This window comes from Rhizobium sp. 2YAF20 (genome assembly GCF_052114685.1).
Classification (GTDB): Bacteria; Pseudomonadota; Alphaproteobacteria; order Rhizobiales; family Rhizobiaceae; genus Rhizobium.
Genome location: NZ_JBFRFF010000045.1, coordinates 1 through 43,569 on the forward strand (window position 1 = coordinate 1; position 43,569 = coordinate 43,569).

Sequence of the window (43,569 nt, forward strand, 5' to 3'; positions counted from 1 at the left end):
TTGTGGCCGAGCCCTCCCTCAAATCTGTGTCTTAGAATCTCGCGGACAAGCCGCATATTCAATCTCTCCGCTGGCATCGCGTTCCTTCCTCTCAGCGCACCGAAAGGAGGAGCTTCTCACCAGCAGGAAACCCCGACAAACACCCCAACCAGGGGGCGGCATCATCTCGGAACGAGGGGGCGGTTAATTCTCGGAATTGGGGGGCGGCATCATTTCGGAATCAGGGGGCGGCTTGCCTCGGAATTTGCAAGATTTGGTGAAGGAGCACGTTTCAAGCCCATCGTTACGGCATATTCGCGACCCGGCAGCTATCCTTTCAATCTCGCGTCGGATCCTGAAGAGCATCGATCGCGGCAGCGGTATTTGGCAGAAGTGGGAGGGAGAGCGCGAGGTCCTCATAAAATCGGCCGTCGGATGTTGGATTCCAACTGACAGCCTCAGGGACTACCTAAATCTCTTTTCGGGTCCGAAGCTGACTTCCACGGACGTTGCGCAACGGATGAAGGCCATCGAAGAAGAACCTTATACTTCGTACCCAAACGATGACCTTCGTGAGGGATGCTTGGCGATCTTCAATGAAGAGAAGGAACTTGGCACAGAGCTGTCGGCAATCATCGGCCGTATCGCGAATTTCGTTTTGGAAGAGGAGGAGCGCCTACGCGTTGAGCGCGAGCAGCGCTACAAGCAGGCCCGCATTGAAGAGCAGGATGCCGCCGAAGCCAGATTGATCGCTGGCGCGGATTGTAAATGGACACAGTTGCGGGGAGCGCCTGACTTTTACTGTCGCACGAATGGCCGTACCTACCGGCTGTCGCCAACCGCCGATAAGAAATGGGAGCTTTTTCGCGTGGACAGGCCGTCGCCAGATGACAAGGGTGAATATATCGGCCGATACGGTGGCCGTGGTAACGCGACAAAAGTCGTCGCTCAGATGGCATTTCAGCCGGAGTACCGGCGCTAGGCGCGGAACCTTATTGAGACGTTTGCTCTTCGTGGCGGCTCGCAGTCGTCGACAGCAGTAGTCGGGGGTTGAGTAGCAACGGAACAGAAAACCTACATGAGGGTCGAGCTGCCGTCAGGGGACGAAGCATGTGTCCGTCGAACCAGCAGAAAAGGGCGTTGATTGCGGACTGTCGGCTTTTGGAGACAGGCCCGCTATTGCGGACCTCTGGCTGGTCGTCATAGTGTCCAAATTAATTTCGCCAGCTGCTGATTTTTGTGGCCGCGGACTCATCCGCCCACCATTGTCCAGTTGGGTCGTCTGGAGCTGTTTCGGAGATCAAGAATGGACTATGATCCTTCCATCCGTTTGTTGACCGAGCGCCTGGCGCTACGTCCAACTATACCGAACGACGTCAAACGTGCCCTCGAGATCAGGTCTCACCCCGAGGTCGCTCGCAACCTGGTTGCGGCAACGATTCCGCCTGATCCAGAGAAGATGACTAACTGGTTCAAAGGTCACCCCGATGAGTGGCGTGAAGGCACCGCCTACCGGCTAGCGATTACCTTGGAAGGCCGTTTGATTGGCGTTTGCGACGTCTTCGACATTGGCGAGGGCGAGGGCGAGATTGGCTATTGGCTCGACCGGACGGTTTGGGGGCGCGGTTTCGGCTTGGAAGCTGCGAGACAACTAGTCCGGTTCGCTATGGAAGATGTCGGTCTGACCTCGGTACGAGCGGGGTGCGCGGACGACAACGCTGCTTCAGCGGCAATTCTCACACGCTTAGGGTTCAGCCGACTGGAGGACGTTCGGGTCTTCTCGAAATCTCGCGAAGCAGAGATCACTCAGCGTCGATTTCAGTTGGCTGTCTAATGTCCTTGCAATCCACCTGAAGGCGATAGGCCGCATGTGGCTTTCTATCAATCGGCTTTGAATGGCCGAAATGAGGTCGACTCCTGCCACCGCTTCCGCTCCAACAAACCCCGGTTTGATGCGAAGATGTGGAGCCGACCCCAAAGCAGCCGGAGAAGGCTGCGAATTTCATAAATACCCGTGCAGAAACCTATAGCCGATAAACTCCCCTGCGTCTAAGTTAATATGGAAGTGGGGAATGGATATGCTGATTGGCTACATGCGCGTTTCAACCAGCGAGCAAAATCTCGATCTTCAGCGCGATGGGCTGGAGCGTGCCGGGTGCGAAAAGATCTACAACGATGTTTGCTCGGGGCGCGCTACCGAAAGGCCAGGCCTTGCGAAGGCACTTGAGATCAGTCGGGCTGGTGACGCGCTGGTGGTATGGAAGCTCGATCGCATCGGCCGCTCGCTTCCGCACGTGGTCGGTCTGGTGAGCGATCTACAGAAGCGCGGGATCGGGCTCAAGGTGCTAACCGGTGACGTGGACACTACCACTACGACCGGCAGGCTCGTCTTCGGTATCTTTGCGACGCTGGCGGAGTTCGAGCGTGATCTCATATACGAACGCACCATGGCGGGACTGGCGGCGGCCCGCGCACGCGGGCGAGCCGGTGGACGCCCGCGTGTGATGACCCTGCAAAAACTCAAAGCGGCAATGGCGATGATGGCCGACCAGGACAATGCCGCGCGCGATGTCGCCGCACAGCTCGGCATGTCGTTATCGACGCTCTATGCCTATGTCGATGCGAAAGGAAAGCCGCGCGAACGGGCCAACGAACTCCTCGCCAAGCGCCGTACAAAGCGCGAAACTGCCGCACAGGTTTAAAGACCATGCCGGTTGGTTTCCTGACCGAAAGCCAGGCCAGGGAGTATGGCCGCTTCACTGGAGAGCCGACGCCGGATCAACTGGCCCGCTATTTTCATCTCGACGACGTTGATTGCGCGTTCGTCGCCACGCACCGCGGCGACCACAATCGCCTGGGTGTTGCCGTTCAGCTCGGATCGCTACGCATGCTCGGGATTTTTCTCGAAGATCCGAGAGAGGTGCCTGACTCCGCCCTGCGCTTCACCGCCCACCAGCTTTCGCTCCCCGGCCATGAGGAACTGATCGCCGAATATGCACGAAGCGAGGGGCGCTGGCGACATGCTCTCCGAATTCGCCAGCGCTATGGCTACCGAACCTACACCGATCGCGGCGTCGGCTTCCGGCTCAACCGTTTCCTATATGCCCTGTGTTGGACAGGATCTGACCGACCTTCGGCTATATTTGACCGGGCGGTCGCCTGGTTGCTTGAGGCCAAGGTTCTGCTTCCAGGCCTGTCCGTTCTCGAGCGCGCCGTGGCAAGGGTGCGGACTCGTGCGAACGCCCGTCTGCATCGCGCGCTGATCGAGGCATTGACGCCCGATCAGCGCGCGCGCCTCGACAGCCTTGTGGAAGTTCCGGAGAGCCTGAGGCAGAGCCCGCTCGACCGACTGCGGGACGGGCCCTATATACAGAGCGGCCGGGAGATCAGCCGCGCGCTTGCACGTCTGGCAGAGATTCGTGCCATCACCAACGAGCTTCCCTCGACCGATCGGCTGCCGCCGGGCAAAGTTTCGTCTTTGGCGCGTTTCGCAGTCGCCGCAAAGGCACAAGCGGTCGCGCGTCTGCCACCCGATCGGCGCGCCGCCACGCTGTTGGCCTTCATCCAGACCCTGGAGGCATCAGCTGGAGACGATGTGATTGATTTGTTCGATGCAGTCACGACATCGATGTTCACCCAAGCGGCTACGGCCTCGAAGGAGGCCAGGCTACGCTCTTTGCGGGACCTTGACGCCGCTGCACTGAAGCTCCGCGACGCGGCGATCGTTGTCCTCGATCCGGAAACACCTGATGCAGAGGTCCGCGCCGCGATATTCCGGCTTCTCAGCAGCGACGCGCTGGCCGCTGCGGCCGAGCGCGTCGGGACGCTTGCCGAGCCCCATGACGACACCTATTTCACCGAGCTCAGAAAGCATCCTCGCAAAATCGCCTACACACCGGCACTGCTTGTTGGTCTTGATCTCGGCTCTGCGTTCTCGACGGGCTTCGCCGCGCAATCCGCCGACGCGATGTTTTTCCGGTTCGATCGCTACGTTATGCCGACCCGAGAAAGGGTCTGCTATCGGGAGCGGCGTGGGAGGCCGCCCGACCGGCGATCTGCCGCACCGTTGGTGTATCGGTCTCGGCCGACGAGGAGCTTGCTGGATTGTCGCGCAGGCTCGATCTCGCCTACCGTGAGACAGCCGGGAGGGTGCCGGAGAACGCAGCGGTGACGATTGTCAGCACTCCGGCCGGTCCCGACCTCTCCGTAGAGCGCCTGGAAAAGATCGACGAGCCCGCGAGCCTGATCGCGCTCCGCATGGCAGTCGATGCCCGACTGCCCAGGCTCGATCTGCCTGAGCTGATCTTGGAAATGCACGCGCGGACGGGGTTTGCCGACCTCTTCACACATGCCAGTGAAGGCAGCGCCAGAGCCGAGGATGTTGACACTGTCGCAGATCTTAGCAATTTTGCGACAACCACGCGAAATTCAAAAACCCCAAACCGTCTCGCACGTCTGAGCTTCTTGCAGGAAGTCATGGCTCCGCCAATTTCAGCCTTCCGACGATTTCATTTGTCTGCTCAATGAGCGATCATGGCGAGCTGGAAACAGGGGCTTGCCTCTTGAGATCCTCAGGGCGGGGAGCTGGCCTAAGTCGCAATTAGTGGTACTCGCGCCCAATTTTTTTAGAAGTTCCCTGCTCGTATAAGGTAAAACTGGAGCGATACACTTAGCTATGATAAAGAGTCCACCTGACAAGCTAGAGAGACAAGTCTTGAGCCGTAGAATATCATTTTCATCCTTGCTTTTAGCAAGCGCCCAAGGTTCTTCTTCCGCTACATATCGATTACACTCGGCGACAAATCCCCAAACTTCATCAAGAAGTCTGTCAAATGTATAGGACTCGACCAAAGAGCCGCTATTTTTCATCAAGCGCTCCCCACTGACAATAAGTCGATCATCTTTTATATCGTTAGCTTCGCAATCCTGAATGGATCCGTTGAAATAGCGTTCCACCATACTGAGCACCCTGTGCACCAGATTTCCGAGCTGGCCGGCAAGTTCGCTGTCATATGCACGCTCCAGGCGCTCTTTTGAAAAATCTCCGTCAGAGGTCGATCGAATGTGCCGCAAAAGATAATATCGCAGCGCGTCAGTACCGAATTGCGCAACGATTGGGACGGGGTCGACAGTGTTACCGGCTGACTTACCTATTTTCTTTCCTTCTGCCGTCACATATCCGTGAACAAACAGTCGCGTCGGAAGTGCAATTCCGGCTGAGAGGAGGATTGCCGGCCAATAAAGCGCATGGAAACGGGTTATTCCTTTTCCTATAAAGTGTTCGCGCGATTGGCTATTTTGCCAGTAGCGAAAGAACAAGTCTTCATCCGCACCATAGCCAAGAGCGGTAATATAATTCGCAAGAGCGTCGAACCACACATACATGACCTGCTCAGGGTCATCCGGTACAGGTATCCCCCATCCTTGCGCGCGATGCTGCGACCTGGATATACTGAAGTCCTCAAGTCCTTTTTCGAGCCACGCCAGCACCTCATTACGTCGTTTCTCGGGCAGAATTTCTATCTGGTTGGTTGCGTAAATCTGCTTCAGTTGATCCTGATAACGGCTCAGCCGGAAGAACCAGTTTTCCTCGCTGACGAGATCGGGCCTCGTGCCGTGCTCAGGGCATCGGCCGTCGCACAGGTCCTCTGGCTTATAAAACTGTTCGCACCCTATGCAATAAAGACCTTCATACTGGCGCTTGTAGATGTCGCCGCGATCAAAACACCTCCTCCAAAGCTTCGTTGCGCCAGGCAGATGTCTCGCGTCGCTGCTCGTTCTAATGAAATCGTCGTAGGAAAGCGCCAGCACGTTTTCCAGGTCACGGAAGACGCTCGAATTCCGCTCGATGAAACTCTCTATTGGGAGGCCGGCTGCTTGCGCCGCTTGCACATTCTTGATGCTATTTTCATCGGTGCCTGACAGGAAACGCGTTTGCCCGCCGCTTAGCCGATAGTAGCGCGCCAAAGTATCAGCCTGGATGGCCTCGAGCGCAAATCCCACGTGCGGAGCTGAGTTGACATACGGGATTGCAGTGGTGACGTATCGGACAGGCTTGTGGGAATGTTCTTCGTTCATTTTGAACCTCTCTTTCAAATCGAGGCGGTTCAAACATCACATTCCGCCCCCGTTAGAAGCGGACGGACATCCGTTAAAGCTCAGTCGCGCGATGTCCTATTTCCGCTCATGTTGTAGAGCGGCATCATTGCGCAGCCATGGATAAAAATAGATGTCATAAGATAGCGGTACGCCTCGTTGTATGCTCTGTCAACTTTTGCGGGTCGAGGCACCCATTCTGGTCGCGCTTCCAGGCTCGATCGGAGCGAACTGTCGATTGGTAGGGTCTTCCTCTTTATCTCTATTCAAGGTCGAAGCAAAAAGAAGCAAGATTAGACAAGAACCTAGCAGCAATGCACCATATATCGAAAGCAGATGCGACGGCGTAATATTCGATGTTAGTGCTATACCAGCTCCCCAAATCGACAAGGACGATGCGACCCTGCTAGAGCTCTTTCCATAAGAAAGATATTCCTTCAATCGTGGTCCCTTGAGCTTTTTGAAAATTGCATCGGAGAAAAGTGGTATCGACAACCCATAGGCGATACCGATGATAGCTACAAGTACATAGGCCAGCTGAGTCGAAAAGGCGAAACCAAGAACCACGATCAAGCATCCATTTACTGCAGAGAGAGCGAGAACTTTTCCCAAGTTACCCTCAAGCCAAGTTTTTGGTCCGATGCTGAACAGCAAAGCTATTTGTACGCACAGGAAAGTCGCATAAAGCGTGCCGTTCAACGCAGGCCCCCGAAGTCCAGGAGACACGGCCAGCAGAAGAAACGAGACTGCGCCTTGTGAGAAATTTATCAGAAAATTGTAGAACATAAACCATATTGCCCAGACATCGAAACCTCCCGATCTCGACGCTGTAGGTCCCTGTTTGGTCGGCGCATCAAACGCGTTGATCCGCATCGGATAATAAAATGACAAACCGGCCACGACCAAGAGTGCGATAAAGAAGATCCCCCCGCCGCTGTGCTGACTAAACGAGCCAGCGACGAGAGGGGTTATCCCCTGCGCGGCGCGACCCAAAATGTTAGCGAGTGCTGAAGAACGCGTGTAGCTGTACCCATAAACGGCATTGGCAAAGACCGGTGCGACGCTTGTCAGTACCTGGTCGAGAGACGCTACAATGAGAACCAATCCGTAAAATACAAAGGTAAGTCCGGAATGTACATTTAGAGAAGTCAAGCAGCAGCCAGCAGCCAGATAAAAGCAGGTTCGAGACGCAAACTGAATTTTCGTCTGCGCGGGATCGCTTACGCTGCGAAGAATCCTTGAAAACAATGGCGGTAGCACGACAGACGAGATAAAAGGTAAGCTAAAGATTAAAGAGGAGCCCAGCGTATTGGCTTGGCTCAACATGCTCATCCCCAGCACGGTCGTGATGAGAATTGCCACGATACCCGGTGCGTAGGCGCTCACGAGGAAAAGGTTTGGCTTGATCATAGGAAGGGACTCGGTTCATCGGGAGAAAAATATGAGATGTCATCTGCGTCGTTCGCGAACGCTCGGACGACATGGACGCTCTCGTTGCGAAAGATCTCGCAATAGGTGAGCTCCGGCCGCGGAATAGCAGTCCGTGTCATGCCTAATCCGGAAATCAGCATGCGGCTCCTTTTCAGGTATAGTTCCGTCAGCGCAGGATCGATCAAACGGGAATGGCGCGGCCCAAAAGATTTCGCAGACGCCAAGCTCGCCTGCAACATTTGGCGCTCCTCAATCGCATGAGCCATTGCCTCAGACGCATTTTGCCGGAACGCACTCCCAAAGCAGGCCTGTGGACGGACCAAGGTAATGCGACCCGAGACAGCAAGTGATCCACCAAAAAGGTCGGCCACGCCCTGAAAACACAACTCCGTTTCCGTTTCCTCGACAAACTGGATTTCCAGTGCGAGCCGTCCGCGCCACCACAGTGCTACGAGGTGTCTTTCGATCACCTCGTTTATGGCATGTTCCCTGGCGCAGTGAAGTGGCGTTCCCAGAGCAAGGCCCGTTGCATTTCGCTTGCGTCCTTTTTCTTGCGTAGCCCCAATGAGCACCTCGCTTCTTTTGATCTGGGCGATCCTTGCATCGTTGCTGGCAGAAAAGACCAAGAGTTCTTTTTCCAGTTCATCATCACTATAAGCAACGTTACTGCCAAGAAAGCGCTCGACGCATTCGTAATATGCAGTGGCCTCTGCCGATTGGCAGTCCTTCTTTGCGCTAAAGCCAAAGAAGAACCGCTTTTGCGAGCCTGGCTTTATGGCAACCATGCCTGCTTTCGCGTGCCAAACGCCTGGAACGTCATCAGAATAACTCACCTTTGTCCGCACCGGCCAGTCTCGCTCATGGGAAACCTTTGTCGCCATCGGTCGAAAGCCTTCTAATGTGTCTTGACGGTTGGAGTCCTGACCTCTCGAATAGGCAGCGTATCCCCCGGCACATACATCAAGCGTCTAATCAAATGTCTCGTCGAGCCCTGATCTAGGCTTTGTCGTCCATGAACCATCCGATGGTTGTCTATCATCAGAATATCACCGGTTTCGAACGCAACCTGCTTCGATGGGCTCTTGTCGATCGCCTGTTGAAACTGTTCGATTGCATCGTATTGTTCATCGGTAAGGTTTTTGGGGATGTTCCAGGGATTGAAGAAGACTGTGGTCTTCTGGTTTGCCGACACGCTTAAAATCGGCATCGAACACAGACGGTTGCTCACACGGCAGTTGAAGCCAAGCCGAATAGATTTCAAAATTTCGATCGTGTGCTGCGGCAACAGATCTAATGTTACCAGCGTGTCGACGATGTCGAGAGGGACGGAACGTTGACCGGCATCAACGCATATCCAAGCGATATAGAATGCTCGTGGACTATCACAATGATACGGTATCGCCTGCGGTTTGGCGACATTGTGAGTCTTCGAGTTATCAAGACGTATGTCGCTGTCATATAAGGTCGATGCCAGCTGTCCTGTGATTGTGTCGAAGACGAACTGGTTTGCTTTACTTACGGTCGTCCACCCATTAACGCGGATATCGGCATGCAAAGCGTGGAAATTGGCGTTGTCAACCGGCATGTTTCACCTCCTCAGCCCGCAGATCGGCAAAAAGTGGGTGATACGAGGACGGCTCAAAGACCTTTTCTCCACCAAAACGGTGGGTATAAGCCTGCGATTTGTCGAATGACGACCAGTAGTCACGGTAGGTACAAGTATCGATGATTTCCTCGAAATCACCCAGAAGATCGTGTCCGGCGTCGGTAAGCCTCGCCCCCTTTGCTATTTCCTGAATACCAGCCGAGAGCTCGTCGATTTGCTGATATAAATAAACCAACACCTCCCTATCGCCGTCGTGTGTGGCAAGTCTATCAAACAACTGTACGATACGAGCCGTCACAAATGTTGCATGGAATACGCCGAGCATGGGGCGCGGATCCGGACGGATTGGAGAGGTAAAGAGCTCGGAACGGTCGTTCAATACGATCGGATCGATCGCCATGGCCGCGTTGAGATACATGTGCGAGATCTCGTGCGTGAGATGCTCACCGTAATAGAGCTTCGGATTGACGCCAGGACGGGGGGTACGGATCAGCATGCAGCCAAACATCCGAACATCGGTTATCCCCATTGTTACGGTGCCCTGGAATATGCGCACCTTGTTCAAGAAGACGTCCAGCTCTTGTCGCATCTCCGGAAAGTAGTCGCTGATCAGCGCGATCGCGGAACGAATATTGCTTTGCTCAGCGTGGGCAATTTCCTCGGATACAGGCTCGATGATTGGGCGCTGACGGAAATATTCTTCGCCGAGTTCCTTCGAGTTCTCGGCAATAAATGTCTCCCAGTCGGAAACCCCGAGTGAGGCGACGTCGGGGCCAGCTTCAGCTCTACGCTCCGTAGATGCCACTTCCTCTGCAATGCAGTCGACTATTCGATCAACGGACGTTTTATTTTGTGCTCGCAGAGCCAGTAGCAGTTTGTCGTGCAGGTAGAAAATACGCGGATTGAGTATCTCGACGCTACCGAGTTTTGTGAGCATTGCCGAGAGGTCGATCGTCCGAGTGCCTTTTACAAGAGACAGCATGTAAGCCAGGCTTCCAAACATCTTGAAATAGAAGTTACGTCGGGCAAGCTCCGCATTTTTCGTCGACGGAAACGCTGAAATAAGGTTCTTCGATCTCATGAACTATCCTCCGATTGGATGAGAAGGGCCACGCAAGCCTGGCCCTTCGTTCATCGAAAGTTACGGCCCTGCGCTAACACTGACCTGCATGGTTGACAGGGCGGTGTCGAAAATGAGGTCGTCATCGAGCTCGTAGGTCACGGGCCCAGAGTAAGTATGTGCTTCCAGAACGCGGTCATCTGCGCCCGAGAGGATGCCTGTCGTGTTCGACATGTGCTGCTTCGAAGCGGTGTTGAGTTCGGTTGTCATTTCCTTCTCCTTTCAGTTTCGCCGACTGACCTCGCTCGACGAACGGGGCTGCATCGGCACAACCGAGGATTTAGCCAAAATATGGTCGAAAAGAGGCGAAGTGTAGAATTACTTCTATTAAAAAATTCATTTTAAATCAATCACTTGGACGATTGTTGTTTCTTTTGATTTGACAAATAACAGGGCATATTTCGCGCGATTCAGACCAACGACACCGTTTAATATGTCAATAAAAATGTATCACTGATTGTATTTTTCAAAAGCCAATAAATGGCTTAGCGCGTTGTATTGGCGCACTGATATATTATTGTCGGCTCTTTAGTGTTTGTTTACTTAATAGAAACAACTCGCGATTTTCCCAATGCAGTGGCTTTAGTTTGTCAAGTCATAACCGCTTAAAACCGTGGTAGCTTTACTGATAGATTTAGTGATGCCTAAATCTCGTATAGAGAGTTCATTTGCCTGATAGGCGAGCCACCTGCCTGTGCGCAACTTTAAAGATTTAAATGAGAAACGACTGCGTTACGTTCATGAAAAAGTCTTAACGAAACGGCAGCCAGATCAACGCCTACACTCGCCGGTGAGCTGAAAGGGGGCAAATACAATCGTGACAACGAAAGCGCTCAGAATAGTCGGAGGCAGCAGAGTCAAGAAGAGCGCCCTACTGTGCAAACCTGACAGCCGACGAGAGACGTGCAAAGCAGAGCTTCAGTGCCACAAAACCGCTCATCGGATCGCCTTGTGCATCTGCACGCTTTAAAAGCGCTAGCTTCGAACCTGAAAGATGAAAACCCCAGCTTCTGGTAGAAGCCGACTGCATCGGGATCCGAATGGACAAGTGGCTCTCTGATCTCAAGCGAAACCGCCAGCCGTTCGAGCTCTCCCGTGCCCACTCCTCTGAACATCAGCCGATATGGCAACGAGACGCACACGATCGCCCTTCCATCAGCTTTGCGTAAATCAGGCAGAGCGTCCCAAAACTCTACGGACAGCTGATTATAGGCCGCTTGGGGTTGCAAACTATCCGACGCATTGGAGCTTTTGCCGTGACAATAATTTTGAAAGACGAGGATCTGGTAGGTAGCTCCTTCATGAAAGTTGCAATCGATGCCGTAGAAGGTGCCTTTCTCGCTCGCGCTCATGGTAAGGCCGTGTCACCGCCAAGACATCACGTATCGTTTCCAGGAAGTGGGGATCTGGTCTTTACGGTAGGTGGTATTCTTGGAGAGAGGCCACTCGCAGGCTTTCGGGTCTACGAGACATTCGATGGGGCCGAGCACTCGCAGATAGTTGCCGTCTGGTCTGCAGACGATGCCAGGCTGAAAGGGATCATCCTCGGGGAGCGGCTGGGTGCTATCAGGACCGGTGCGATCGGAGGAGTGGCCATTCGGCACCTCAGTTCGCCGGAGGCCAATATCGTCGGCGTGTTAGGTAGTGGACTCCAGGCGCGAACCCAACTCGCAGCTGCGGCTGCCGTTCGCGAAGTCACAGTAGCTCGGGTTTATAGCCGTAATGAGATAAATCGCGCCGTCTTCGCCCGGGAAATGCAGCTTGAGCTTGGTATAGATATAAGACCTGCAGAGAGCGTCAGAGAGGCCGTGAGTGATGCCGATATCGTCATCTGCGCCACATCCAGTAACCGACCGGTGGTCACTGCCTCCGATTTGAAATTTGGCGCTCATATCAATACCGTTGGCCCGAAGACCCTGCAGGGATACGAGCTTGGGCTCGATATTGCCGATGCGGCGAAGATCATATCAACCGATTCCTCCGAACAGACACGTTCCTACGCGTCGCCCTTCTTCCTAACCGGTTCAGGCAACGAGCAACGCGTGGTGGAGCTCTCTGATATCATCGCGGGAACGGCGCTCGGCCGGACATCGGCGGCAGAGACGACTTTGTTCTGCTCGGTCGGCTTGGCAGGAACAGAGGTTGTCGTAGCCTCAGCAATCTTGGGCAACCTGTGAACTTGCCCCCTCCAAGCAGATGCCCCGACGATCCTAGTTTTGGGACAGTCTGCCCAAGTTTTGCTCGACATGTTAGCCCGACTTTTGCAGCGTTCGAAAGTTGGAGCATTTGCGACGGACGACCGGCGAATTGCAAGTTGTTCTGATCGGCCCAAGGCCGCGATCAAGGCTAGTTGCGGAAAAAAGCACAAAAGTAGAATCCATCGTTCGGGTTCACCCTATCTCAAGCCGTTGATTGCAGCTTTTGCATCGCATGGTTGGCATGTACCGGCGGTGGCCAACTGGGCCTAGTCTCATTTTGATAACGTGTGTCCGACTGCGGCACCAATCGCTGTGCCAACCGCTATCCCGATAGCGATGTTGCCAAGTACCAGTTCACCCACTGCCGCACCGATACCAATGCCTATCGCCCTTCCTGTAGCCATATCGAAAGCCTTTCGATCAATTCGCAAAAAGGACGACAATTACTCCGCCAGCGCTTTTAAAAGCTCGGCAAGGGCATCGTCATAGCCATTGTCCAGGCCGGGGGCACCGGACGTGGAACGGGCACCCATCGCGGTTGCGACTGCGGCACCATGGGTGAAATCGACGAGGATGTTCACCCAAAGCCGAGACCGTTGCGGTGACAGGCCAGCTCCCCCCAGCAGCGCCGCAATACTTTCAGTTATTCGCAGTGCCTGCGCGGGAAAGACCGATGGTCGGCTGAAAATCAGCAAGGTGAGGCCGGGATGATGCAAAACCTGCGCGTGATAGTCACGCAAGAGCGCCTCGATACGTGTGAGAGGAGTGCCAGAGGCTGGAGCAGAAACACCGCGATAGACCCGTTCCGACATGGCCCCGATCAGTCCGTCGCGGTCCCCGAAATGGTGGTAGAGAGTCATCGGATTGACCAGAAGCCGCTCGGCAAGTGCCCTGATGGTGAATGCCTCGGCACCTGTAGCATCCAGCAGGTCCAGGGCGGTGGCCAGCATGTCATCGGGAGAGGGAATGGCCTTGTCGCGAGGAGGGCGTCCTGGCGGGCGGTTCATGGCGCAATCCTGTAGTGCGACTGGACGAGGCCGGAAGCGAAAGCGCGGGTATCCTCATGGATGAGGAGGATGTCGGCGGGAATTGCGCCGAACAGGCTGCGCCCCTGTCCCAGCAGCACCGGAATGCGGGTGATCACCATGTCGGAGATCAGCCCGGCCCGCAGAAATGACTGAATGACGAGGCCGCCATCCACATAGACCCTCCGGCATCCCTCGGCTTCCAGCATAGCCATCGCCTGCTCCGGCGTTCTCTCGGCAGAAAACCGCACCTTTCCAGTAAGGTCTGGCGGGATCTGTTGGTCTCGGAGGGAATTCGACAGAACCAAAACCGGGCGCGTGTAGAGCCATGGTCTCACGTCGCGAATGGCTTCGTAGGTGCCTCGCCCCATGAGGATCACATCGATATCTTTGATGAAGGCGTCATAGCCGTGATCCTCGGAAGGGTCGTCACGCTCCAGCAACCAGCCTATGTCCTTGTTACTGCGTGCTATGAATCCGTCAAGGCTGGTGGCTATGAATACATGTCCGCTGATCATATCGGCCTCTATATTTATACACTGTATAATTAATATGATCGGGGAATGGTCACGTCAACCCACCCACGGCTCAGATCAGGATACAGGAGGCGAAAGGCACTCCGTCTCGCATGGCAGTCGACATCGGTTATTTCAAATGTCGGCGCAAATCCTCGATTTCGCCTTCGAGTTTTGCAGCCGCGCGCCGATTGAGGACGGCGACGAAGAGTAGAAAGGCGAATGTCAGTCCATCCGCAGTGAACGCGAATGATACTTTGCCGGCGAGGAACATACCGCCATAGATCATGGCGAAGCCGGGTATCATTGGTCCGACATACCAGAGCCAAGCCGATCGGAGCTGGACACGCTCATGCTCAAGGCGTCGCGTCAAATGATCGATTCCGGTGGCGGCCATGTCCTTGTGGCCCTTGATGCGACGACTTTTAGTAAAGAGGTGGAGACCAACGCACACCATGCCGGTCACCAGAGCTGCAAAGCCCGAGGCAATCAGCATGTCGATGGCGGAGTCGCCCGTGATGAAGGTGAACACGGCCATGAACAGGAGAAAGAGCGCCGCCGAGCCTCCAGTCAGATATTCGAGCGTGTTTCGGCGATTGGTCGTTCGGGTGAACTGCCGCTCGCGTTTCTTCACCTGGTCGAGAGTGATAGTCGCGGTTGTCATGGACTGTTCCTTCCAGTGATGTTGAGTGTCACTGTCGGCAGTCGGTTCGTCGCTCATCAAGCCCCTCCCATGTTGAAGCGATCGGCTATGAGGCGCTTGACGCGATGAACACGGGTGGCGACAGCGCCAGCCGAAAGCCCCGAAACTTCGGCGATGGTCGCCGCGCTCTCATCTTCGAGATAAAGGATCATCACCTGCCGATCGATCGGTCCGAGGCGCTCGAGGATGGCATATGCGCGTGAAAGCGCCTGCCGTTCGACCAGGTCCATCTCGGGTGATGGCAACGGATCAACAGGATCGTACTTCTCAAGATCATCGAGATCGACGGCATGATTCCAGCGTCTGGCCCTCGCAACATGGTCCGCGGCGACATTGGGGGCGACACGATACGTCCATGTTCGGAGTGAGCACCGGCCATCGAACGACTTCAGGCTGCTCCAGAGTTGGAAGTGAATGTTCTGCAGTAAATCCTGCCGTTCGGCGGGATCTGCTTCGTAACCAGCGGCCAGCCGCCCCAACGTGCTGCCGAGAAGTTCGACAGCCAGCGCGTATCGATCATCGGCATCTTCGGGCAGTTCCGACTCGAAAGTTTTCGTTTGGCAGGTCATGATCATAGAGAGATAGTCACACTGCAGCGGGATTTCTTACATCCCGCCCAACGCAGCTTTCTGGCTGTCTGAGACTCGAACCGCTCTGGCTACGCTTTGCCAGGACATAAGCAGGTCCATGCGCCGGAGATTCCGGCGGCTGCACGCCCATGCATGATCCGGGTCGCCCTTGTCGCGAAACTACCGATTGAAATTTCGATTTTGCGACTGAGTTTTGCGCCGCTGCAGAATAGGGATTTTTGCGCCGGAATCCATAGCACTAGACCGGCGCATTGCAGGCCGGTCTATATATGATAATGTGCTTTATCATATATAGCAGGGGCGACCATGACACGGGACGAATACGAGCGCGATGTATGCGCAAGAAGCGGTGCGGCCGTCGATGTCCCGTTCAAGCCAGATGTGTTCATCGGGAACTGGAAACCGAAGGTCGCTGAGTGCCACGCCAATGTGGATTACTGGGTCGCGCATCACGCTGGGTATGCCCCTGTGTGCGGATGGCTGTGCTACGCAAGCTTTGGCCCTGATAGTCGCGGCTATACCGCCCATTCCGTTTTGCGTCATCCTAATGGTGGGCTGGTTGATATTACGCCGGTCGAAGACCGCAATTTTGTTCATCGGTGGTTTATTGAGCATTTGGGAGATGACACGACATTTCTGGAAATGAGGAAAGATACCCTCATCAATCTCACGTGTCAGGGCAATTTCCCCGCTCCGCCGCTCGACCCTATGTGGGCGTTGCAACTATATGAACGGGAGCCGGAGGAAGGGCTGTGAACCAGATTGTCACCCTCGGGGCAGCTGTCCTTGACCTTCCGACCATGGTGGCAGGCGACACGCTGACCAAGCGGCGCTTCCTGGAATTTTTCACCGCGAACATCCGCAATCCTAATACCCGAAAAGCCTATGCGCGATCCGCAGCCGCGTTCCTCGATTGGTGCGATCGGCGGGGTATTGCCGCGCTGACGGCAATCCAGCCTATACATGTGGCCACCTGGATTGAGGAGATCGGTCGAAGCCATTCTGTGCCGACCGTGAAACTGCGCCTGGCTGCAATCCGTCATCTGTTTGATTGGATGGTGACAGGGCAGATCATGCCGACTAATCCCGCTCATTCGGCGCGAGGGCCGTCTTATTCGACAAAAAAGGGCAAGACACCCGTATTGTCACCGGAAGAAGCCCGGCACCTGCTTGCCAGTATTCCGGATGATACGATCGCTGGAAAGCGCGATCGAGCATTGATTGGCTTGATGACTTATTCCTTCGCGCGCATCGGCGCCGCTCTCAGTATGAAAGTCCGGGACGTCTATGTGCAGAGCCGCCACTTATGGGTGCGGTTACACGAGAAGGGCGGTAAGCGTCACGAGATGCCATGCCATCACACACTTGAGGCCTATCTCGACGGCTACATGGAGGCCGGCGGTTTGAAAGACCATCCGCACAGCCCGTTGTTTCGCACAATCGCGCGCGGAACCGCTACGCTTTCTGAAACTCCCCTGCCCCAGGCAAATGCCTATGCGATGATTCAGCGGCGGGCCAAAGCGGCGGGGATCGATACGGCCGTCTGCTGTCATACATTTCGAGCAACCGGTATCACAGCCTATCTCAAGAATGGTGGGACGCTCGAAAAGGCTGCGCACATGGCAAACCATTCTTCGACGCGCACCACACAGCTCTACGATCGTCGCGATGATGAGGTAAACCTGGATGAAGTCGAGCGGATTTTAATATGAAGATCGCGGATCAATATGAAGATCGCGGATCAAAAGGAGTGTGTCTTGTGAATCCGGAATTCGCGAAGCTTGTTGATGACGCGGCCAACGTTAAGACATCCGGCAGGTGGGGTGCCATGGACGCTAAGATCAAACGTCTGGCTGCAACGCCGGGCGACGGTAATGAGTGGTATGTGCAACTATTTGGCGCTCTGTGTTGTCAGGTATTTTCAGAATATCACCAGCTAGAAACTGCCTATAGTGATGGACGCGAGAATGCTTCCTTGCTCGCTTGGCGGGCGAGAAATCTTCTCGAATTATCGGTGTGGTCTAAGTATTTTACAACAAGCAGGGTGCATGCGCGTCGTCTTTATGAGGACGCTGGCCGCGACGTACTCGATCTCTTTAGTGCTTTCGAGAAATGGGGCCAAGCAACAGCCCAATCGACTGACTGGCTCGGTCCGCTTGCGAGCGGAAAACAAGAACTATCTCAGCGTGCAGCGGCGGAAGGGATTGAAACTTTGGAAGGCTCTTACAAAAGTGTTGCCAAGGCAGCTGAAGATTGCGGGATTAGCGATCATTATAGGCTCTTCTTCAAAATGCTATCCAAATTTGCTCATCCAACGGCGATGCAAATTCTGGGCGTTCCTGATGAAGCAAGACATTCTCTGCAAAGAGATTTTTTCTTCAGCCACGGGTGCCTCTTCTTCGCCGGAGCCTTCGCCGCCCTTGAAAGTGAGGCATCGGAATAAAATTCTTTGCCTTCGACGATCCCTCGAAGTGATGACGCGCGGCCGGTGACGTGATTCAATGCCGCCCATCCCTTCAATGGAGTATTCGGCATGATCGACCGCCGCGAATTTGTCACCGGCCTTGCAGCGGTTGCCGTGGCTGGCGTCGCTCCGGCGCACGCCGCCGCCGATCCCGCTTCTTGTTCGCTCTGGCCGCCCCTCCCGCTGGCGATCCTACCAACCCCGCGCCTTTATCGCCGCCATTTTTGAGACGGCCATGTGTTCCCGCTGCCATGTCGATATGCGCGGCGACGATGACGTGACCTATTTGCATGTTCCGAGCGGCTTTCATTTCGCCGTCTGACGCGCCTAACGCCGTTTGGTGGATGTGCGCACCGGAAGCGCTGCCGCTTCCGCTTTACGATTCCCACATAACGCATATTGGCCGCGCTGTTGTTTTCGCTCATTTCAATAGCATCGCACTTGCACGCGTTCGGCGCGGGCGTGACGGCTCTTTCTTTGTCGATTACCAAGACCCTCGCCACACGGAGCCCCGTTCTGCCCGAGCCCAAGCGACTACCGCTGGCGCGGCTTATGCGACTGTCTCTGTGTTTCTTTCCGATTCTGATCTTGGCGGTTCGCGTCCTTCTCTGCCAGCAGTTCCTACTGAGCTTGACGTTGGCGCTCGATCTCAGGCGACTGATTCACGTCGGCCGGAATGGGCCTTGACGGGTTCTGGTCGACCGCACGTTCGGCACGCACAGCCGCATTCGCCTCAGCTTGCGTTCGGTAGGAGTGGTCCTCACCGCCACCGTCGATCGGCCGTTCGCTCGTGGCCGTACTGCGTTCGGCCTGGCGGACTTCCCGTTGCGCCTCGACATCGGTACGCTCGCGTACAGTCTGAAGGGCGAGCTCGATTTCAGCATCCGTTTTTTGGCCTGGCCCCTGCATGCTCGATCCCTCGGCAAAGCCAGATCGCTTTTCTTCGCCAGCCTGGTCTTGTCTCCGGCGTTGCTCCACCTTCTCCCGTGCGACCGTCAATTTGTCCTGTAGCTCGGGATTGCCGATCTTGAAGCCATGTTCCACAGCTAGCTCAACAGCCAGGGCCTTGTCGCGTTCGGATCCGTTGACGGTAATCTTGTCCCACTTCCTTGCCGCCTCGCGCATTGCCGCGAGCATCGATTCCCGATCGCGATCGGCAGGCTTTACCTTATCACCATCGATGACCGGAGCCTTGGGCTCACGGAGGGGTGACTGCGTGGCCGTCGATCCGGCTGCTTGGGCTTGCACCTCTGTCTTTACCTCGCCGATCCGCAAACCAGCTGAGATCCCACCACGGTCGGCACGGTCCCTGGCGATCCGTTCGCTGGCAGCGACGAGCTTGTCCTGCAGCTCGGAGTTCGTGATCTTGAATCCGTGTTCTGCGGCAAGCTCGATGGCCACCGTCTTGTAGCTTTCCGTACCATTGATCGTCAGCGACCCCCATTTCCGGGAGCCAACCTGCATGGCGGCCAGCACCACTTCCCGATCCTTCCAATCGGCAATCTCCACCTTGTCGCCATAATCGGTGAAAGCGACACCGCCGATCCTGCCACTTTCCTTGCGATGGATGTATCGGATCACCTCACCGCGCTCTTCGGCGACGAACTGGCGGAACTCGTGCTTGGTGGGCAGCACAAAGGTTTCACCCTGGACGAGGCCTCGTTTCCTCTCGATACTCTCCTGCGTCGCCAGCATCTCCTGCTGGGTCTGCTTCAGCTTGCCGTCCAGCTTTTCGATCTGCGGCTGCTGGTCGACAGGCAGATGCTTCTTGATCACCTCCATCTGGGCGTCCATCTCCGCGAAAGAGGTATTCATCACCTTCAGGTTTGCCATGTCGTCAGTCTCCTTTGTTGCTCTACCTGGCTGATGTCGGATGGATTGGTGGTCGCCGGCGTTCTGCGCCATTGCCTTCTGCGCCATTGAATGGGCGGCAGTCTCACTGCGCTCACGGAACTGCAGGACGCTTGCCGTCACCGTCTCGGCCGGCACGAGCGGGCGCATCCTATCTGCAAGGTCTCGCGCCACGACGAAGTGGTCACCGCCGCCGCCGATGCCAGATTGACGACGCGCCGGCGCGATCCGATGCATCTCGCTCGGGTGAACATCGATGAAAGTCAGCGTTCCGCCATATCGGTGCGCCAATTCCGCCGCCGCCGCGCGATCGCGGGTGACGATCGGCACTGAGGAGCGGGTTCCAGGCCGTTCCGCCCGATAGAGACGCAAGACGCCTGCTTCCGGTGCAGTCTCCGCCGGTGATTGCAAAGTGGCCGCCACATCGCCCCAGCCGCTTGCTGCGGCTCTAGCATGGCGCTTTCCTTCTTCTCGTGTCGGAATGTGTACGGCACCCGTCTTTACCGCCTCGACGCGTCGGCGCACGTTTTCCGATGCAATGCCTCGTTCCACGCGCTGAATATCCTTCTGCTTATAGCCGGGAGGGTTCGCACGCTCGAACCGGCTCATCGCGTCCATCGGAATATTGCGTTCGCGCGCCTCTTCGGCAAGTGTCTTACGCCAGCGCTTAAAATCCTGGATCCGCGGATGAAGGCGCTCGCCGGTCTCCGACAGCATTTTGACGGCGGCATGAACATGCAGGTGCTGTCGATCCTCGTGCAGCACAAAGGCATAGCGATGCCCGGCAAACTCTCGGCCAAGCGTTGCACGCACAGCATCAACGAACCTTTCCCTCGGCGTTCCCGGCTTGGCGCTGAAGATGATATGGGCGACGTCGCGTCGTTCCTGCGAACGAAGATCACGCTTCCAGTCCTTCGCCTCTTCCAGCGACGTCGCGCCAGCACCGACCACGACATCATCGGCAAATGATCCGTTTCTGTCCTGGCGAGCCGACTTCACAGCAAGACGCGTCCCTTTGCGAACCTGAGCGAGGTAACGCCCGACCCCTTCGACCCCATGGGCAAAACCATGGAACTGCACTTCCGTGTCGGCACTGAGCGATGCCTTGAGGTGTATCTCGAGGTTGCCCAAGGATTTTCGATTGTCATAGATGCGCTGCGACTTGGGCTCACCGGGATGGGCACGTGCGGCCGCACTGAGAACCACTTCGACGATCCGTCCCTCCCCTACAGCATTCGGCTCGCTCCGCCATGCAAAGCGGTGGCCTGGCAACGCCTGTTTTAACGTCTCGCCCACGGCCTCGTCTGAGCTCGATCGGACGGTCAATGACAGTCGCAGCACGTCCTTCGATGGCTGGCGCCCATCTTCTTCGGCCCATTCATCAGCAAGCGTTTGGATCCATGGTCCACCGGCAACCTGCTCGCCGGTTTCGCGCTCAACGGTCAACTCGCCATTGCGGCTCTGGTAGGTCAGAAGCTTGCCGACACGGGTACTGCCGGCGGCATAACTCACCAGCTTGACCACGGCCGGCTGCGAACCTCCCGCAACCGCCAAGCGCTCGGCCGGGCCGGCAGTCCGGATCCCCGAACCCGCTTTCGCACCGCCGGCGGCAACGTTTGAGCCGGAATCCGGCTCTGCCTTGCCAAATGAGCCAGCGCGTCCAGTGGTAGAGACGCCGGCGCCTCCCCCGCCGCGGCGCTTGCGCCATTCATCTTCGAATGCCATGGGAACGGGAATGAACCCCGTACGCGGCTTGCCGCCCGTATAGGGCGTGCCATTGCCGAGGCGACGCTTCGGCTTTGGTCCAGGCTTCTGTCGAATTTTCCTGGCAGCGAGGCTGTCGAGATCCTGCTGCTGGAAATTGCTCGACGCCCGCCGTTTCTTCCGCCGTTCGATATCGTCAAGCAATTCCAGGAAAGCGTCGACGTCAAACATCGGCGCTTACCAGGCGCCGAGAGCGAGCACGGCTCCTGGCGCGCAGGTCGTCGAGATCGCGTTCGTGCTGCACAACTAGCCTGGCGAGCCGTTCCACGCCGCCGTGCAGATGTTCGTAACCGGGAGCCCGGCCGCTGTTCAGCGCCCGGGCAATCTGGTTGAGGTTCACGCCCACTTTGCGAAGCTGAACCACAGTCGATTTAAGCCGCTGCGCCGCCTCGCCCTCGAAGGTTGGTCCAAAGCCACCCGCTTCACGCGCCAATCGCCGCAGCACTTCGCTGGTGGGGAGTAGCGCCTCCTCCGCAAACGTCGTCAGCGCGGCAAATTCCGCTTCCGACAACCGGACACGCACCGATCTGGTTCGGTTCGCCCGCCTTTGTGCAATCGAGGTCTCGCTCATTTCTTCTCGCTCCGGTCGCCCTCTGGCGACTGCCGGACGAGCTCATCAGCCTTTAGGCCGCCCATCGGGCACATGTCAGTTTTCGTACACCGAAAACTGCTATCCTGCCAACAAAATAATTCCCTTTTATCGTTTATTTTCAAATAGTTATATCACTTGTGACACTTGCAACACTGACATCAGTGCCACCATTGTCAGAACTGTCTGTCGTGCCAATACTGATTGCAGTGGCCGGCGTTCGGAAAGCTCTTGAACGATCAGAAGTGATGGCAGCGACAACCGCGAAGAACGGCCGTCAGTCGGCGCTCTGATCAAAGCTCCGGAACTGACAGCACTGCTGGAAGTGGCGAAACGGGTAACACTGGCAACGGCGCGGAAGCTGCGGCGAGTGCCGTAAGCAATCAGGCTTGCAAAACTGTTCGTCGCGTTATATTTGCTATATATGTAATCATTCACCGCATCATGAAGATCCTGGAAATGACCATTATCGCACTGGCGAACTCCAAGGGCGGCGTTGGCAAATCAACCCTGTGCCTGCTGATTGCCTCTGAACTTGCTGAGAACGGTGCCAGCGTTCTCATCGTCGACGCCGATCCGCAGCAGTCCTGTCGTCAATGGGTGGATCGGTGCAAGCGCGCCGGCACGCTACCGTCCTCACTGCTGGTCATGTCGGCCTCTTCACCACATGACCTGAAGGTCTTGCTCACGACGGCCAATGCATCGATCATCCTCATCGATGTCCAGGGTTCGATCAACGATCTCCTGATCGCGGCCATTGTTGCAAGCGACATCACGCTTGTGCCGGCGAAGGCCAACGTGATGGAAATGGTCGAGACCGTAAAACTGTTCGAATGGGCACAAAGCAGTCTCAAACGCGCGCCGCTCAGGCTCCTTCTCAATCGCGTCGAAGGCATCGACACCAGGACAGCGGCATTCCAGGACGCCGTCCAGATGATCCGCGCCAACAAGCTTCCGGCCCTCCCCACCTTCGTTCGCGCCAGAAAAGTCTATGAGCAGTTTTCCAAAGAGGCCGGTTCGCTTGCGCAGATCGGCAAGGATCCGAGCAAAACCGAACAGGTCACCAAAGCCCGCGCCAACATCGTCGGCGTGATCACCGACATCACCAGGACAATCGGTGAAACTGACTGAGTGAACGGAGGAGAACTTGAACGAAATTCCGCCACCACCAAAATCGCGCCGTAACCTCTCGGATCTGGATTCCCTGATCGCCGATTCCATCGGAAAAATGGGGTCATACGGCGAGATGCATGGATCGCCAAAACCCAGCCAGAGTTCAAGCGAGCCACCCTCGACAGAACCGCGGCCGCAAACGGTCGATCCTGATTCTGGCTCCATCGACGACAAGCCGGAACGGTTTCAGATATCCCTGTCTGGCGCAGTGATCATCGCCTCCAAGCTGGAGGCACTCAAACAGAAGACGACAGCCGGCGAGATTACCGAACGGGCGCTCAGATCATATCTGGGGATGCCTCCCAAGGCCTGATCTCAGACTAAGCACACCATGCGAGGAAACCAATATTCGGCTGGATCGATTATGCCAGGAACATCATCGATCAGATTTTCCACGAGCCTTCGGCAGACCCTACGGCGCTACCTGGCGGGCGCGGGCTGCCTCCGGCTGTTCCGTTCGCCTATCGGCTCACTCCGGCCACGGGCGCACCGTCTGACGGCGCTGCGGCTGGAAAACCCCGGTCACGTGATTTCGTCACTTGTACGGAATCGTATAGGGTCGCTCTTTGTCATCGCTTCAAGTAACTCGACCTACAGGAGACAGCTATGATCCCGTCGCCAGCTCAACAGCTAATCGACAAAATAAAAAAACTTTGTGCAGAGGAGCGGCAGAAGATTGCCGAATTGAACCGCCATCTCGGGCCTGGGCTAAAAACACAACTTCGGGAAGCATCTTCCAAGCTTGACAACGTGGAGCAATTATTTCTGGACCCAAAAATTCTCGCGGAAGATCGTAATCCGGGTCAATGGACACGATGGCTGAATGCGGCCAATAAAGTTTTTGCCTTGGCTGTTAGCCACCGCGAGAGAGTCGAAAAGCTCCAAAACACGTACGGTCCGGACGCCAAGTCATTTTAGCGCATGCGGTGCGTCGATAGCGAGCCGGACTCGCCGGCACATAGAATCGGCGCCGTAGGCGAACGTATTCTGAGTGATCACGGATTTGAATCGCGACGGCCCAATCGATTCAAATTCCGAATTGGACGTGCATTTGCTTGCGTGCGACTCTTCAGTCATGAACGCCCTAACCTGCCGCCTTCACATTAAGCGCGTCGACCCCAACAGGAACATGGCGCGCTACTATGAACTTTCTCTCGAGCCAACACTCTTTGGCGAGATCTCACTTGTCAGAACCTGGGGGCGGATAGGCCGACGCGGCCAGCGGCGCGTTGAGCTATTCCCCACGGAAAAGCAGGCCGTCGAGCTGTTCCTGGAACTCTTGCGAAAAAAACGGGCTAAAGGCTACAAACCAGACCGGCCTGCCTCGATCTAGAAGCGCCTAACGTTGCAAAATGGGAGCCGGTGAATGGCCCGCTCCCTTCATTCAGGCGGGTAGGATTTCAGTAGGAGCAGCGGATTTCACAGCGCCGCTGAATATTTCTGGATGCAAGCACCACGGGCCGCGAGTCGCGCCATCAGTCGATAATGTCGATGATCTCGTAGCTCTTCACAAACGCGCCTATGCCGTCATTCAGCAGGGCAAAAATGCTCTCCCTAGAGATGGGAACAGTTTCGATCTTCTCCAGCTGCATCGGTGGCCAGCTGCTCTCCGGCTCGCTCTCAACGTCTTCGCGCAGTTCGCGGAGCGCCTCGCGGGCACTGCCCTCGTCGTAAAAGAAAATATCCGGAATCCCTGTATAGGCCCAGCGATCGTCACGGCCTTCATCGACACGTGCGTAACTGTAGAAGGTGAACGATCCACCCTGAGACATGCTTTACCTCCAAATGCTTTCCGACACTGTCGGGGAACTGACGTGACCGGATATGAACGGCATCCAACCAGATTGCTACTCGCAAAAGTGTTAGCTCCAGGTCAATTGCAGGATTCAACAGTCCCTGCGATAGGTGTCGCGGCCGCCGCCGTCGGCAAGCTTTGGACCAGTTGCGACGCTAACATCCGTTTCAAATGTGCCGAAAACAGCCATTGCGGAGTTCGCGAAATTCAAGACGAACTGACGGTCAAAGAGCAACGGTCACTGTCTTCGAGGCGGTGTCAAGAATGGCGTTCGCACCGACAGGTACGCTCAACGGCTGACGCCCATGCCCCAGCGGCAGCCCGCCGAGGACCGGAACCGCAAGGCGATCAAGGTGCTCGCGCAACAAGTCGATAATGGAGAAGCGGCGGTCCAGATCAACTCCGGTGAACTGCCCCAATGCAATCCCGGCAACCCCATCGAGATGGCCGGCCTTCCTCAGCATCGTCAGTTGTCGGTCAACTTGTCCGATATGCATGTTGACGGCCTCGAGCAGCAATATTGCGCCGTTCAAGTCTGGCAGCGCCCAGCCCGCGGCTGTCGACACCATATCGAGATTGCCGCCAATCAACGTTCCTTCGACCGTCCCCCCGGTTGTCAATGCTGACGTCGGCTCGTCGGGTCTGGAAGCAACCGTGACGGGTTCGAAAACCATCAGCGCCCTCCGCAACGCCTCTCGATTCACGTCTCCGACAGCACCATCTTCCTCGGCCATGAGCGCCCCATGGATACCGACCAGCCCACAGTGTTTCTGCAGGCTAAGATGCAGCATCGTGATGTCGCTGAAGCCAATGACGAACTTCGGGTTTCTTCGTGCCGCCTCGAAGTCGAGGCGGTCGGCAATGCGATAGGATCCCTGCCACCGCGCGTCGCGAAGATCGTGCGAACCGTGGGGTCACGGAGCGCAGCGTTGAAATCGGCTAGCCGCTCATCATCGGTTCCGGCGAGAAAGGCTTCCTTTCGAAAGATGTGTTCGCCGAAGTCGACCGTCAGACCCCAGCTCTCAAGGATAGCTGCCCGCTGGTAGACCTCATCTTTGTCGGGGGTGCTTGCCGGCGATACAAAACGGACCTTGTCCCCGGCTTGCAATTTCGGGGGAGTGATTGCCTTTGGGTTCGGTGAGACGATCTCCACCCGCATATTCACCAGCCGCCCTCAAGTTTCAGTGAGGTTGAAGCCGTCACCGACGAGGATCTGGTCATTTTGTTGAATGGTGAATTGATACAGATCCTCGAAAGGGTTGGAAGCCGGACCGCTCAATGTTCGCTCCTGTGCTGTTTGTCGTTAACGGCCCTGTCGATCCGCTCGATCTCTTGGATCTCCTTCTTGATCGCTTCCTTGGCTGCATTCAGAGCAGCCATATAGCCGGCCTCGAACGCCTGACGCGCGTGGTCTGGCTGTCGGTGTTCCTTGTCTTTGCGATCGAGGCTGTCCCACCAGCGCTCGAATGACATGATGGTGCTCATGCATTTCCTCTCTCGATGCGTTTCTAGCTATGCAGCGACTATGGCGGATGCATTCTATCCGAAGAATCCTTCTGCAGCTGCCATCTGCGAGCGCATGCAGAAGTCGGGTTTATATTGTTTTAGTAGGCATTTGATGAAGGGCTCGTGCTCCGCTAGTGGGCCAATTCCTGCGGTTGACCTGCTTCGCGTTGCGAGCGATATGCAGCTATTATGCCGGTCTCGGGAATCGAACCGCCGACTCTCACCTTTTTCTCCGACCAAAGTGATGAGCGATCAACGCATAAGCCGCGTCTGGTGATTTGCCATGTGAGATGCAGTTAGCGCCAAAGCTAAACAACGCGGTACCAGATAAAAGGTCTTCAAACAATGCTCGTTGCATGTCAGATCAATATCGCATCGTTAGGAATCCATCGGACTAATCCACAGCGAGCAAGCTCATTGCGATAAACACGCATCTCGTCTATCGTCCGAAACAAGCATACATATTTCGGACGACCCATTGAGTCCGAAAAAGGACTACAATTTTCGGTCATGATAGACATGCAGTTCGATCTGAAACCAGCCATTCTCGCGCGCATCCACGCTGATGCGCCGCGCAAGGTCTGGACGCCCTCGGATTTTGTCGACCTCGCCTCGCGCGACGCCGTCGACAAGGCGTTGCAGCGGCTGACGAACGCTGAAACTCTGAGGCGGATCGATCGCGGTCTCTACGACCAGCCCGGCTTCAACAAACTCACGCAGAAAGCTAACCCGCCCGATCCACGTTCGGTCATCGACGCCGTCGGGCGCCGCGACCAAACCCGGATGGTTGTAGACGGCATGACTGCGGCAAACGACTTGGGCCTGACCGACGCCGTGCCGGCGAAGATCGTCGTCCATACCGATGCGCGTCGGCGGCCAATCAAACTCGGCAACGTGACGATCACCTTTCGTCCAACCGCTGCCAGCAAATTGTTTTGGGCCGGACGACCGGCAATGCGTGTCGTTCAGGCGCTTTACTGGCTTCGCGATCTTTTGAGCCGTGAAGGTGAGAGTGATCGCGTCAAGCGCAAACTTTCTAAGCTTTTCGAGGATTCAACTGTAGGCCCCGCTATCAAAACCGATCTTGCAACGGGCATTACCGCGCTTCCAACATGGATGTGGGTGTTTCTCAAGCCGCTCATCGAAGGCGGGGTTGGTGATCATGACCGGCACGTCGCCGATGATGATCCTGATGATGATTATCATGACGATGATCGGCATCACGCCGCTAGTATCCGTTCGAGGAACAAGTCAGTCTCAACCCGTAAAGCGAAAAGCGCCAAGAGCGATTCAACCCAAGTAATGAAAACATGAATCCGGCTTTTGACGAGGTCCTCGCAGCGGGATCGGACGCAATGTTGAGCGCCTTCGATACAACGGCGCTTCGGCTCGGCACAGCGTCTCAAAATATTGAGAAAGATTTTTGGGTCTGCTGGGCGCTCGATACTTTATTTCATGGTCTACGAGAAGGAGGGCCCCGTCTGCTGTTCAAAGGCGGCACGTCGTTATCCAAAGGATTCGGCCTGATCAGTCGATTCTCTGAAGACATCGACGTGACAGTTTTTCGGGACGATATCGGTGAGCCGGCGACGATTGAGGAGCTTGACGCACTCAGCGGAAAGAAACGTCGGGCGCGGCTTGATGCAATCAAGGACGCCTGTCGAGTCTACATCAACGGGGCGCTGCGCGAAGAGTTGACGACGATACTGCAGGATCGGCTCAAAGCTGCCGGCCTCGATAATCATTCCGCTCGAGTGGAGCCAGACGACACCGATCCCGACGGGCAAACCCTGCTTATTTGGTATCCGACGGCGACGCCGCGATCGGATTATGTGCGGGCAGCGATCAAGATTGAGTCCGGCGCGAAATCCGCGCTCGATCCGAACAGCGAAGTGCCCATCAAACCCTATGTCGACGATGATCTGCCTGCGCTCGACCTAACCGTTCCGGCTGTGCGCACTGTCGATCCCCAACGGACGTTCTGGGACAAGGTGGTTATTCTGCATGGGCTGCGGCGCTGGTTCGACAAGCGCGGCGAGCTGAAAGGCGGCGGCCAACGCGTATCCCGTCACTATTATGATCTGCACAGGCTTGCCCCGACGCCGACTGGCGCTTCCGCCATCAACGACAGAGCGCTCGGCGCGGACTGCGTGGCGCACGCCCGGATGTTCTTCAATCGACCCGATTTCGATCTCGCGAGCGCTGCGCCGGGCTCGTTCGCGCTTGCGCCCCATGACGCGATGATCCAGCAGCTCCGCACAGATTACCGGGCCATGCAGGGCATGATCTTCGGAGAGCCTCCGGCGTTTGAAGCCGTCCTTGAGAGTATCGCCCTGCTTGAGGCGCGCTTGAACGAAAACAGCGATGGTTCGAGCGCCTCTATCGGATACTGACCGAACGGGTGCTGCGCAGCTGCCGAAAGTGATGTACTAAAACGAAAAAGCCCGGTGCGGGAGGAGTAGCGCTGTCCGTCTGATCGTGGCGGCTCGGGAGGAGGTGAACTGCATCGATATTAGGAGGGTAATGTTGCGCTGCACCAATGTCAACATTTTATATGCTGCGTTGCAGCACTATCAGTGCCCTAGCAATGCCGAGGCGCGAATTGTCGGGGTCGTCGTCGAAGCTGAGAAAGACCGATCGAAACCGGCCCCTCTCAATAGTGCTTTGCCGTGGAGCCAATTAGGCCTGGAGATTATCCGCCGACATCTTGCCGGACTTACGGTCCTTGACCAGTTCGTAAGAAATCTTCTGACCGTCGTTCAAACCGCGGATGCCTGCCCGTTCAACCGCAGAGACGTGAACGAACACATCCGGGCTGCCGTCGTCGGGCTGAATAAAGCCGAAACCCTTTGTTGAATTGAACCATTTTACTGTACCAGTCGCCATCGCTGGGCTCTCCAAATTATGCCGTCAGACCTCTCTGCGGAATTGCATCGTATCGTGTGCGATACGCCGGAGGAAAATAGGAGGTTTGCCGGCAAGTGCAAGTCTGTCGATTGCCGCTAAAACGTTCTGTAGCCATGGATCGACATCTGTCATGATCTGTTCTGGATATTCGCTATGTGGCGTGACGCCAGCGCCAGCGCGCCAAGCCGGAGGTGCCGTCTCACAGAGTGCGCCCAGGGGCGGCAAAAAACATAACCCCGCTGTTCACTGGCGTCCTGGGTAAGGTGGCAACAAAGATGTGTTGACGCTCGAACCACCACCCTCCAATGGGGCCCGGCTCACCCTGCCGAGCCGATAAGGCCGAAGGGCCGGCATACAGCCTGTACTCATCGACCTCAGCTACTGGTCTTTGATCTGATAGATCGCCGCATTATCCTGCACCTCGCGAAGTCCCTTGTATGACGGATGTCGCAGCTTCCCATCGCCCGTCCAGGCACGGTACTCGATCTCAACGATCAGCGTTGGCTGCGAAAACACAATGCTTTTGCCCTTGACAGGCACCGGTGGCGTCTTGGTCTTCAATCGGTCGAGGGTACGCTTGAGATCGGCCGCGATGGCATCTGTGAACCCTGTGCCAACCGAGCCGACGTAGACAAGATCGGGGCCTTGTTGAGCGGCAAGCAAAAGACTACCGACCGCTGCGGGGTTAACAATCGACGGCTCATAGCCGACGACGATAAAGCTGTCGCTTTGAACGCATTTGATCTTCAACCAATCGCCGTGCCGGCCTGAGCGGTATGGACGGTCTCTGTGTTTGGCGATGATGCCTTCAAGGCCGTGCTCGCAGGCGCTCGCAAACAAGACATCACCGTCTGCTTCAATCTCTTCGGAGAGGCGTATAACGCCGGCTTCGTCCTTCAACAGATCCTCGAGCAAATGCCGACGTGCCGACTGTTCCATTCCAGTCAGATCATGGCCATCAAAATACAGGAGATCAAAAGCGTAGAAGACCGCCGCGTTTGACGACAGATTCCCCCCTCGCCCACCCAGCGACTGCTGCAAGGCGCTGAAATCCGACCGCCCTTCGTCATCGAGAACGACGCCTTCTCCATCGAGAATGGCAGTCGCGACCGCAAGCGTCTTGGCGGCTTTGGCGATCGCCGGGAAGCGGTTGGTCCAATCATGCCCTCCCCGCGAGATAATCCTGATGCCGCTGGGCTCGATGTGAACCGCCAGACGATAGCCATCCCATTTGACTTCAAAGGCCCATTCCGGTCCTGTTGGCGGCGTCAATTTCAACAACGCCAGACACGGTTCGATCCGTGTTGGCATGGGATCGAACGGCAGCTGCGGCTGCTGAGGGTCCCGTGCTGTGCGTGGACGGCTGCGCGCAGGCGCATCGCTGTCGTGCGAAAGACCGATCGGGCGTGGCTTTTTCGATGGCGGCTTGGTCATGGTCAATACTCCGCCAGACAAAGCTTAAGAACCCGTCACGTCCCAACTTTGCAGAAACGCGGGCCTGATATTGAACTGCAAGTGCGTATGTTCGGCCGCTATACGGGTTTCGCTTTGGCGGGCCGACCCCGTGGCTTTTTGATTGACGCGGGTCCCAGGCTTGCCGGCGATTTGGCGGTGCGGTGCGCTTTCGACTTGGTTTCACCAGGCGCGGCATCTGTAGCCTCTGCCTTGGGCGCCGGGATCTGGTCATTGGTTGCCATCTCGCCGATGCTCGCCTCACCAACCTCCTCCGATGCCTGAAGCCAATGGCGGAAATCCCCGCCGTCAGGCCGGCCCTCGGCTTCCCACAGCTGATATGCACGGCGCCCAATTAATTCATCGCGGTCGATAGCCATCTTGATCTCCTAGACCTCACCGGGGACCCAATCCAGACACCTGGGTCTCGGCAAATACCTAGCGCAACGCACGACGAAAGAAAGACCACAACTATCGAGGCAGCCGCCGGAGCAAAATCCCGGCGGAACAGCGGTTCGAATAGCAATTAGCCGGTGTTCGCAGCACTCCCTCCGTTCGCCCTTGCCAGCGACATCACCATCGGACCAATGGCAAACTCTCCGCGCTCGGCGCGCCGCGTTAGATCTCTGAGATATCCACCGGCTGAGTTGATATATCCCGCCCTCTCCAGCACACAGGCAATCACGGTTGCCGCATTTTCGGGCCCCATGACGCCGCAAGCCTCTTCGTAAGCGCTCGGGCTGACCCCGAGCATAGATCTGACCACGACAGCTGCCGCCATCAGATCACGCCAACTGCCCACTGATCCCCCCGGCCCATACATCGCGATCTCAGGGCAGGCCTGCAGAACCAGCCCGAGCGGAAAGGATTTTAGCGGGGGTCCATCCGCGCTCGGTCTATCGCGGCGGACTGTTCGTAGACCTCCGCGATAGCTGACAGACCCCTCTGCCCTGCCCTCCTCCATCGCCTCTTCGCCGCTATCAGCCATCACTTCCGAAGTTTCGCCCTGCTTCTTGTTCGAAGCTGGTTCAAGATCAAAGATAGATTCGGGTTTTGAAATCTGTATGTGGCGCTCAGTTTGAGACTCATTGCCGTTCATATTTTGTGCTTTTATCCGAATTTCCAATAGGTTGAGCACTTCTTCCCTCAGCATTTCCATCTCTTCGAGGATTGGGGCAATCTGGGCGACGTTCGGCGAACGCGGAATACGATGAACTAGGCTGCGGAAATGGTCGTGGATCATGCTCCAGTCGCCAGCAATCCCCTCCTCCAGAGCGGTTTCGATCAGCTTTGCTATATCCCGCCGGCAAAGTGACAACCGCTCGCGCGTCGCTCGCAAAAGCGCCCGATCGGCTGTCACCTGCGCTGCGAGTGATTGGATCTCGGCCGACCGCGACAACAACGGCGCTACGCTGAAGCCGAACGCCTGGTTGACGTCACCATCGCCGTCGCGGCGGGCATAGCGCTTTCCATTCGGACTGTCCTTCCGGATCAATAGACCGACACCAACCAAGGCCGCGAGATGCCGGCGCAAGGTTGCTGGCGCTATTCCGTGTGCCCTAATGGATAGCTGCATGTTCGAGGGAAAAACGACCAGTCCGTTCTCCTCGGATAGTTCATTGCCGGGATAGAAGCTCAACAGTGCATTTAACACCGCCAGAGCCCTGTCGGTTACACCTAGCAATGGTTTGGCTTCACAGAGCGCCCTGAACAGCTTCCATTTGTCGATTGCTTGTCCCGGCGCAATGTCCTTGGACCTGTACTGGCTTGCCAGCATGCTAAGCGTCATCGATCGCCGCCCAAAGGGCGTCGTTACACTTCCAGTCTGCATTTTCATTCACCTCTCGATAGGCAAAAGAAAACTGCTCACTAAACAGGTGCCAAAGACTCTTGACTGTGATTCGAGGAAATGCGATTCTCAAGTTGCTAAAGATGAGAGGGCTTCCGCGATGGGCAACCGTTCGGGGGCCTTTTCTTTTGCGTGCTTATCCTTTGCTAATGTTTGCTTGCTGTTTCACGAATTCGTTATGGAGCGCCTCCATCCGATCGTTTAAGAACTCGACAAAACTCACGGGTACTGCCTTCGTAAAATCAAGCCGAGGACCCGACTTCGGGTAGCTTACCGTCGCGAGCACGAAGCCGTTCGCCTTAATGTCGGTTTTCCCTGCCGCCTGCCTTCCCGTCTGGTTTGCATCTCTTTTCAAAGCCGCAAGCGCGACCACGAAACGATCGCCCTGTACATCTGCCGTTCGATATTCAGCCAGTGCTGAGCGGACCCGTTCCTCAGCATCTGAGCGCATGGCCCAGGCGTCGATAAAGTCGAGCCAGCGTCGTCGGCCAACGTCAGGCGATGGTCCGATCGCATGAAGAGTGGCAAGTGGTAACGACGTTGCTATGCGCAGCATCTCGGAGACGTGCGATTTTCCCGTTGATAAGGAAGCACAGATCACATCACGTCGGTAGCCAGCCTTCTCTTGCGAGAGAGCGAACGCGCATTTCTCGATGAATGACAGGTCCTTGCGGTTAGAATTCTCTTCACCCTGAAAGACGATCGCTTCTTCGTCAGTGAGTTCGCGAACAATCGTTCGAAATTTGATGCCAAGAGCTTTCGCTGCGGCCAGGCGACGCCGACCGAAGACGATCTGATAGCGATGTTGCCCTTCACGCTTTGGTCGGACGAGACCCGCCACGATTTGGCCCCGCTCCTTCATTGATGTAGAAATGTCTTCAATTGCGGCCGTGTCATAGGCGCCGTCGAAACGGTCCAGAATGGGTGACGGCGCGATCTCTTCCGGATCCACTTCAACGACGTGGTCACCGTCTCTGAGAAGGCGGTCCAGCGCCTCGCCCTTCTCCTGAATTTGACGGACGCCAGCCGCGACTTTCATAAGATGAGGCGACGTCGTTTTTACCGGCGTCGCCGCAATTGGCTCTTGGTCCAACTGGCCCAGGACGTTAGCGAACATGCCACGGGAATCTTTTCTGCTCATTCTCTCCCCCATGCGGTCCAGAGCAGCTTTTCGATTTCCGCGTTCGCCGCATTGATTGATTCCATCGCCCTGTCATAAGTCTTCGGTGCGGAGAATCGAGACCGTTGAACCTCGTAAAGGCTCTGCTTCCAAGTGAGGGCATCGGCGACCGCAGTCGATTTCATGACCATGTTCAAAAGCAGATCGTCCGCAAAAACCTGCCTCATCAACGCGGTCATGTTTGCCTGAGGGTGGTCGTTTGGCTCAAATTTTGTGACCAGGAACTTCGCGAAATCCCATTGCGCAGGGGCGCCCATTTCACTGAGGATCTGCATATATGATGACGCGAGCTCCAGGAATTTCCCTGTTGAATCCACGTCAAGCATATGAGCTGGAACGGGAATGATGACGCCCGTTGCCGCCGTTAATGAGGCCAGTGTTAGAAAGTTCAGCGATGGCGCGGAGTCCATCAGGATGACGTCGTAATCGTCGCTCACCTGTTCAAGGGCCTGAGAGACACGGAGCAAGAAACTCGTCCCGCCATTCTTGCGCATTTCAAGTGCAACGGCGGTTTCAAACTCGGTCAGATCAAGCCCAGCACAGATGACATCGAATCCGGCGATATGGGTGGAATGTATCAGCGACCTTGTCGGCTGTGGATCGTCGAATCGAATCGCCGAATAGAGCGTCTCGTCTTCGCGCGGGTTAAAATCTGGAAGAGCTCCGTGCAGGCTGGTTAGTGACGCCTGAGGATCGAGATCAACGGCGAGAACCCGGTATCCCTTGAGTGCAAGATAATGTGCAAGATGGATCGTCGTCGAAGTTTTGCTGGAGCCGCCTTTGAAATTGGTCACCGCAATGATCTGACAATCCTCGCCGTCTACCCGTCTGGGATTCATCCATTTCTTGCGGCCTTTTTCAGCAAGCGTCATTCTAAGCTCAAGGATTTGCTCAAGCGAATAAAGACGCCTCCCATTCTGCGAGACCTCAGGCGTCGGTCCCTTTTCCTTCAAAACGATCTGACGAATATAGGCTTCGGAGACGTCAAGGAGCGCCGCAACTTCTGCAGATGAGAACTTCCGCATTTCGCGTCTTGCATCCGGCGGGTACTGCGCCAATGCTAGGTTTTGCAACGCGAGCTCCAGTTTCGTGGAGAAGCTCTGCATAAAATCAAGGCTGCTCAAGTGCCGATTCACGATTCTACCCTCTGTTCGTTTCGCATACCTAAGCGCCTAGATGGTTAATGATTAATGAAGGCGACCGATGTTTCGCGGAAACTCGATAATTCGGCTTTTTAGCGTAGTTTGAGAGGTATCCCGATTCGCCGTCTAGAGCAAACCGTTGAGTTTCCGGGATGGAACTCGATACAGGCATATTTGGCCCCTACTCCGCTGCCGCATTTGCGCTGCGAAGGCTGCGCTCTTTCGGTTTATGCGGGATTGCTCGGACGTATTACTGCGACATTTGCGTTGTTCCATGGACGGCGTTGAAATTCCTCACTGAATGCTAGTGCCCCTGATGGAGTTCCCCGCGGGGAACTCCATCAGGGGCACATAGGCCGAGCTAGCGTTCGCTAGTTAGATCTCGCGCTGCACCTATTGCATACCGCAGTCTTTGCGCGGCTTGAATTGATCGACCTAGTATTCACAACGGTTCCCCGCGGGGAACTACTTCGAACAGCCCTCGGTAGAGCGGATCGGTCTGTTGTCATTCGACATCTATCTCTACGCCCGCCCGGACCCAACTGCAGGCGCGATACCACAGATGACCGCCGCACCAGCGGCTCGCCGTGCATCGTCCACATCTATGCGTTGGAACTCCTTTTTAAGAAAGTTGTCTAAGATGGAGAGCGTGGACGGGCGAGGGCAATTAACCTGAAGCCTGGTGGTGACCCCAGAGGGTTCTTTGCGAGGGTGCCTACTCGATACGTGCCGCCGATCCGGGTCCAATCTTCGCCGGCAGAACACATCAAGCCGGCCCTCTCACTCAACGGCCGCTCAAAAGGGACAACATCGGGACTTTGTCGACGTTTGAACAGCTGAGGCGGCATTTTTACACGAGCTTGCCATCCTATTTGAAAGCGTCCAGGACGCTCTTCCCGGCTCCAGGTAAGGCAGGGTGCTGCAAGGCAGAGGACACCGTCAGATGATCCGCAGGGCTACGTAATCGGAATTGGACGGAACAGTGCGTTCGTCCTTAACCGTGACGGCCTCCCCGACCTGGTCCTGCGCGCCGGCATCCCCTTGATCAGCAGCTTTGCCGTACTAAGCGAACGCCTGGGCGTGATCTTGGGCCACACCCAGCCCCTGGGCATACATATAGCCAAGACTGCTCTGCGCACCGGGATGATTCTGATCGGCCGCCTTGTGAAACCAAGTAAGCGCCTGGTTATAATTCTGAGGTATGCCGTGACCCTCAGCATACATATTGCCGACATTCGCCTGTGCGGTGGCATCATCCTGATCTGCTGCTTTGCGGTACCAGATCAACGCTTGAGCATAATCTTGCGCTGCACCTTTGCCTTCAGCGTACAGGTAGCCAAGATTGTTTTGGGCAGCAGCGTTACCCTGATCTGCAGCCCTGCGATACCAAATCAGCGCCTGGGCGAAGTCCTGAGGAACGCCTTGCCCGTTATCATACATAGAGCCAAGGCGGCCCTGCGCGGCAGCATTGCCGTGATCGGCGGCCCTTCGATACCAATATAGAGCTTGGGCGTAATCCTGAGGGACGCCTTGTCCTTTCGAATACATAAAGCCGATGTCGTGTTCGGCATGGGCATTGCCCTGATCTGCCGCCTTACGACGCCAAACAAGCGCCTGGGCGAAGTCCTGAGGAATGCCTTGGCCATGAGCATACATATAGCCGATATCATTTTGAGCACCGCTATTGCCTTGCTCCGCAGCCTTCCGATACCAAATTAACGCCTGCTCATAGTCTTGAGCCAGGCCCTGCCCATGCGCATACATGTAGGCAAGATCGCTCTGCGCAATCGTATTTCCCCCATCCACCGCCTTTCGAATCCATGCTAGCGCCTGTGCATAGTCCTTCGGCAGGCCCCTGCCGGCAAGGTATAGTTCGCCAAGGACGCGCTGTAGCTCAGCTTCGCCCTGCGCCGACGATGATGCATTTTCCGGAGAACTCGGTTGGTCGAGCGATTGAAGGATTGATTGAAACGCAGCCCGCGCTTGGCTGGAAATTGTCTCGTCGGGGTGGCTACTGCACCCATTGAACGACCGTTGAAAAAGCTGTTGCGCTTGCGTTTCGCCAAATTGCTGGCCGAGAATGTCGTAGTGCGCCAAAACGGATAGGACGATGAGCTGGTCGCCGTCATCAATGACCATTTTATTGTGATCGTGCAGGGCGTTGACGAATACCTCGCATTTGGATTCCATTGTCAGCCCGTCAATAAATACCGTTGCAGGATCACTGGAAGGAACTACTGCGACTTGATCTCCCACATGTGCATTATCTCTCCCTGCACAGAAGAGGGTGGCTATGACGGCACCAACAGTAAGCAATCGAAGCATTTCCCCAATTCCCCGTTACGGTCCTAGCGGCCTTATTTTGGTTGGCGGGGGTTGCAAGCCACCGTCGAGCGTTTTGTAGGCTTCACCCAAGTGTGATTTCGGTACAGGGCATTTGCACGATCGTACAAGATCGGTCAACTTTGAGACCACCACTGGCGGTACCAACTGACTGAAAAACAAATCAGAAATCCCACGACTGAGTGGCGGCACATTGATCCATCGAGCCGATTAAATAATCAAGCGCGCCGCACGCCCGTTCTTCCGTTCGGCATTGTCGTAGTAGCTCGCCGCCTGCGCTACCGATTTGTGCAATGATTGCTGCATCGCTTCCGGAAGGGGAATGCCGCGATTGGCGGCCTCGGTCAAATAACCGGAGCGCAGTCCATGCGCCGAAAACTCTTCCGGATCTAGACCAGCCAGCGCACAGCGGCTCTTGAGGATGATATTGACAGATTGCGGCGTCAACGCCCGTCGGTCGACATTGCCCCACTGGTCGATACGCCGGAACACCGGGCCGGTGTCGATCTTGGCTTCTGCCAGCCAATGCTTCAGCGCGAGGACTGGCCGGCCGATCAACACGACGTGTGCGTCGTCATCGACCGTCGTGGTCTTGGTGCGGCCAAGACGGATCGTCAGGCAGGGGAGGGAAGGGGAATTATCGTTGGTCGGATCGGCGCGTACCGCCTCCTCGTCGATCAGATCCTCGACCCCCAGACCTGCCATTTCCGATCGCCGCCGACCGCCCGAAGCGAACGCGAGGAGCAGCAGCGCCCGATCGCGCAGATCGACCAGACGATCGCTGGAACAGGTGGCCAGCAATTTCGCCAGCACATCGCCAGTCACCGCCTTTTTGCTCTTGCGGCGGCGTTGCCGCGGCGCGGCGCGCACGGCCAGCCGCAATGCGGTCTTCAGTGATGGCGCGGAAAACGCGCCGGCCAGGCCACGCCAGCGGGTCAGGATCGACCAAGAGGTGAGGCGCCGGCGCACCGTGTCAGGCGCATGCGGGCCGTCGACCCGCAAAAACCCCGCGGCGCGCAATCCTGCCTCGACGTCTGCCGGCATGCCATGATTTGGATCCTCGGCACGTTTGACCGGATCCCAGAGATGATGGGCGACGAATTTGAGCAGCAGCGCCTCGGGCGCTGGCCAGGGCAGGGGAGCGCCAGTGGCAAGCCCGCACCAGGCCTCGAGATAGCCAAGGTCGCTGGCAAGCGCCCTTAGCGTATTGTCGCCCATGCCCTCCTTTGCCAGATGTTTTAACGTGGCGACATCGTCGTCGGTCAAAAGCACGGCCAACTGATTGCGGCGGCCGAAGGGCAGGATGGCGTCGAGCGCATCCAGCTCTTCGGCGCGGCGCTGCACCGGACCCGTAGGGGAGGGCAGGGTTTTGGATTTTGACATGAGCGGCTCGCGGGCTGTGATTTGCCCCGACTTTACCCATTCTGCGGCCCCAAATCTATCACTATCGATACAGGAATATTATCGATTGTTAGAAGGGTGGTTATGGTTAATGATTGGTTACGGAAGTAAACGCCTAGTTGGATTCAGCCAAACCCGTCGCCCTCTATAAAATCAACTACCTAGACGGCGCGAATTCGCGTAAATGAGGTTCAAATTCGGGCGGCGAAATTTCTGGAAAGCGCAGGGCATGGATACCTATGCCGACCGACGGAACTATGTGCGGCAACTTTTCAATGGTCCTGTCGCAGCCGGGGTCGGCCGAGTTCACAATCCAAGCCCAGTGGCTGATCGCGAACCTACGGGATGGGAGCGCGTGGATCGCTCATTGGGGAAGGCAAAGGCACAGTTTCTTGCGGCCTCGACGGAAGAGGAATGGCAGGTCGTTGGGCTGTTGTGTCGCGAGGTTCTGATCAGTCTCGGACAGGCTGTGTATGATGCCACCGCCCACGGTGATAAGGACGAAACGGGCACGAAGATTGGATCAACGGACGCGCGGAGACAGCTCTTCGCTTGGCTGCATTATCAGATGCCCGGAGGCGATAACAAAGAAATCCGCGCTCATATCAAAGCATCGATTGACCTCGCCGTGCACCTCCAGCATCGCAGGACGGCCACGCGCCAGTTGGCTGCACTTTGCCTTGAGGCGACTTCTTCAGCGGTGAGTGTGGTTGCTATAATTGCCGGGCGTCCCGGTTAGCTTCCGACAATGCGCCGTTCGATGACGGGCATCACGCGTGTAAACTGTGATCGCGCCTTCAGGTTGCTGATTTCCCTAACGCGAAATGCTAAAATATCGAAGTGAACACTCGGACCTGATTCGCGATGGCGCTTTACCCTCAACTTGAATTCAGCTTACCGGATGTAAGAGCGGCTGGGAAACGTCTGAAAGACGAACTAAGCCTATATTCCACAATCGACTGGCACGATGCGCATCACGTTTTTGCGGTCGCAAATTCGTGGCGTGACAGCCATATCTTCCCCATGCGCTCCGTATATCTCTCTGCTGCATACCGCATGCGCAAAATTGGCATTAAGGGCGATATGGCAGCTCGACCGAAGCGAATGGCCAGCATCCGACGGAAGCTGCGCGAATCCGATATTCACCTCGACCGAATGCAGGATATCGGTGGCTGTCGCGCAATCCTTGATGATATTGCTGGTGTTCGATCCTTGCTCGCTGAAATAAATGACCGATTTCCCCATCATGACCGTCGACAATGGCCTTACATAGACACGCCAAAGGACGACGGTTATCGTAGCCATCATATCTCTTTTGAGTTTTGCCCGCGACACAAAGAACAATCGGTTTTTGCCGGTCGCAGGGTAGAATTCCAGATTCGCACACGGCTTCAACATTCCTGGGCGACCGCAGTCGAAGCTGTAAGCCTGTTCAACGGCGAGGATTTGAAACACCATCGCGGCAATGCCGACTGGCTCCGCCTATTCAAGCTCATGTCGGGGGAATTTGCCTATGTCGAGGGCTGTCCCGCCGGACACGGCGTGCCCGATCGACCGCTTCGAATTGCTGAAATCAAAGCTTTGGAGACGAAGCTCGACGCAATCTCTACCTTAGACAATATACGCACAGCGACCACCTATGCCGAGACCTACCTTTACGGTGACGGGAAATTCTTCTTAATCGTCTACAATAACGATGATCACACCGTAGCAGTAGAGCGATATTCGGAAATATTGCAGCTCCAGGCTCGACTCGCGATCATCGAACGGCAAATCGAGGAGGGTCTGACACGCTCAAAAGTTGTGACTGTCGAGGTATCACGGGTTAACAACCTCGTGCGAACATATCCGAACTATTTCGGCGACGTGGGCGTCTTCGTGAACAACCTGAGAAGAATTGTTCGAGGTCAGGAGGCTCTCGAATTTACTTTGATTCAGCAAGAGCGCGTGAAGGTTCCGAGACTGCAGCCCCAAGGGGACGTCCGAAATCTGAACCGACGCTACACGCGTTGGTATCCGGGCTAAAAGTCCGGAGACTCGGCATTCCATTTTACAAAAGTACGGATCGCATCCGTGTCGTGAAGCCCGATTGCGAAGGAGGAGAGTCAAGTACCTACGATGGCGAAGCGGATAATTACAGTTTTCTACGCGTGGCAGAGTGATCGCGATACGAAGGGAAATCAGAACTTCATACGCATCGCTCTCGATAACGCGGCATCTCGAATGAACGAGGACAGCGACCTTGGCGTCGAGGTGAAAATCGATGCTGACACCGAGGGCGTTGTTGGCACCCCTCCCGTCACGGAGACGATCCTCAACAAGATTCGCGCTGCCGACATCTTCGTTCCCGATCTTACTTTTGTCGCTGAAACAGACGGAGGGAAACTCGTTCCCAATCCGAATGTCATGGTCGAATATGGCTACGCGCTGCGCGAGCTGACGTTCGAGGCCATGATGTCAGTAATGAACACATTTTATGGCGAGCCGGAGAAGCTGCCGTTCGATCTGGGTCACGTTCGACATCCGACCCAATATAGCCTTGAGCCGAATAGTAAGGACAGCGAACGCCGAGCGGCCCGCGCGAAGCTGTCAGAAAAGCTGGAAGGCCATCTGAGGCTCATGGTGAAAAACATCATGAGCAAATCGCGGACAGACACGCTCTTTTCGCCCACGGACGCGGTAAGGCCGCCTGCATTTTTCTTTCAGCCCGAAGATGTGATAGTGAATTTCGGTGATCCACGCGAGCAGGAACTGCGCTTCAAAAGGGACAGAGCGATCTATCTGAGGCTCTACCCGACTTATGCGGACCAACCGCGCGTTGGGTTGACCCGTGCGGTAGAAGTCGCTCAGCGATTGATGCCCATGCAAAGGGTGGTTACCTCTCCGAATAATCCTAATGCCTGGGGTGCCGTCAATGTTTGGCCGCACGGCGACGGGATCACCAGCTTCACTCAGATTTTCGACACGGGCGAGCTTTGGGGCGTGAGCGAAGAACCATTCCGCACCGGAAACCCGCCATTCATGCCATCGATCGTTGTTGAGAGGGCGTTCGTCGCTACCCTGGACAACTACCGTTTTGTGTACGAGCAAGTCCTCAAACTTCGTCCACCCTTTACGGTCGAGTTTGGGGCGGTCGGCATATTAGACCAGTACCTTCATGTCCCGATTGCTCCATTTTCGCAGGGGGAATTCGCTGGCCCAATCCGTAAACAAAACATTATCCGGCGTTTCCAATTGGACGGGTTTGACCCGACTGCCTGGCGATCAGCACTGAGAGATTTTCTGATCGATTTTTACGATCTTGTAGCCCGCGAACGATCATCGGTGTTAACTGACGACCTTGTGACGGCCAATGACATTCCGCCAAGGTAGAGCGAAATAGGTGGTGACCCTTTGGACTTCAGTCATCTTATCGGCGGTTGCTCGGACGGTTTACGGTCGTTCCCTGGTGGTTGCCTGATCGGCGCTGTCGGGCTGACGTAACTTCCACCGCGATGTCAGCAAATAGAAACAGGCAGCGGATCAAACCGCTGCCTTCCGTAGTCGAAAGGTCCGCTATTCCTTGACGGGAACCAACGACTGAATCATCGCTGCGACTTCCTTGTCATGCTTGTCATCGCCATCTTTTGAGCCCCAGTAGGTTACTACAAGCAACTTATCCTCTTTCGGCTGCACGAACCCGAGCTGAACGTCGACCGGACCATCCTTGTCAGTACCCGACCAGCCGAGCGTGCTCATCTTCATTCCATTTACGACGTGATCGCCCTCGTCATGCTGCGTTGACTTGTCAATCGTGACACCGTTCTTCGACAGGAAATCGATGGCGTCGCCGACGACTTTGTCGGTGGTCTTGGAATCCGCGATGTCGATGGAGAAGTAAACGGCGGAATCGTCAGACGTGGCGTCGACGCCGGTTTCGGTTTCCTTCGGACCCCAGGAATGGGGAATGGTGATTGAAGCAATGGGCTCTTCGCTCGGGAACTTGATCGTGTCGGCGAATGCGAGGACGGGAAGGATTGTGGAGAACGCGGCGGCGAGGAGAAGCTTCTTTTGCATTTATCGAATTCCTTAAATTGGGTGAGGGCGGGGAAGGCGACGATATTGCTAAAGAATAAATGCTAAGAATTAAAATGGGATTGATCCCGTCGTTTTAGCTACCTGCCTTCAAGAGGCTAAAGTTTAGAATGCACGAGATGTTGCGAATGTCTTGCTTGAAACTGCATGGTAGATGCGGTCACTGATAGGGAAGTTGTACTCACGGTCATCATTACAGAAGAAAACGTAGCTGCTGATTTCCAAGCTCTGTTAGACGCTACCCAGTCCTCGGATAAGGCAGCCCGCGCCACAGCGTGAGTTCCCAGGCCGAACTGCGACTCAAAGTCGATGCGCCGCGAACTATGCTGTGCTTCCTGAAAGCCATTCGCCGGTGAGACGACGATGTGACTGCCACGATATTCCGCTAGGGTAGCGCGAAATCGGCGGATATCCTCGGCCCATCGACAACCAGCAACATTCAGCAAAGAAAAACTTAGTGGACGGATCGAGCGAATCCGCCCGCTATTTTTTTGACCGGTTTCCGGCCGCCTGTCGGCTATAGGGGAGCATGAGGATTTGTGGGGCGGGCTGGAACGACGTATGTCTTCGTCGTTGAATTTTGACGGGACTGGCGGATGTGAAAAGGGCAAAACGGGCAGCGACGAAAACCGCCGGAGAGGCGGCAGCCTCGGAGGATGAGATTTTCATCCTGCAATTCCGCATCTGGCTGAAGGACGTGAGCCCGATGGTGTGGCGTAGGGTTCAGGTTTTCTCGACGATGACGCTACGCGAGTTTCATGGCGTCATTCAGGTCGCGATGGGATGGGAAGGCATACACCTCTACCAGTTCGTCAT

At 56.0% G+C, this 43,569-nt stretch carries 44 protein-coding genes and 1 pseudogene; 20 read left to right on the forward strand and 25 right to left on the reverse strand.

Annotation, left to right across the window (positions count from 1 at the left end):
- The first annotated feature begins 499 nt into the window (after positions 1 to 499).
- The 5 genes from AB4Z52_RS30820 to AB4Z52_RS30840 all read left to right on the forward strand — a co-directional run bounded on the left by AB4Z52_RS30820 (position 500) and on the right by AB4Z52_RS30840 (position 4,506).
- Positions 500 to 961, forward strand: coding sequence for a hypothetical protein (locus AB4Z52_RS30820; protein WP_442221667.1), 462 nt, complete (start codon positions 500 to 502; stop codon positions 959 to 961).
- 324 nt (positions 962 to 1,285) lie between these two features.
- Positions 1,286 to 1,813: a GNAT family N-acetyltransferase gene (locus AB4Z52_RS30825; RefSeq protein WP_442221668.1), complete on the forward strand. Its 528-nt coding sequence runs from the start codon at positions 1,286 to 1,288 to the stop codon at positions 1,811 to 1,813.
- A 244-nt stretch (positions 1,814 to 2,057) separates the two neighbouring features.
- Complete coding sequence (locus tag AB4Z52_RS30830) at positions 2,058 to 2,681, forward strand: recombinase family protein (RefSeq protein WP_442221709.1); 624 nt, start codon at positions 2,058 to 2,060, stop codon at positions 2,679 to 2,681.
- A 5-nt stretch (positions 2,682 to 2,686) separates the two neighbouring features.
- On the forward strand, positions 2,687 to 4,150 hold the full coding sequence (locus AB4Z52_RS30835; protein WP_442221669.1) for a DUF4158 domain-containing protein: 1,464 nt from the start codon (positions 2,687 to 2,689) through the stop codon (positions 4,148 to 4,150).
- Complete coding sequence (locus tag AB4Z52_RS30840; RefSeq protein ID WP_442221670.1) at positions 4,147 to 4,506, forward strand: hypothetical protein; 360 nt, start codon at positions 4,147 to 4,149, stop codon at positions 4,504 to 4,506. Before AB4Z52_RS30835 ends, AB4Z52_RS30840 begins: the two co-directional genes overlap by 4 nt.
- On the opposite strand, the gene metG is transcribed toward AB4Z52_RS30840, so the two are convergent.
- The 6 genes from metG to AB4Z52_RS30870 all read right to left on the reverse strand — a co-directional run bounded on the left by metG (position 4,471) and on the right by AB4Z52_RS30870 (position 10,442).
- Entirely contained in the window at positions 4,471 to 6,057 is a 1,587-nt protein-coding gene (gene metG / locus AB4Z52_RS30845) for a methionine--tRNA ligase (protein ID WP_442221671.1), read from the reverse strand. The genes AB4Z52_RS30840 and metG overlap by 36 nt on opposite strands.
- Before the next feature lie 189 nt (positions 6,058 to 6,246).
- Positions 6,247 to 7,485: a hypothetical protein gene (locus AB4Z52_RS30850; RefSeq protein WP_442221673.1), complete on the reverse strand. Its 1,239-nt coding sequence runs from the start codon at positions 7,483 to 7,485 to the stop codon at positions 6,247 to 6,249.
- A complete protein-coding gene (locus AB4Z52_RS30855; RefSeq protein WP_442221674.1) occupies positions 7,482 to 8,387 on the reverse strand; it encodes a YcaO-like family protein in 906 nt (301 codons plus the stop codon). The genes AB4Z52_RS30850 and AB4Z52_RS30855 overlap by 4 nt, the downstream gene beginning before the upstream one ends.
- 14 nt (positions 8,388 to 8,401) lie before the next feature.
- Positions 8,402 to 9,091 carry a TauD/TfdA family dioxygenase gene (locus AB4Z52_RS30860; RefSeq protein WP_442221675.1) on the reverse strand — a complete coding sequence of 230 codons (690 nt, stop codon included), beginning with the start codon at positions 9,089 to 9,091 and terminating at the stop codon, positions 8,402 to 8,404.
- Positions 9,081 to 10,193, reverse strand: coding sequence for an aKG-HExxH-type peptide beta-hydroxylase (locus AB4Z52_RS30865; RefSeq protein ID WP_442221676.1), 1,113 nt, complete (start codon positions 10,191 to 10,193; stop codon positions 9,081 to 9,083). Before AB4Z52_RS30865 ends, AB4Z52_RS30860 begins: the two co-directional genes overlap by 11 nt.
- Before the next feature lie 60 nt (positions 10,194 to 10,253).
- A complete protein-coding gene (locus tag AB4Z52_RS30870) occupies positions 10,254 to 10,442 on the reverse strand; it encodes a hypothetical protein (RefSeq protein WP_442221677.1) in 189 nt (62 codons plus the stop codon).
- 1,046 nt (positions 10,443 to 11,488) lie between these two features.
- On the opposite strand from AB4Z52_RS30870, the gene AB4Z52_RS30875 reads away from it, so the two are divergent.
- On the forward strand, positions 11,489 to 12,409 hold the full coding sequence (locus tag AB4Z52_RS30875) for an ornithine cyclodeaminase family protein (RefSeq protein ID WP_442221678.1): 921 nt from the start codon (positions 11,489 to 11,491) through the stop codon (positions 12,407 to 12,409).
- A gap of 464 nt (positions 12,410 to 12,873) precedes the next feature.
- Here AB4Z52_RS30875 and AB4Z52_RS30880 read toward each other — a convergent pair whose 3' ends face one another.
- The 4 genes from AB4Z52_RS30880 to AB4Z52_RS30895 all read right to left on the reverse strand — a co-directional run bounded on the left by AB4Z52_RS30880 (position 12,874) and on the right by AB4Z52_RS30895 (position 15,242).
- Positions 12,874 to 13,437 (reverse strand): TetR/AcrR family transcriptional regulator, encoded by a 564-nt coding sequence (locus AB4Z52_RS30880; protein WP_442221679.1) that lies wholly within the window; start codon positions 13,435 to 13,437, stop codon positions 12,874 to 12,876.
- Entirely contained in the window at positions 13,434 to 13,973 is a 540-nt protein-coding gene (locus AB4Z52_RS30885; RefSeq protein ID WP_442221680.1) for a dihydrofolate reductase family protein, read from the reverse strand. The genes AB4Z52_RS30880 and AB4Z52_RS30885 overlap by 4 nt, the downstream gene beginning before the upstream one ends.
- 127 nt (positions 13,974 to 14,100) lie before the next feature.
- Positions 14,101 to 14,691, reverse strand: coding sequence for a hypothetical protein (locus tag AB4Z52_RS30890; protein WP_442221681.1), 591 nt, complete (start codon positions 14,689 to 14,691; stop codon positions 14,101 to 14,103).
- Positions 14,691 to 15,242 (reverse strand): RNA polymerase sigma factor, encoded by a 552-nt coding sequence (locus AB4Z52_RS30895; RefSeq protein WP_442221682.1) that lies wholly within the window; start codon positions 15,240 to 15,242, stop codon positions 14,691 to 14,693. The genes AB4Z52_RS30890 and AB4Z52_RS30895 overlap by 1 nt, the downstream gene beginning before the upstream one ends.
- 327 nt (positions 15,243 to 15,569) lie before the next feature.
- On the opposite strand from AB4Z52_RS30895, the gene AB4Z52_RS30900 reads away from it, so the two are divergent.
- From AB4Z52_RS30900 to AB4Z52_RS30915, 4 genes are all read left to right on the forward strand, one after another.
- Positions 15,570 to 16,019, forward strand: coding sequence for a hypothetical protein (locus tag AB4Z52_RS30900; RefSeq protein ID WP_442221683.1), 450 nt, complete (start codon positions 15,570 to 15,572; stop codon positions 16,017 to 16,019).
- Complete coding sequence (locus tag AB4Z52_RS30905; RefSeq protein WP_442221684.1) at positions 16,016 to 16,975, forward strand: tyrosine-type recombinase/integrase; 960 nt, start codon at positions 16,016 to 16,018, stop codon at positions 16,973 to 16,975. The genes AB4Z52_RS30900 and AB4Z52_RS30905 overlap by 4 nt, the downstream gene beginning before the upstream one ends.
- Positions 16,972 to 17,706 carry a DUF5677 domain-containing protein gene (locus AB4Z52_RS30910; protein WP_442221685.1) on the forward strand — a complete coding sequence of 245 codons (735 nt, stop codon included), beginning with the start codon at positions 16,972 to 16,974 and terminating at the stop codon, positions 17,704 to 17,706. The genes AB4Z52_RS30905 and AB4Z52_RS30910 overlap by 4 nt, the downstream gene beginning before the upstream one ends.
- A gap of 90 nt (positions 17,707 to 17,796) precedes the next feature.
- Positions 17,797 to 17,955, forward strand: a complete 159-nt coding sequence (locus AB4Z52_RS30915; protein WP_442221686.1) for a twin-arginine translocation signal domain-containing protein — start codon at positions 17,797 to 17,799, stop codon at positions 17,953 to 17,955.
- A gap of 393 nt (positions 17,956 to 18,348) precedes the next feature.
- On the opposite strand, the gene AB4Z52_RS30920 is transcribed toward AB4Z52_RS30915, so the two are convergent.
- Together AB4Z52_RS30920 and AB4Z52_RS30925 are read right to left on the reverse strand one after the other, a co-directional pair.
- Positions 18,349 to 21,513, reverse strand: a complete 3,165-nt coding sequence (locus tag AB4Z52_RS30920) for an LPD7 domain-containing protein (protein ID WP_442221687.1) — start codon at positions 21,511 to 21,513, stop codon at positions 18,349 to 18,351.
- Positions 21,506 to 21,913 carry a plasmid mobilization protein gene (locus AB4Z52_RS30925; protein ID WP_442221688.1) on the reverse strand — a complete coding sequence of 136 codons (408 nt, stop codon included), beginning with the start codon at positions 21,911 to 21,913 and terminating at the stop codon, positions 21,506 to 21,508. Before AB4Z52_RS30925 ends, AB4Z52_RS30920 begins: the two co-directional genes overlap by 8 nt.
- A gap of 477 nt (positions 21,914 to 22,390) precedes the next feature.
- On the opposite strand from AB4Z52_RS30925, the gene AB4Z52_RS30930 reads away from it, so the two are divergent.
- The 4 genes from AB4Z52_RS30930 to AB4Z52_RS30945 all read left to right on the forward strand — a co-directional run bounded on the left by AB4Z52_RS30930 (position 22,391) and on the right by AB4Z52_RS30945 (position 24,437).
- Positions 22,391 to 23,062, forward strand: coding sequence for an AAA family ATPase (locus AB4Z52_RS30930; RefSeq protein ID WP_442221689.1), 672 nt, complete (start codon positions 22,391 to 22,393; stop codon positions 23,060 to 23,062).
- Positions 23,063 to 23,078: 16 nt separating this feature from the next.
- Positions 23,079 to 23,417: a hypothetical protein gene (locus AB4Z52_RS30935; protein WP_442221690.1), complete on the forward strand. Its 339-nt coding sequence runs from the start codon at positions 23,079 to 23,081 to the stop codon at positions 23,415 to 23,417.
- A gap of 293 nt (positions 23,418 to 23,710) precedes the next feature.
- A complete protein-coding gene (locus AB4Z52_RS30940) occupies positions 23,711 to 24,022 on the forward strand; it encodes a hypothetical protein (RefSeq protein WP_442221691.1) in 312 nt (103 codons plus the stop codon).
- A gap of 157 nt (positions 24,023 to 24,179) precedes the next feature.
- Complete coding sequence (locus tag AB4Z52_RS30945; protein ID WP_442221710.1) at positions 24,180 to 24,437, forward strand: WGR domain-containing protein; 258 nt, start codon at positions 24,180 to 24,182, stop codon at positions 24,435 to 24,437.
- Positions 24,438 to 24,579: 142 nt separating this feature from the next.
- Here AB4Z52_RS30945 and AB4Z52_RS30950 read toward each other — a convergent pair whose 3' ends face one another.
- From AB4Z52_RS30950 to AB4Z52_RS30965, 4 genes and pseudogenes are all read right to left on the reverse strand, one after another.
- The gene (locus tag AB4Z52_RS30950) at positions 24,580 to 24,876 is read right to left on the reverse strand and encodes a hypothetical protein (RefSeq protein WP_442221692.1); all 297 of its coding nucleotides are present in this window, start codon (positions 24,874 to 24,876) and stop codon (positions 24,580 to 24,582) included.
- A gap of 247 nt (positions 24,877 to 25,123) precedes the next feature.
- Positions 25,124 to 25,690 carry a hypothetical protein gene (locus AB4Z52_RS30955; protein ID WP_442221711.1) on the reverse strand — a complete coding sequence of 189 codons (567 nt, stop codon included), beginning with the start codon at positions 25,688 to 25,690 and terminating at the stop codon, positions 25,124 to 25,126.
- A gap of 9 nt (positions 25,691 to 25,699) precedes the next feature.
- Positions 25,700 to 26,058, reverse strand: a pseudogene (locus tag AB4Z52_RS30960) (LD-carboxypeptidase); the annotation flags it as partial.
- Positions 26,059 to 26,174: 116 nt separating this feature from the next.
- Entirely contained in the window at positions 26,175 to 26,384 is a 210-nt protein-coding gene (locus AB4Z52_RS30965; RefSeq protein ID WP_442221693.1) for a hypothetical protein, read from the reverse strand.
- A 540-nt stretch (positions 26,385 to 26,924) separates the two neighbouring features.
- On the opposite strand from AB4Z52_RS30965, the gene AB4Z52_RS30970 reads away from it, so the two are divergent.
- Complete coding sequence (locus tag AB4Z52_RS30970) at positions 26,925 to 27,719, forward strand: DUF6088 family protein (protein ID WP_442221694.1); 795 nt, start codon at positions 26,925 to 26,927, stop codon at positions 27,717 to 27,719.
- The gene (locus AB4Z52_RS30975) at positions 27,716 to 28,798 is read left to right on the forward strand and encodes a nucleotidyl transferase AbiEii/AbiGii toxin family protein (protein ID WP_442221695.1); all 1,083 of its coding nucleotides are present in this window, start codon (positions 27,716 to 27,718) and stop codon (positions 28,796 to 28,798) included. Before AB4Z52_RS30970 ends, AB4Z52_RS30975 begins: the two co-directional genes overlap by 4 nt.
- Positions 28,799 to 29,084: 286 nt before the next feature.
- On the opposite strand, the gene AB4Z52_RS30980 is transcribed toward AB4Z52_RS30975, so the two are convergent.
- From AB4Z52_RS30980 to AB4Z52_RS31015, 8 genes are all read right to left on the reverse strand, one after another.
- Positions 29,085 to 29,291: a cold-shock protein gene (locus AB4Z52_RS30980; RefSeq protein WP_442221696.1), complete on the reverse strand. Its 207-nt coding sequence runs from the start codon at positions 29,289 to 29,291 to the stop codon at positions 29,085 to 29,087.
- 399 nt (positions 29,292 to 29,690) lie between these two features.
- Entirely contained in the window at positions 29,691 to 30,746 is a 1,056-nt protein-coding gene (gene ligD / locus AB4Z52_RS30985; RefSeq protein WP_442221697.1) for a non-homologous end-joining DNA ligase, read from the reverse strand.
- A 98-nt stretch (positions 30,747 to 30,844) separates the two neighbouring features.
- Entirely contained in the window at positions 30,845 to 31,144 is a 300-nt protein-coding gene (locus AB4Z52_RS30990; protein WP_442221698.1) for a DUF2934 domain-containing protein, read from the reverse strand.
- A gap of 146 nt (positions 31,145 to 31,290) precedes the next feature.
- Positions 31,291 to 32,595 carry a plasmid replication protein RepC gene (gene repC / locus AB4Z52_RS30995; protein ID WP_442221699.1) on the reverse strand — a complete coding sequence of 435 codons (1,305 nt, stop codon included), beginning with the start codon at positions 32,593 to 32,595 and terminating at the stop codon, positions 31,291 to 31,293.
- A 154-nt stretch (positions 32,596 to 32,749) separates the two neighbouring features.
- Positions 32,750 to 33,754, reverse strand: a complete 1,005-nt coding sequence (gene repB, locus AB4Z52_RS31000) for a plasmid partitioning protein RepB (protein ID WP_442221700.1) — start codon at positions 33,752 to 33,754, stop codon at positions 32,750 to 32,752.
- Positions 33,751 to 34,929 carry a plasmid partitioning protein RepA gene (repA, locus tag AB4Z52_RS31005; RefSeq protein ID WP_442221701.1) on the reverse strand — a complete coding sequence of 393 codons (1,179 nt, stop codon included), beginning with the start codon at positions 34,927 to 34,929 and terminating at the stop codon, positions 33,751 to 33,753. The genes repB and repA overlap by 4 nt, the downstream gene beginning before the upstream one ends.
- A gap of 1,068 nt (positions 34,930 to 35,997) precedes the next feature.
- On the reverse strand, positions 35,998 to 37,260 hold the full coding sequence (locus AB4Z52_RS31010) for a tetratricopeptide repeat protein (RefSeq protein ID WP_442221702.1): 1,263 nt from the start codon (positions 37,258 to 37,260) through the stop codon (positions 35,998 to 36,000).
- 228 nt (positions 37,261 to 37,488) lie between these two features.
- Positions 37,489 to 38,661: a tyrosine-type recombinase/integrase gene (locus tag AB4Z52_RS31015; RefSeq protein WP_442221703.1), complete on the reverse strand. Its 1,173-nt coding sequence runs from the start codon at positions 38,659 to 38,661 to the stop codon at positions 37,489 to 37,491.
- A gap of 247 nt (positions 38,662 to 38,908) precedes the next feature.
- Here AB4Z52_RS31015 and AB4Z52_RS31020 point away from each other — a divergent pair, with 247 nt between their 5' ends.
- The 3 genes from AB4Z52_RS31020 (at position 38,909) to AB4Z52_RS31030 (ending at position 42,051) form a co-directional block, all read left to right on the forward strand.
- A complete protein-coding gene (locus AB4Z52_RS31020; RefSeq protein WP_442221704.1) occupies positions 38,909 to 39,418 on the forward strand; it encodes a hypothetical protein in 510 nt (169 codons plus the stop codon).
- A gap of 125 nt (positions 39,419 to 39,543) precedes the next feature.
- Entirely contained in the window at positions 39,544 to 40,704 is a 1,161-nt protein-coding gene (locus AB4Z52_RS31025; protein WP_442221705.1) for a RelA/SpoT domain-containing protein, read from the forward strand.
- 93 nt (positions 40,705 to 40,797) lie between these two features.
- On the forward strand, positions 40,798 to 42,051 hold the full coding sequence (locus AB4Z52_RS31030; RefSeq protein ID WP_442221706.1) for a hypothetical protein: 1,254 nt from the start codon (positions 40,798 to 40,800) through the stop codon (positions 42,049 to 42,051).
- Between the two features lie 183 nt (positions 42,052 to 42,234).
- Here AB4Z52_RS31030 and AB4Z52_RS31035 read toward each other — a convergent pair whose 3' ends face one another.
- Positions 42,235 to 42,735, reverse strand: a complete 501-nt coding sequence (locus tag AB4Z52_RS31035) for a histidine kinase (RefSeq protein ID WP_442221707.1) — start codon at positions 42,733 to 42,735, stop codon at positions 42,235 to 42,237.
- 616 nt (positions 42,736 to 43,351) lie between these two features.
- On the opposite strand from AB4Z52_RS31035, the gene AB4Z52_RS31040 reads away from it, so the two are divergent.
- The coding region (locus tag AB4Z52_RS31040; protein WP_442221708.1) for an IS1096 element passenger TnpR family protein at positions 43,352 to 43,569 on the forward strand (218 nt) is incomplete at its 3' end.

What these genes read in the sequence shown, in the direction of transcription:
- AB4Z52_RS30820 (WP_442221667.1), top strand. Translation starts at nt 500, where the DNA reads ATGAAGGCCATCGAAGAAGAACCTTATACTTCGTACCCAAACGATGAC.
- AB4Z52_RS30825 (WP_442221668.1), top strand. Translation starts at nt 1,286, where the DNA reads ATGGACTATGATCCTTCCATCCGTTTGTTGACCGAGCGCCTGGCGCTA.
- AB4Z52_RS30830 (WP_442221709.1), top strand. Translation starts at nt 2,058, where the DNA reads ATGCTGATTGGCTACATGCGCGTTTCAACCAGCGAGCAAAATCTCGAT.
- AB4Z52_RS30835 (WP_442221669.1), top strand. Translation starts at nt 2,687, where the DNA reads ATGCCGGTTGGTTTCCTGACCGAAAGCCAGGCCAGGGAGTATGGCCGC.
- metG (WP_442221671.1), bottom strand. Translation starts at nt 6,057, where the DNA reads ATGAACGAAGAACATTCCCACAAGCCTGTCCGATACGTCACCACTGCA.
- AB4Z52_RS30850 (WP_442221673.1), bottom strand. Translation starts at nt 7,485, where the DNA reads ATGATCAAGCCAAACCTTTTCCTCGTGAGCGCCTACGCACCGGGTATC.
- AB4Z52_RS30855 (WP_442221674.1), bottom strand. Translation starts at nt 8,387, where the DNA reads ATGGCGACAAAGGTTTCCCATGAGCGAGACTGGCCGGTGCGGACAAAG.
- AB4Z52_RS30860 (WP_442221675.1), bottom strand. Translation starts at nt 9,091, where the DNA reads ATGCCGGTTGACAACGCCAATTTCCACGCTTTGCATGCCGATATCCGC.
- AB4Z52_RS30865 (WP_442221676.1), bottom strand. Translation starts at nt 10,193, where the DNA reads ATGAGATCGAAGAACCTTATTTCAGCGTTTCCGTCGACGAAAAATGCG.
- AB4Z52_RS30870 (WP_442221677.1), bottom strand. Translation starts at nt 10,442, where the DNA reads ATGACAACCGAACTCAACACCGCTTCGAAGCAGCACATGTCGAACACG.
- AB4Z52_RS30880 (WP_442221679.1), bottom strand. Translation starts at nt 13,437, where the DNA reads ATGAACCGCCCGCCAGGACGCCCTCCTCGCGACAAGGCCATTCCCTCT.
- AB4Z52_RS30885 (WP_442221680.1), bottom strand. Translation starts at nt 13,973, where the DNA reads ATGATCAGCGGACATGTATTCATAGCCACCAGCCTTGACGGATTCATA.
- AB4Z52_RS30890 (WP_442221681.1), bottom strand. Translation starts at nt 14,691, where the DNA reads ATGAGCGACGAACCGACTGCCGACAGTGACACTCAACATCACTGGAAG.
- AB4Z52_RS30895 (WP_442221682.1), bottom strand. Translation starts at nt 15,242, where the DNA reads ATGACCTGCCAAACGAAAACTTTCGAGTCGGAACTGCCCGAAGATGCC.
- AB4Z52_RS30900 (WP_442221683.1), top strand. Translation starts at nt 15,570, where the DNA reads ATGACACGGGACGAATACGAGCGCGATGTATGCGCAAGAAGCGGTGCG.
- AB4Z52_RS30910 (WP_442221685.1), top strand. Translation starts at nt 16,972, where the DNA reads ATGAAGATCGCGGATCAATATGAAGATCGCGGATCAAAAGGAGTGTGT.
- AB4Z52_RS30915 (WP_442221686.1), top strand. Translation starts at nt 17,797, where the DNA reads ATGATCGACCGCCGCGAATTTGTCACCGGCCTTGCAGCGGTTGCCGTG.
- AB4Z52_RS30920 (WP_442221687.1), bottom strand. Translation starts at nt 21,513, where the DNA reads ATGTTTGACGTCGACGCTTTCCTGGAATTGCTTGACGATATCGAACGG.
- AB4Z52_RS30925 (WP_442221688.1), bottom strand. Translation starts at nt 21,913, where the DNA reads ATGAGCGAGACCTCGATTGCACAAAGGCGGGCGAACCGAACCAGATCG.
- AB4Z52_RS30930 (WP_442221689.1), top strand. Translation starts at nt 22,391, where the DNA reads ATGACCATTATCGCACTGGCGAACTCCAAGGGCGGCGTTGGCAAATCA.
- AB4Z52_RS30940 (WP_442221691.1), top strand. Translation starts at nt 23,711, where the DNA reads ATGATCCCGTCGCCAGCTCAACAGCTAATCGACAAAATAAAAAAACTT.
- AB4Z52_RS30945 (WP_442221710.1), top strand. Translation starts at nt 24,180, where the DNA reads ATGAACGCCCTAACCTGCCGCCTTCACATTAAGCGCGTCGACCCCAAC.
- AB4Z52_RS30950 (WP_442221692.1), bottom strand. Translation starts at nt 24,876, where the DNA reads ATGTCTCAGGGTGGATCGTTCACCTTCTACAGTTACGCACGTGTCGAT.
- AB4Z52_RS30955 (WP_442221711.1), bottom strand. Translation starts at nt 25,690, where the DNA reads ATGCTGCATCTTAGCCTGCAGAAACACTGTGGGCTGGTCGGTATCCAT.
- AB4Z52_RS30965 (WP_442221693.1), bottom strand. Translation starts at nt 26,384, where the DNA reads ATGAGCACCATCATGTCATTCGAGCGCTGGTGGGACAGCCTCGATCGC.
- AB4Z52_RS30970 (WP_442221694.1), top strand. Translation starts at nt 26,925, where the DNA reads ATGCAGTTCGATCTGAAACCAGCCATTCTCGCGCGCATCCACGCTGAT.
- AB4Z52_RS30975 (WP_442221695.1), top strand. Translation starts at nt 27,716, where the DNA reads ATGAATCCGGCTTTTGACGAGGTCCTCGCAGCGGGATCGGACGCAATG.
- AB4Z52_RS30980 (WP_442221696.1), bottom strand. Translation starts at nt 29,291, where the DNA reads ATGGCGACTGGTACAGTAAAATGGTTCAATTCAACAAAGGGTTTCGGC.
- ligD (WP_442221697.1), bottom strand. Translation starts at nt 30,746, where the DNA reads ATGACCAAGCCGCCATCGAAAAAGCCACGCCCGATCGGTCTTTCGCAC.
- AB4Z52_RS30990 (WP_442221698.1), bottom strand. Translation starts at nt 31,144, where the DNA reads ATGGCTATCGACCGCGATGAATTAATTGGGCGCCGTGCATATCAGCTG.
- repC (WP_442221699.1), bottom strand. Translation starts at nt 32,595, where the DNA reads ATGCAGACTGGAAGTGTAACGACGCCCTTTGGGCGGCGATCGATGACG.
- repB (WP_442221700.1), bottom strand. Translation starts at nt 33,754, where the DNA reads ATGAGCAGAAAAGATTCCCGTGGCATGTTCGCTAACGTCCTGGGCCAG.
- AB4Z52_RS31010 (WP_442221702.1), bottom strand. Translation starts at nt 37,260, where the DNA reads ATGCTTCGATTGCTTACTGTTGGTGCCGTCATAGCCACCCTCTTCTGT.
- AB4Z52_RS31015 (WP_442221703.1), bottom strand. Translation starts at nt 38,661, where the DNA reads ATGTCAAAATCCAAAACCCTGCCCTCCCCTACGGGTCCGGTGCAGCGC.
- AB4Z52_RS31020 (WP_442221704.1), top strand. Translation starts at nt 38,909, where the DNA reads ATGGATACCTATGCCGACCGACGGAACTATGTGCGGCAACTTTTCAAT.
- AB4Z52_RS31025 (WP_442221705.1), top strand. Translation starts at nt 39,544, where the DNA reads ATGGCGCTTTACCCTCAACTTGAATTCAGCTTACCGGATGTAAGAGCG.
- AB4Z52_RS31030 (WP_442221706.1), top strand. Translation starts at nt 40,798, where the DNA reads ATGGCGAAGCGGATAATTACAGTTTTCTACGCGTGGCAGAGTGATCGC.
- AB4Z52_RS31035 (WP_442221707.1), bottom strand. Translation starts at nt 42,735, where the DNA reads ATGCAAAAGAAGCTTCTCCTCGCCGCCGCGTTCTCCACAATCCTTCCC.